General features: G+C 61.3%; 62 protein-coding genes (2 of these 62 only partly in view). 28 read left to right on the top strand and 34 right to left on the bottom strand.

The window, feature by feature from the left end:
• Together MJ639_RS10265 and MJ639_RS10260 are read right to left on the bottom strand one after the other, a co-directional pair.
• A protein-coding gene (locus MJ639_RS10265; RefSeq protein ID WP_243371287.1) for a DMT family protein crosses the window boundary here: on the bottom strand, positions 1–9 show its 5' end (the start). The gene continues 333 nt to the left of window position 1, outside the view; only the first 9 of its 342 coding nucleotides appear in the window; its start codon is at positions 7–9; the stop codon falls past the left edge of the window.
• 119 nt (positions 10–128) lie between these two features.
• Positions 129–953 (bottom strand): C13 family peptidase, encoded by an 825-nt coding sequence (locus MJ639_RS10260; protein WP_243371285.1) that lies wholly within the window; start codon positions 951–953, stop codon positions 129–131.
• Between the two features lie 221 nt (positions 954–1,174).
• Here MJ639_RS10260 and MJ639_RS10255 point away from each other — a divergent pair, with 221 nt between their 5' ends.
• From MJ639_RS10255 to MJ639_RS10240, 4 genes are all read left to right on the top strand, one after another.
• Positions 1,175–1,564 carry a DUF3775 domain-containing protein gene (locus MJ639_RS10255; RefSeq protein WP_243371283.1) on the top strand — a complete coding sequence of 130 codons (390 nt, stop codon included), beginning with the start codon at positions 1,175–1,177 and terminating at the stop codon, positions 1,562–1,564.
• 150 nt (positions 1,565–1,714) lie between these two features.
• Positions 1,715–1,933, top strand: a complete 219-nt coding sequence (locus MJ639_RS10250) for a hypothetical protein (protein ID WP_243371281.1) — start codon at positions 1,715–1,717, stop codon at positions 1,931–1,933.
• A gap of 140 nt (positions 1,934–2,073) precedes the next feature.
• Positions 2,074–2,643, top strand: coding sequence for a fasciclin domain-containing protein (locus MJ639_RS10245; protein WP_243371279.1), 570 nt, complete (start codon positions 2,074–2,076; stop codon positions 2,641–2,643).
• Between the two features lie 267 nt (positions 2,644–2,910).
• On the top strand, positions 2,911–3,963 hold the full coding sequence (locus MJ639_RS10240) for a DUF808 domain-containing protein (protein ID WP_243371277.1): 1,053 nt from the start codon (positions 2,911–2,913) through the stop codon (positions 3,961–3,963).
• A gap of 63 nt (positions 3,964–4,026) precedes the next feature.
• On the opposite strand, the gene MJ639_RS10235 is transcribed toward MJ639_RS10240, so the two are convergent.
• Positions 4,027–6,210, bottom strand: a complete 2,184-nt coding sequence (locus tag MJ639_RS10235) for an esterase-like activity of phytase family protein (RefSeq protein WP_243371268.1) — start codon at positions 6,208–6,210, stop codon at positions 4,027–4,029.
• Between the two features lie 128 nt (positions 6,211–6,338).
• Here MJ639_RS10235 and uvrB point away from each other — a divergent pair, with 128 nt between their 5' ends.
• Entirely contained in the window at positions 6,339–9,047 is a 2,709-nt protein-coding gene (gene uvrB, locus MJ639_RS10230) for an excinuclease ABC subunit UvrB (RefSeq protein WP_243371266.1), read from the top strand.
• 28 nt (positions 9,048–9,075) lie between these two features.
• Here the strand turns inward: uvrB and MJ639_RS10225 are convergent, their stop codons facing one another.
• On the bottom strand, positions 9,076–9,459 hold the full coding sequence (locus tag MJ639_RS10225; RefSeq protein ID WP_243371264.1) for a YbhB/YbcL family Raf kinase inhibitor-like protein: 384 nt from the start codon (positions 9,457–9,459) through the stop codon (positions 9,076–9,078).
• Between the two features lie 507 nt (positions 9,460–9,966).
• A complete protein-coding gene (locus MJ639_RS10220) occupies positions 9,967–10,125 on the bottom strand; it encodes a DUF3309 family protein (protein WP_243371262.1) in 159 nt (52 codons plus the stop codon).
• Positions 10,126–10,405: 280 nt separating this feature from the next.
• Between MJ639_RS10220 and MJ639_RS10215 the strand changes: the two genes are divergently transcribed.
• Both MJ639_RS10215 and MJ639_RS10210 read left to right on the top strand, forming a co-directional pair.
• Complete coding sequence (locus MJ639_RS10215; protein ID WP_243371260.1) at positions 10,406–10,633, top strand: NepR family anti-sigma factor; 228 nt, start codon at positions 10,406–10,408, stop codon at positions 10,631–10,633.
• Complete coding sequence (locus tag MJ639_RS10210; protein ID WP_243371258.1) at positions 10,630–11,178, top strand: sigma-70 family RNA polymerase sigma factor; 549 nt, start codon at positions 10,630–10,632, stop codon at positions 11,176–11,178. The genes MJ639_RS10215 and MJ639_RS10210 overlap by 4 nt, the downstream gene beginning before the upstream one ends.
• Before the next feature lie 112 nt (positions 11,179–11,290).
• Here the strand turns inward: MJ639_RS10210 and infA are convergent, their stop codons facing one another.
• The 3 genes from infA to MJ639_RS10195 form a co-directional block, all read right to left on the bottom strand.
• A complete protein-coding gene (infA, locus tag MJ639_RS10205) occupies positions 11,291–11,572 on the bottom strand; it encodes a translation initiation factor IF-1 (RefSeq protein WP_009494617.1) in 282 nt (93 codons plus the stop codon).
• Positions 11,573–11,663: 91 nt separating this feature from the next.
• Positions 11,664–11,873, bottom strand: coding sequence for a cold-shock protein (locus MJ639_RS10200; protein WP_047188264.1), 210 nt, complete (start codon positions 11,871–11,873; stop codon positions 11,664–11,666).
• 184 nt (positions 11,874–12,057) lie between these two features.
• Complete coding sequence (locus MJ639_RS10195; RefSeq protein WP_243371256.1) at positions 12,058–12,327, bottom strand: hypothetical protein; 270 nt, start codon at positions 12,325–12,327, stop codon at positions 12,058–12,060.
• Positions 12,328–12,501: 174 nt separating this feature from the next.
• Here MJ639_RS10195 and MJ639_RS10190 point away from each other — a divergent pair, with 174 nt between their 5' ends.
• The 5 genes from MJ639_RS10190 to MJ639_RS10170 all read left to right on the top strand — a co-directional run bounded on the left by MJ639_RS10190 (position 12,502) and on the right by MJ639_RS10170 (position 17,188).
• Positions 12,502–13,311, top strand: a complete 810-nt coding sequence (locus MJ639_RS10190) for a BON domain-containing protein (protein WP_243371253.1) — start codon at positions 12,502–12,504, stop codon at positions 13,309–13,311.
• A 163-nt stretch (positions 13,312–13,474) separates the two neighbouring features.
• Complete coding sequence (locus MJ639_RS10185) at positions 13,475–13,849, top strand: hypothetical protein (protein ID WP_243371251.1); 375 nt, start codon at positions 13,475–13,477, stop codon at positions 13,847–13,849.
• A 122-nt stretch (positions 13,850–13,971) separates the two neighbouring features.
• Positions 13,972–15,558 carry a class I SAM-dependent methyltransferase gene (locus MJ639_RS10180; RefSeq protein ID WP_243371249.1) on the top strand — a complete coding sequence of 529 codons (1,587 nt, stop codon included), beginning with the start codon at positions 13,972–13,974 and terminating at the stop codon, positions 15,556–15,558.
• Positions 15,559–15,657: 99 nt separating this feature from the next.
• A complete protein-coding gene (locus MJ639_RS10175) occupies positions 15,658–16,473 on the top strand; it encodes a nucleotidyltransferase family protein (RefSeq protein ID WP_243371247.1) in 816 nt (271 codons plus the stop codon).
• Positions 16,466–17,188 carry a metallophosphoesterase family protein gene (locus tag MJ639_RS10170; protein WP_243371245.1) on the top strand — a complete coding sequence of 241 codons (723 nt, stop codon included), beginning with the start codon at positions 16,466–16,468 and terminating at the stop codon, positions 17,186–17,188. The genes MJ639_RS10175 and MJ639_RS10170 overlap by 8 nt, the downstream gene beginning before the upstream one ends.
• Positions 17,189–17,197: 9 nt before the next feature.
• Here MJ639_RS10170 and MJ639_RS10165 read toward each other — a convergent pair whose 3' ends face one another.
• Complete coding sequence (locus MJ639_RS10165; protein ID WP_243371241.1) at positions 17,198–17,419, bottom strand: hypothetical protein; 222 nt, start codon at positions 17,417–17,419, stop codon at positions 17,198–17,200.
• A gap of 141 nt (positions 17,420–17,560) precedes the next feature.
• Here MJ639_RS10165 and MJ639_RS10160 point away from each other — a divergent pair, with 141 nt between their 5' ends.
• Entirely contained in the window at positions 17,561–18,142 is a 582-nt protein-coding gene (locus tag MJ639_RS10160) for a type 1 glutamine amidotransferase domain-containing protein (protein WP_243371239.1), read from the top strand.
• Positions 18,143–18,215: 73 nt separating this feature from the next.
• Here the strand turns inward: MJ639_RS10160 and MJ639_RS10155 are convergent, their stop codons facing one another.
• Entirely contained in the window at positions 18,216–19,244 is a 1,029-nt protein-coding gene (locus MJ639_RS10155; RefSeq protein ID WP_243371237.1) for a Tim44 domain-containing protein, read from the bottom strand.
• 274 nt (positions 19,245–19,518) lie between these two features.
• Positions 19,519–19,788: a DUF3072 domain-containing protein gene (locus tag MJ639_RS10150; protein WP_243371235.1), complete on the bottom strand. Its 270-nt coding sequence runs from the start codon at positions 19,786–19,788 to the stop codon at positions 19,519–19,521.
• A 184-nt stretch (positions 19,789–19,972) separates the two neighbouring features.
• Between MJ639_RS10150 and MJ639_RS10145 the strand changes: the two genes are divergently transcribed.
• Positions 19,973–21,217 carry a Y-family DNA polymerase gene (locus MJ639_RS10145; RefSeq protein ID WP_243371233.1) on the top strand — a complete coding sequence of 415 codons (1,245 nt, stop codon included), beginning with the start codon at positions 19,973–19,975 and terminating at the stop codon, positions 21,215–21,217.
• Between the two features lie 90 nt (positions 21,218–21,307).
• On the opposite strand, the gene MJ639_RS10140 is transcribed toward MJ639_RS10145, so the two are convergent.
• The gene (locus MJ639_RS10140) at positions 21,308–22,195 is read right to left on the bottom strand and encodes a branched-chain amino acid aminotransferase (RefSeq protein ID WP_243371231.1); all 888 of its coding nucleotides are present in this window, start codon (positions 22,193–22,195) and stop codon (positions 21,308–21,310) included.
• A 192-nt stretch (positions 22,196–22,387) separates the two neighbouring features.
• Here MJ639_RS10140 and MJ639_RS10135 point away from each other — a divergent pair, with 192 nt between their 5' ends.
• The 3 genes from MJ639_RS10135 to MJ639_RS10125 are packed head-to-tail and all read left to right on the top strand — an operon-like array spanning position 22,388 to position 25,009.
• Positions 22,388–22,885, top strand: coding sequence for a MarR family winged helix-turn-helix transcriptional regulator (locus MJ639_RS10135; RefSeq protein WP_243372020.1), 498 nt, complete (start codon positions 22,388–22,390; stop codon positions 22,883–22,885).
• Positions 22,886–22,925: 40 nt separating this feature from the next.
• Positions 22,926–23,645 carry a response regulator gene (locus MJ639_RS10130; protein WP_243371229.1) on the top strand — a complete coding sequence of 240 codons (720 nt, stop codon included), beginning with the start codon at positions 22,926–22,928 and terminating at the stop codon, positions 23,643–23,645.
• On the top strand, positions 23,642–25,009 hold the full coding sequence (locus MJ639_RS10125) for an ATP-binding protein (protein ID WP_243371227.1): 1,368 nt from the start codon (positions 23,642–23,644) through the stop codon (positions 25,007–25,009). The genes MJ639_RS10130 and MJ639_RS10125 overlap by 4 nt, the downstream gene beginning before the upstream one ends.
• On the opposite strand, the gene MJ639_RS10120 is transcribed toward MJ639_RS10125, so the two are convergent.
• The 5 genes from MJ639_RS10120 to MJ639_RS10100 form a co-directional block, all read right to left on the bottom strand.
• The gene (locus MJ639_RS10120; protein ID WP_243371225.1) at positions 25,010–25,363 is read right to left on the bottom strand and encodes a tRNA-binding protein; all 354 of its coding nucleotides are present in this window, start codon (positions 25,361–25,363) and stop codon (positions 25,010–25,012) included.
• 18 nt (positions 25,364–25,381) lie between these two features.
• Positions 25,382–26,080, bottom strand: coding sequence for a TetR/AcrR family transcriptional regulator (locus MJ639_RS10115; RefSeq protein WP_243371220.1), 699 nt, complete (start codon positions 26,078–26,080; stop codon positions 25,382–25,384).
• A gap of 56 nt (positions 26,081–26,136) precedes the next feature.
• Entirely contained in the window at positions 26,137–26,964 is an 828-nt protein-coding gene (gene proC / locus MJ639_RS10110; protein WP_243371217.1) for a pyrroline-5-carboxylate reductase, read from the bottom strand.
• 86 nt (positions 26,965–27,050) lie between these two features.
• A complete protein-coding gene (locus MJ639_RS10105; protein WP_243371206.1) occupies positions 27,051–27,551 on the bottom strand; it encodes a type III secretion system chaperone family protein in 501 nt (166 codons plus the stop codon).
• 247 nt (positions 27,552–27,798) lie between these two features.
• A complete protein-coding gene (locus MJ639_RS10100; RefSeq protein WP_243371204.1) occupies positions 27,799–28,065 on the bottom strand; it encodes an accessory factor UbiK family protein in 267 nt (88 codons plus the stop codon).
• 134 nt (positions 28,066–28,199) lie between these two features.
• Between MJ639_RS10100 and lgt the strand changes: the two genes are divergently transcribed.
• The 3 genes from lgt to pgeF are packed head-to-tail and all read left to right on the top strand — an operon-like array spanning position 28,200 to position 30,911.
• Complete coding sequence (gene lgt, locus MJ639_RS10095; RefSeq protein WP_243371202.1) at positions 28,200–29,057, top strand: prolipoprotein diacylglyceryl transferase; 858 nt, start codon at positions 28,200–28,202, stop codon at positions 29,055–29,057.
• Positions 29,054–30,130 carry a class I SAM-dependent methyltransferase gene (locus MJ639_RS10090; protein ID WP_243371200.1) on the top strand — a complete coding sequence of 359 codons (1,077 nt, stop codon included), beginning with the start codon at positions 29,054–29,056 and terminating at the stop codon, positions 30,128–30,130. Before lgt ends, MJ639_RS10090 begins: the two co-directional genes overlap by 4 nt.
• Positions 30,131–30,143: 13 nt before the next feature.
• Positions 30,144–30,911, top strand: a complete 768-nt coding sequence (pgeF, locus tag MJ639_RS10085; protein ID WP_243371188.1) for a peptidoglycan editing factor PgeF — start codon at positions 30,144–30,146, stop codon at positions 30,909–30,911.
• Here the strand turns inward: pgeF and MJ639_RS10080 are convergent.
• Positions 30,901–31,659, bottom strand: coding sequence for an SDR family oxidoreductase (locus tag MJ639_RS10080; RefSeq protein WP_243371186.1), 759 nt, complete (start codon positions 31,657–31,659; stop codon positions 30,901–30,903). The genes pgeF and MJ639_RS10080 overlap by 11 nt on opposite strands.
• A 295-nt stretch (positions 31,660–31,954) precedes the next feature.
• Between MJ639_RS10080 and MJ639_RS10075 the strand changes: the two genes are divergently transcribed.
• The gene (locus MJ639_RS10075; protein ID WP_243371184.1) at positions 31,955–32,608 is read left to right on the top strand and encodes an outer membrane protein; all 654 of its coding nucleotides are present in this window, start codon (positions 31,955–31,957) and stop codon (positions 32,606–32,608) included.
• Between the two features lie 57 nt (positions 32,609–32,665).
• On the opposite strand, the gene MJ639_RS10070 is transcribed toward MJ639_RS10075, so the two are convergent.
• The 12 genes from MJ639_RS10070 to MJ639_RS17835 form a co-directional block, all read right to left on the bottom strand.
• Positions 32,666–33,271 (bottom strand): glutathione S-transferase family protein, encoded by a 606-nt coding sequence (locus MJ639_RS10070; protein ID WP_243371182.1) that lies wholly within the window; start codon positions 33,269–33,271, stop codon positions 32,666–32,668.
• 167 nt (positions 33,272–33,438) lie between these two features.
• Positions 33,439–34,287, bottom strand: coding sequence for a 23S rRNA (adenine(2030)-N(6))-methyltransferase RlmJ (locus MJ639_RS10065; protein WP_243371180.1), 849 nt, complete (start codon positions 34,285–34,287; stop codon positions 33,439–33,441).
• Positions 34,288–34,296: 9 nt separating this feature from the next.
• Complete coding sequence (locus MJ639_RS10060; protein ID WP_243371170.1) at positions 34,297–34,863, bottom strand: ribonuclease T2 family protein; 567 nt, start codon at positions 34,861–34,863, stop codon at positions 34,297–34,299.
• 92 nt (positions 34,864–34,955) lie between these two features.
• The gene (locus MJ639_RS10055; RefSeq protein ID WP_243371168.1) at positions 34,956–35,408 is read right to left on the bottom strand and encodes a hypothetical protein; all 453 of its coding nucleotides are present in this window, start codon (positions 35,406–35,408) and stop codon (positions 34,956–34,958) included.
• Positions 35,409–35,502: 94 nt separating this feature from the next.
• Positions 35,503–36,504, bottom strand: a complete 1,002-nt coding sequence (locus MJ639_RS10050; protein ID WP_243371166.1) for an extensin-like domain-containing protein — start codon at positions 36,502–36,504, stop codon at positions 35,503–35,505.
• A gap of 538 nt (positions 36,505–37,042) precedes the next feature.
• The gene (locus MJ639_RS10045; protein ID WP_243371164.1) at positions 37,043–37,279 is read right to left on the bottom strand and encodes a hypothetical protein; all 237 of its coding nucleotides are present in this window, start codon (positions 37,277–37,279) and stop codon (positions 37,043–37,045) included.
• Positions 37,280–37,356: 77 nt separating this feature from the next.
• Positions 37,357–37,809 carry a molybdenum cofactor biosynthesis protein MoaE gene (locus tag MJ639_RS10040; protein WP_243371162.1) on the bottom strand — a complete coding sequence of 151 codons (453 nt, stop codon included), beginning with the start codon at positions 37,807–37,809 and terminating at the stop codon, positions 37,357–37,359.
• A 5-nt stretch (positions 37,810–37,814) separates the two neighbouring features.
• The gene (gene moaD / locus MJ639_RS10035; protein ID WP_243371160.1) at positions 37,815–38,066 is read right to left on the bottom strand and encodes a molybdopterin converting factor subunit 1; all 252 of its coding nucleotides are present in this window, start codon (positions 38,064–38,066) and stop codon (positions 37,815–37,817) included.
• A gap of 5 nt (positions 38,067–38,071) precedes the next feature.
• A complete protein-coding gene (gene pgsA / locus MJ639_RS10030) occupies positions 38,072–38,650 on the bottom strand; it encodes a CDP-diacylglycerol--glycerol-3-phosphate 3-phosphatidyltransferase (RefSeq protein ID WP_243371153.1) in 579 nt (192 codons plus the stop codon).
• A gap of 93 nt (positions 38,651–38,743) precedes the next feature.
• On the bottom strand, positions 38,744–40,759 hold the full coding sequence (gene uvrC, locus MJ639_RS10025; protein WP_243371151.1) for an excinuclease ABC subunit UvrC: 2,016 nt from the start codon (positions 40,757–40,759) through the stop codon (positions 38,744–38,746).
• Positions 40,760–40,862: 103 nt separating this feature from the next.
• Positions 40,863–42,641: a calcium-binding protein gene (locus tag MJ639_RS10020; RefSeq protein ID WP_243371148.1), complete on the bottom strand. Its 1,779-nt coding sequence runs from the start codon at positions 42,639–42,641 to the stop codon at positions 40,863–40,865.
• Between the two features lie 368 nt (positions 42,642–43,009).
• Complete coding sequence (locus MJ639_RS17835; protein WP_279306589.1) at positions 43,010–44,977, bottom strand: hypothetical protein; 1,968 nt, start codon at positions 44,975–44,977, stop codon at positions 43,010–43,012.
• A 208-nt stretch (positions 44,978–45,185) separates the two neighbouring features.
• Here MJ639_RS17835 and MJ639_RS10010 point away from each other — a divergent pair, with 208 nt between their 5' ends.
• Together MJ639_RS10010 and MJ639_RS10005 are read left to right on the top strand one after the other, a co-directional pair.
• Positions 45,186–46,346, top strand: a complete 1,161-nt coding sequence (locus MJ639_RS10010) for a benzoate/H(+) symporter BenE family transporter (RefSeq protein ID WP_243371141.1) — start codon at positions 45,186–45,188, stop codon at positions 46,344–46,346.
• Positions 46,347–46,408: 62 nt separating this feature from the next.
• Complete coding sequence (locus tag MJ639_RS10005) at positions 46,409–46,879, top strand: hypothetical protein (RefSeq protein WP_243371139.1); 471 nt, start codon at positions 46,409–46,411, stop codon at positions 46,877–46,879.
• 4 nt (positions 46,880–46,883) lie between these two features.
• Here the strand turns inward: MJ639_RS10005 and MJ639_RS10000 are convergent, their stop codons facing one another.
• On the bottom strand, positions 46,884–47,195 hold the full coding sequence (locus tag MJ639_RS10000; protein WP_243371137.1) for a hypothetical protein: 312 nt from the start codon (positions 47,193–47,195) through the stop codon (positions 46,884–46,886).
• Positions 47,196–47,445: 250 nt separating this feature from the next.
• On the opposite strand from MJ639_RS10000, the gene MJ639_RS09995 reads away from it, so the two are divergent.
• The gene (locus MJ639_RS09995; protein WP_243371135.1) at positions 47,446–48,378 is read left to right on the top strand and encodes a ribose-phosphate pyrophosphokinase; all 933 of its coding nucleotides are present in this window, start codon (positions 47,446–47,448) and stop codon (positions 48,376–48,378) included.
• A 60-nt stretch (positions 48,379–48,438) separates the two neighbouring features.
• Here the strand turns inward: MJ639_RS09995 and MJ639_RS09990 are convergent, their stop codons facing one another.
• Positions 48,439–49,170, bottom strand: a complete 732-nt coding sequence (locus tag MJ639_RS09990; RefSeq protein WP_243371133.1) for a cobaltochelatase CobT-related protein — start codon at positions 49,168–49,170, stop codon at positions 48,439–48,441.
• 411 nt (positions 49,171–49,581) lie between these two features.
• On the opposite strand from MJ639_RS09990, the gene MJ639_RS09985 reads away from it, so the two are divergent.
• The 4 genes from MJ639_RS09985 to MJ639_RS09970 all read left to right on the top strand — a co-directional run bounded on the left by MJ639_RS09985 (position 49,582) and on the right by MJ639_RS09970 (position 52,786).
• Complete coding sequence (locus MJ639_RS09985; RefSeq protein ID WP_243371131.1) at positions 49,582–50,193, top strand: 50S ribosomal protein L25/general stress protein Ctc; 612 nt, start codon at positions 49,582–49,584, stop codon at positions 50,191–50,193.
• 520 nt (positions 50,194–50,713) lie between these two features.
• Entirely contained in the window at positions 50,714–51,337 is a 624-nt protein-coding gene (gene pth / locus MJ639_RS09980) for an aminoacyl-tRNA hydrolase (protein ID WP_243371128.1), read from the top strand.
• Positions 51,338–51,341: 4 nt separating this feature from the next.
• Positions 51,342–52,439, top strand: coding sequence for a redox-regulated ATPase YchF (gene ychF, locus MJ639_RS09975; RefSeq protein ID WP_239349255.1), 1,098 nt, complete (start codon positions 51,342–51,344; stop codon positions 52,437–52,439).
• A gap of 182 nt (positions 52,440–52,621) precedes the next feature.
• Positions 52,622–52,786, top strand: a complete 165-nt coding sequence (locus MJ639_RS09970; RefSeq protein WP_243371123.1) for a hypothetical protein — start codon at positions 52,622–52,624, stop codon at positions 52,784–52,786.
• On the opposite strand, the gene MJ639_RS09965 is transcribed toward MJ639_RS09970, so the two are convergent.
• Positions 52,783–53,208 (bottom strand): group III truncated hemoglobin, encoded by a 426-nt coding sequence (locus MJ639_RS09965; RefSeq protein ID WP_243371121.1) that lies wholly within the window; start codon positions 53,206–53,208, stop codon positions 52,783–52,785. The genes MJ639_RS09970 and MJ639_RS09965 overlap by 4 nt on opposite strands.
• A gap of 112 nt (positions 53,209–53,320) precedes the next feature.
• Positions 53,321–53,531, bottom strand: the 3' portion of a protein-coding gene (locus tag MJ639_RS09960; protein WP_243371110.1) for a hypothetical protein. The gene runs 950 nt beyond the window's last position; only the last 211 of its 1,161 coding nucleotides appear in the window; its start codon lies off the right edge, out of view; the stop codon is at positions 53,321–53,323.

Below are 53,531 nucleotides of genomic sequence, written 5' to 3'. Positions count from 1 at the left end.
GGGATTCATAAGGTCGGAGCCAAAGGAGTGAGGAAGGGAGATTGAGTTTCCCCTGCCCTAGCCCTTTGACGTTGCCTGTCAAGAAGGATGCAACTGCGGCGCAGTGCTCACCCTAGGCGTTTGTGCGCTTAGCAGGTGGAGCGGGTGTTGGCCCCAGACGCCCGGCAGGCCTGCTGCGCGGGCATGGCACCGCGCTCGCCGAGACGGGCCAGCACCTCGGCTCCCCCGGCGATCTGAGGATTGGACGGATCGAAGCCCTCACGCTCCTCGCGCCGGGTCACGAGCGTTCGCGCTTTCTGGAATGCCACGTCGAGGCGACCTTCGCTGCGCAGGGCCTTGTTGAAGAACGCATCGCCGAAATAGGTCCATGTCGCGCCGTCACGGCAACCGAAGGACGGCCTGTCGGCGGATGCCGCCGTGATCACGAGCGTGCGCTCATCCGCAAGCCTTCGCGCGAAGACACCGGAATAGCAGGCGGAAACGATGACCACGCGATAGCGCGCGCCGCTCTCCTGCAACAGCTGCTGAACATTGTCGGGCGTGATCCGCGTCTGATAATCCTTAGTGACGAGGGCTGCGCCATCCGTGCTGCCATGGGATGTGAGGAAGAGCACGAGCACATCATCAGGGTCGATCACCTGACTGACCGATTGCGCAGCTTTGCGGATCGCCTGCGGTGTCGCGCCTGAACTGCGTCTCGTGTTGAAGCCGACGATGGTGCGGCTCTTGGTCTTCAAGCTCGTCTCGAGCACGCGCGCCGCGCCTTTGGCCTCGCTCTCGAACACGCTCTGCGGCCCCCAAAGACCGAAGGAGAGGATATAGACATCGGTTCCCGGCTGCGAGGCCGCGAGGCGGTTGGAGGGTGCTGGTTGAGCCGATGCGGCACCCGAGAGGCCCATAGCAAGCGCCATGGAGGCAATCAGCATTTTCAGGCCATGCGCTTTGCAGGTCATGTCGTTCTCCTTGAGGCCTAGCCTCGCCGACCATGAAATAATGTTCATTCGTCCACGACAAGAGCCATGATACCGCAAGCGTGCATTTCCACACCTGCGCAGATTTGCGAGGGCCAGAACGATCAGCGCAATGCCCAGAGCTTGGCCGCCTCTGAACCGAAAGCCGAGTTGAGGGTTTTCCTGTCCAGAGCCACCAAAGTCGTTCTCAAGAGAGGATTTCGATGGATATCGCGCTGGACAAGGTCTGCGAACTCATTCTCCGGGTCAGGGCCATTGACGTAAAAGAAGGCCCTACCGACCCGGCTTCGGGCTCGAACCCCATCGACGACGGTGCCATCGATGCCCTTACTGCCTCATCGGACGATGCGACCGAAGACGAGCTGCGAGACGTGATCGCCGGTCTCAATGACGACGAACGCGCGGACCTGATCGCCCTCGTCTATATCGGGCGTGGCGACATGGAGCCGGAGGAATGGGGTGACGCGGTACGCCTCGCCCGAGAGCGTGAGGAGGCAAACTCCGTTTCAACGGCCGATTGGCTCATCGGAATTCCCAATCTCGCCGACCTGCTGGATGAAGGCCTCAACGCCATGGGCCGCAGCTGCGCCTGACCGAGACGCACGGGCAGCCCTAACCTGCGCGGCACCCATTATGGTCCTGCGTTTTCACGTTCTCGTTCACAATCTGTCGACACGGTAGCGGTGCCCTATTTGCGACATGGATTGAGCGAACACTTCCATGTCTGCCAAAGGGAGGATGCCATGACTCCGCGCAACCCGGACGCAAGTACCGAAGAGACAGTACAGGAAGAGCTCCTACAGGCTGTGCATGAAGCTCTGACCGATGAGGCAAGCCTTCACGCGGCACAGGCGGAGCAGGACGCCTCCGTTCCGTCCGTCACAAAGACGGAGCCGGACACGAGAGTCGAGCTCGACCGTGTCGAGACATATCTGAAAGGACCCACGGTCTTTTCCGCCTGAGCTTTCGATCCTTCTTCAAGAATATTTATCCGCATCACACATCCAATCGCAGTCGCGCACCGTATCCAGCTCTGAAGGATGAGCCTTCGGCTCCGGCACGTAACCGGAACCTCACACTCATAGATTCAGGGATGGAACTCATGAAACTTCGCATCGCATGCCTGACTGCCGCTTTCGCTCTTGCAGCGCCTGCCGCCATTCTGTCGCTCCCGGTCGTTGCACAGGAAGCGACGAAGACCGTTGGCGGCGCGCCGATGTCTGCGTCGAAGAACATCGTCGAGAATGCCGCGAACTCGAAGGATCACACGACCCTCGTGGCGGCGGTGAAGGCCGCGGGACTTGTTGAGACGTTGCAGGGCAAGGGTCCGTTCACGGTTTTCGCACCGACCAATGCGGCTTTCTCGAAGCTTCCCGCCGGCACCGTCGATACGTTGCTGAAGCCTGAGAACAAGAGCAAGCTCACGGGTGTCCTCACCTATCACGTGGTACCTGGCCGCCTTACGGCGCAGGAACTGGTGGCAAAGGTGAAGGAAGGCGGCGGCACGGCAACCCTCAAGACGGTAGCCGGTGAGACGTTGACGGTGACGCCGTCCGGAAACGGTCTGAGCATCAAGGACAAGAAGGGTGGCACCTCGATGGTCACCATTGCCGACGTGATGCAGTCGAACGGCGTGATCCACGTGATCGACAGCGTGCTTCTGCCGGGTTGATCCGAAGACAGGGCGGAGCCCTCCCCACTTCGCTCATAACTGATCCATGCTTTCTGAAGGCGGCCTCCATCGCGGGGCCGTCTTTCTGTATGCGATGTTTTACATCCGAGTGCGATTGGACTAAGCACGATATGGGCAACAGAGTAACGAGACAGTGCAGCCTTTTGCACCCAGTTTTCGCTTTGCACGTTGTCCAACCCGGAGAGAGTTGTTTAGCTCGTCTCCGATTGTCCATTCCAGCCTGAAAGCCTTCCGACAGGAGCCCCCATGAGCATCGGCCTGATCGCCCTTCTCGACGACATCGTAGGCTTGGCCAAAGTGGCCGCAGCCTCCCTGGACGATGTGGGAGCACAGGCCGCCAAGGCCGGCGCGAAGGCGGCAGGCGTGGTGATCGACGACGCTGCCGTCACGCCGCGCTATGTGGTGGGCTTTGCCGCCTCCCGGGAACTTCCGATCGTCGGCAAGATTGCCTGGGGCTCGCTGAAGAACAAGTTGATCTATCTGCTCCCGGCATCCCTGCTCCTGAGCTTCTTCGCGCCCTGGGCGATCACGCCGCTGCTCATGATCGGCGGCGCCTATCTCTGCTACGAAGGCTCGGAGAAGGTGTTCGAAGCGCTTTTCCCTCACGGGGCGCACGAGCATGAAGCGCAATTGAGCGAGGCGACGCAAAGTGCTCAGAGCCTCGAGGACGAAAAGGTCAGCGGCGCGATCAAGACCGATTTCATCCTCTCCGCCGAGATCATGGCCATTACGCTTGGCACCGTCTCGGAAGCCTCCACCACGATGCAAGCCTTCGTTCTCGCAGCGGTCGGCATCGGCATCACGGCCTTGGTCTATGGCGGTGTGGCGCTGATCGTGAAGGCTGACGATGCAGGCGTGGCGCTGGCCACCAGCGAGCGACCTGTGTCCAGCCTCATGCGGCGCGACACTCAGGCAGCTCCTTCATCAGCGGATAGAGTTCTCGCACCGCTCACGCGCGGCTTCGGGCGCGGCCTTGTGCGTGCGATGCCTGTATTCCTGCGCATCCTCGGCGTCGTGGGAACGGCTGCGATGATCTGGGTCGGCGGCGGCATCATCGTCCATGGTCTGGAAGTCTATGGCTTCGCATGGCTCGGCCACACGATCCACGATGTCGCCGTCGCGGCGGGCCATGCGGTGCCTGCCCTTGGCGGCTTCATCGAGTGGCTCGTCTCCGCCGCAGGATCGGGAATTTTTGGCCTTCTTTTCGGCGCCATCCTGATCCCGCTGGTTCATTATGGAGCCGTGCTGGTGAGAGCTTTGCGTGGCGGCAAGAGCAAGGCTGAGAAGCATACGGCCTGAAAGGAGAAGGGCTGCCCGCAAGAGCAGCCCTTCTTCACGAGCATCTCTCGATATCGCTGACGCTCAGAGCTTTCCGAGCTTCATGAACTGCGTCTCGCCGGAGGCGTCGCTCACGCCGTCATTATCGGTGATGATATAGGCATCCCCTGCCGCATCGATGGCGAAGCTCTCGACCTTGTCGAGAACGTAGCCTTTGGCGGCCTTGAGATCCGGCAGCAGATCGCGCAACTCCGTCTTCTTCACCAGCGGCAGCTCGCTGCCGAGGGCAACGGGCTTCATGTCGGCGAGAGAAACCGAGTAGAGCTTCTTGAGCTTCGCCTTCTCCGCAATCTGGTTGTCACGCTCGATGATGATGACGCGGTCGCCGACAGCCGTGATCTCGGACAGGCCGACCCAGCCCTCTTCGGTCTTGTCGAGCGGATAGCGCACAGCGCCCCAGCTCTTGTCGGAAGGCTTGTAGGCCAGGAGCTTCACGCTGTTCTTGGCATCGTCCGCCCATTCGCGCTGCACGGCGAGCCAGACGATTTCATCAGCGCCGGAGCCTGTCACGGTCACACCTTCGAAGCCGTAGTTCTTCGCGCCCTCTTCAAGACTTGCAGGCAGGGAAATCTCTTCCTGGATCGCCCCCTTGGCATCGACCTTCACGAGCAGATTTTTTACGCCCTTTGGCACGTTGCCTTCCGAGGCAAGCCAGAAGCCGCCGTCGCTTGAAAGCGCCACGCCTTCAAGGTCAAGCTTTTCTGCCGCCTGTCCATTGCGGGTCACGAGAGTTTCGACCGTGATGATGGCGGGCTTCTTCGTGGCATCGATGGTGAGAATGCGCGGAGCGCTGCCATAGGCGCTGTCCGTGATCGCATAGAGCTTACCTCCTTGAGACTTGTCGGCCACGATGCCCGAGATTGCACCCCAGGCAATCGGAAGGCCTTGAGCGTTCTTGGCCGAGCGGATGGTGGGATAGGCAGGTGTGGCACGCTCGGCGCGCTGGTAGATCATCACATGCGGAGCAACGCCGCCTTCCACATGCAGAGGCGTCTCGCTCGTGGCGACGAAGAGGTTGCGCGAAGGAATGGCGACCAGGCCTTCCGGACCAACGCCCGTGGGGAGAACCTGCAACAATTCGGGAGCAGCGCCTGTATCGCGATAGACACCGACGACGGAGGCGCGCTCGGAACCCACGAAGATCAGGTTGTCCTGGCCGAAGCGTGCAGCCTCGACGCCCTCGATCTCGATGCCCTTCTTGTTACGGCTTTCAGGGTAATGCCCGAGGGATACGACCTCATGCTCCAGGCTGGCGCCGGATTCGTAGGAAACGTTGCCATCCTTGTTGAAGATGGTGAAGCCGCGCGAGCCGCCCTTCCAATCGCCCTCATTGGCGGTGACGAAACGGTTGTTGTCGATCCAGTGCACGCCGTCAGGCTCGCGCACCACGCCGTTCATGGAGCCGGTAAGATCGATCCTGCCGTCCTTCTTCGTATCGATGTTCTTCAGGTCGACCTGGCCTGCGGAAAAGTGGGACTCGACCTTGCCGGTCTTGCCATCCACCACGACGATGTAGTTGTTCTCCTGCAGCGTGACCACGATCTTGCCCTCGTCGTTCACGTCCACATATTCCGGCTCCGGATCATCGCCGGCAACATCGGCGAGACCTGTCATGGCAATTGTCTTGAGGGCCGAGCAATCGATGGCGTTGCCATTCAAGTTTCCGATCACCAGCGCGCCTGCGGGAAGCTGCGGCAGGGCGCCGTCATTCACCTTCTCGTCGCGCTCGTTCTCGATGGCGATAGCGAGCACGCCGGCATTGGCGGCTACCGAGTCGGGCTGGCCGGGAAGCTGGCATTCGGAAGACACCTTGCGAGCTTTCAAATCGACCAGCACAAGCTTGCCGCTCGGCTGCATGTAGCTCTCCGAGGTGTTGACGGCGACGAAAGCCGTACCGCCGACAACCTTTACCGAGGTGGGTTCTCCGCCGACAGAAAGCGTGCCGCCGGGCTTCGGCGCGGCCGGATCGGTGATGTCGATGAAGCCCAGGCTCTGGCGCGGGCTGTCGGTATAGACGAGCAGATTGCCGTCCTCGCTCGCGGAGATGATCTCCGCCACCGTCTCCGCTTTCTTGTCGGCATCGGCCGGGAGATTGGCGGTAATCGGGAAACTGGCGATCCGATCGAAATATTCGGCTGCTGAAGCGTTAAGAGCAGTGCCCGACAGAAGGATGGCGGCCAAAGAGCCGGCGACGAGAGAACGATGCATGATATCCCCGCAAGGTGGTGGAGCTTGGCGGTGATTGTCATGCGGTAGACTCATGACGGGTGCATGACGGCCGGGAAGGAGCTTCCCGACCCTTTTAATCTTCGCAGCTTTGTACCATATTCGTTCCCATGGCCAAGACACCGAAAAAGCCCAAGCTTTCCACCGGGAAAGCCTCCAAGCCCGAGCTGAAGCCCCTAGCTCCTCATCTCGCAGATCTGCTCAATCCCGCCGTCAATCGGGAGCGAGAGGCGGCGGAGGGTTTTGCCGAGCGCGCGCAGGAAACCTTCATCCATGGCGACGTCACGGATGTGGACCCTGCCCTTGCCAAGAAGCTCGGCCTCAAAGGCCCCGACGACGGCCCGGATGTTGCGGAAGAGCTGGGCGATTTGACGTCGGGCACCGGCTTTACGGCCACGGTCGATGCGCTCTCCAGGCTGCTCACCGAAGGCGATCCGCGCTTCAAGAACGGTAAGCCCTGGGTGCCGCACCGCCCGCCCCGCCCCGAGAAGTCGGAAGGCGGCATTCCGTTCAAGATCAAATCCGATTTCACGCCCTCCGGCGATCAGCCGAATGCGATCCGCGAGTTGGTGGATGGCGTGCGCCGACAGGAGCGCGACCAGGTGCTGCTCGGCGTCACGGGCTCAGGCAAAACCTTCACCATGGCCAAGGTGATCGAGGAGACGCAACGCCCTGCCCTCATCCTCGCGCCGAACAAGACGCTGGCCGCGCAGCTCTACGGCGAGTTCAAGTCGTTCTTCCCCGACAACGCGGTGGAATATTTCGTCTCGTATTACGACTATTACCAGCCCGAAGCCTATGTGCCGCGCTCGGATACCTTCATCGAGAAGGAAAGCTCCATCAACGAGCAGATCGACCGCATGCGCCACTCCGCGACGCGCGCTCTGCTCGAACGCGACGACGTGATCATCGTCGCCTCCGTGTCGTGCATCTACGGTATCGGCTCGGTGGAAACCTATACCGCCATGACCTTCTCCGTGAAGGTGGGCGAGAAGATCGAGCAGCGCCAGCTCATCGCGGATCTCGTGGCTTTGCAGTACAAACGCATCCAGAGCGATTTCGCGCGCGGCACCTTCCGCGTGCGCGGCGATGTGATCGAACTCTTCCCGGCCCACTTGGAAGATCGTGCCTGGCGCATCGGTCTCTTCGGGGACGAGATCGAGAGCATCGTCGAGTTCGATCCGCTCACGGGCAAGAAGACCAACGACCTGTCCTTCGTGAAGGTCTACGCGAATTCGCACTATGTGACGCCGCGCCCGACCCTGCAGCAGGCCGTGAAGGGCATTCAGGACGAGCTGCAGCATCGCCTGCAGGAACTCGCCCGCGCGGGCCGCCTGCTCGAGGCGCAGCGCTTGGAGCAGCGCACGCAGTTCGATCTCGAGATGATCGAAGCCACCGGCGTGTGCAACGGCATCGAGAACTATTCGCGCTATCTCACGGGCCGCAAGCCCGGCGAGCCGCCGCCGACCCTGTTCGAATATCTGCCCGACAATGCTCTCGTCTTCACGGACGAGAGTCACGTCACCGTGCCGCAGATCGGCGGCATGTATCGCGGCGACTTCCGCCGCAAGGCGACGCTCGCCGAATACGGCTTCCGCCTCCCCTCCTGCCTCGACAACCGCCCGCTGCGTTTCGAGGAATGGGACGCCATGCGTCCGCAATCGGTGCATGTGTCGGCAACGCCCGCCAAGTGGGAGATGGAGCAGACCGGCGGCGTGTTCGTGGAACAGGTCATTCGCCCGACAGGCCTCGTCGACCCGGTGGTAGAGATCCGTCCCGCGCGTTCGCAGGTTGACGACCTCGTGCACGAAGTGAAGGAACTCTCCGCTCAAGGGTATCGCACCCTCGTCACCACGCTCACCAAGCGCATGGCCGAGGACCTCACGGAATACATGCACGAGAACGGCATCCGCGTGCGCTACATGCACTCGGATATCGACACGCTGGAGCGCATCGAGATCATCCGCGACCTGCGTCTCGGTGCCTTCGATGTGCTCATCGGCATCAACCTGCTGCGTGAGGGTCTCGACATTCCGGAATGCGCGCTTGTCGCCATTCTCGATGCGGACAAGGAAGGCTTCCTGCGCTCCGAGACCTCGCTCGTGCAGACCATCGGCCGCGCGGCGCGTAACGTGGAAGGCAAGGCCATCCTCTATGCCGACAAGATCACCGGCTCCATGGAACGCGCCATCGCAGAGACGAACCGCCGCCGCGAGAAGCAGCTCGCCTACAATGCCGAGCATGGCATCACGCCGCAGAGCGTGAAGAAGAACATCGCGGACATTCTGGAGAGCGTCTACGAACGCGATCACGTGTCCGTCGATACGGGCCTCGCCGACAAGACCGTCGGCCACAACCTGAAGGCCGTCATCGCGGATATGGAAAAGCGCATGCGCGAAGCCGCAGCGAACCTGGAATTCGAGGAGGCTGCGCGCCTACGCGACGAACTCAAGCGCCTGCAGGCGACGGAGCTCGCGATCAGCGACGATCCGATGGCGCGGCAGGCCGATGTGGAGCGCGATGCCGGCAAATATGGCGGCTCGCGCAAGTATGGACGCAATGCCAACCTGCCGCCGAAGGGACTTCCCGCTTCCGCTGATGGCGCGAGCGAAGGTGACGAGGATTCCGGCTCTTACGGCCCGCTCGGCAAAGGCCGCTCGGACGAAGGCACCCGCATCCGCAAGCCCGGCCTCGACGAGATGGGCCCCGGCACGGATCGCGAGGTCCCGTTGAATTACCGCGAGCGTCCAACAGGTCGTTCGACGCAAGGCTTTGCGGGGCAGAAGCCGAAATACAAAGGTGGGCGGAAGGGGCGGTAACACCGCTCCTTCTCAAGCCATTAGCATATCACTCAGGAAATTTGCGCTGCGTGACGGCCTGTCCCAGTACTCCGCCATTTGCACCGAGGGCTTTGATTGTCCACTGGTAGGTATGCACCTGTCCGGGCGGTGGGCTAGGCGGATTGTAGCCCCATCCAGCGGAAATCGTATTGCAAGGAATGGCATTCTGGCCTGCCTGGTAAGATGCCTTACCACCACCATGAGGATAGCTCGGCACATCGAGATCCACCATCTTCAGTTCGAAGCTTGCCGTGCCCTTCGGCACGCCGGTCAGCTTGAACTCGGGAGAGGTCCCGCACCAGCGCATGGTCGCACCGAATTTCGATTGCGCCGTCGCGCTCGATATTGCCGCAGCAAAACCCATAACCGTTAGAAGAAGTAGCTTTTTCATTTTGCCCCCGTTTTCGGAATCCCCGAAACGCATGAGAGAACAGCAGGCAAAAGCACCGAAGGTCAATCTTGAGGTGAATGAAACTCACACTCTCTTCGGTTGTATCCTATCGGAAGATCAGCATGATCATGCACAGCATCTCTATCATTTGCACGGTCAGAGGACGTTGTGACCGCTACTGGCTCGCTCGTATCCAATTCGATGCGCCCTACGCCAACGGCTTTTCCTGATTGACACAAGCATCGCGTCCGAACCCGCCATCCGTTGCAACAACGGATGGCGGGAACGACGCTTGGCCTTCGAAAGCTGAAGCGAAAGACGCAGGAGCAGTCTCACGTGATACTGCATCGATCGCTTCACGTGTGCCCGGAGAGCCGCGACGAGAAAGAGCTACATCGCCGCTTATTCCAACTCTGTGTGGGGCCACACAAGCTGAGCAGTATGCCTTAATCCTCAAACGGAAAAGGGCGGCCGAAGCCGCCCTTTTCTCTGGCTGATCGCTTTCGCTTACAATCGTCCCATCAGCAGCAGGATGATGAGGATCAGCAGGATGACGCCGAGCAGGCCGCTCGGACCGTAACCCCAGCCACGGCTGTGAGGCCATGCCGGCACCGCGCCGACGAGCAGCAGAATAACGATGATGAGAAGGATGGTGCTGATAGCCATGATGTTGCCTCCAATCTTGGCTCCGGCTTGAAGGAGCGCGTGGCCTTACATGGAGGATCCATGATCGGGTTCGGCATTCCTGCAGTCGGAACTGAACTGTTGCAGGGAAACTTGGCCGTTGGGATTTGGTTCCCTGATTTGTCACAAAACCCACATCGATGAATCTCTGCCGTAACGGAACGATCAGGATGACTTGGCGTTAGCAACACGGCGATTGGGTGCCGCCGTCTTGCGCGACCCCTGCGGGAGGTCGCCGCTTCAGACGGATCAGGACGACCCGATGCAAAAGAAGAATCCAAAGCTCATGCCCCATTACGATCCAGAGCCTGTTCCGGGCCTCAGAAAATCTTCATCACCAGCGCTTAGCCGCTCAGTACAGGCCCAGCTCGGTCAGCGTTTGCGCCAGTTCTACGAGGCTTTGGCACTCGGCGAGCAACCGGTTCCGGATCGCTTCATCGAAATCATCAACCGTTTGGACGAGCGTAAGCCGGAGAAGCAGCAATCATGAGCATCGATACCGATCTTCGCGATTCCATGCTCAAGGCGACACCGAACCTGCGTGCCTTTGCCATCTCTCTCACGAACAACGTGGACCGTGCGGATGATCTCGTGCAGGAAACCTTGATGCGGGCAATTGCCAACATCGAGCGGTTTCAGCCCGGCACGAACATGCAGGCCTGGCTCTTCACCATTCTGCGCAATCTTTTCCATTCCGAGTATCGCAAGCGCCGCCGCGAGGTCGAGGATGCGGACGGCAAGTATGCGGCCGCCCTCTCCGTGCAGCCGGATCAGTTGCCTCATCTCGATTTCGAGGATCTGCAGAAGGCGCTCGCGCGTTTGCCGCACGATCAGCGCGAGGCGCTGCTGCTCGTGGGCGCATCGGGCTTCTCCTACGAGCAGGCGGCGGAGATTTGCGGCTGCGCCGTCGGCACCATCAAGAGCCGCGTCAACCGCGCCCGCAACCGCCTCGCGGAGTTGATGCATTTCGAGGATATGGACGAGGATATCGGCCCCGATCGCGTCACCCTGTCGGTCATGCACGCGGTCGCCTGATCGGAGCCATTCACAAACACCAAAGCCCGGCGCAGCGGAGAACCGCTCCCGGGCTTTTCTTCATCGAACCTAACGGACAGAAATTGCGCGTGCGTCAGGCCGCGCAATCGGCTTACCGGCGACGGAACTGCTGGTTTCCGCGCTGCGGCGGGCGGGGGCCGGAGGATGCACCCGAGTCCTTGTGACGGAAGATGAGACGGCCCTTCTCAAGATCGTAGGGCGACATCTCGACGGTCACGCGATCGCCCGCGAGCGTCTTGATGCGGTTCTTCTTCATCTTGCCGGCGGTATAGGCAATCACCTCATGGCCATTGTCGAGCTGCACGCGATAGCGCGCATCCGGCAGAATTTCGGTCACAAGACCTTCGAAGGTGATCAGTTCTTCCTTTGCCATGCAAAGTCTTCCTCGTAACAAAAAAGCCGCTCCTTAAGGGAACGGCCGATAGGCAAGAGGGCGCGCCATGCACGCCCTCAGGTATCAAACCTTACGCGTTCTGCAGGTTCACTGCAGAGGTGCGGCCGGTGCGCTGGTCCGTCTGAAGCTCGTAGGAGATCTTCTGACCCTCGCGCAGGCCACGCATGCCGGCGCGCTCAAGCGCCGTTGCATGGACGAACACGTCCTTGCCGCCGTTGTCGGGCTGGATGAAACCATAACCCTTGGTTTCATTGTACCACTTCACGGTTCCCTGTTCCATGGGAAATCCTTTCACTGTCGCTTGCACGTGGGCGGGGGCCAAAAGCCAATACGCCCGTTAGTCGATATTGGTAGAGAGAGGAACGTGCGCCCGGCAGTGCCAAAGCGGTGTAGCCCAGTCGTCCGGCCAAATGTCGATGGCGAGAAGTTAGGGTAAGGATAGGGCAAATGCAAGGCGGGGACGCTTAAGCCTTCTTGGGTATATCATCCCCTCTAAGCCTTGAAACAACACTATGAAGGGCCCGCTCGCCCTCGCCCGTGAAGCGGATCTCCTCGCCATCGGCCTCGACGAACCCCCTCCCCGTCAGTTCGGAAACGGCAGCATCGCTGGCCTTGTGTCCCATGCCGTCGCGCTGGATCACGCTTCTGACCGTCTGGCCGCTGGACAGCCGATGATAGGCCGCAAAGGCGAAGACCGCTAAGGCCTCGTCGCTCAAACCCGACAGATCAGCCATGATGAACCTCGCTTCAGGACCATTGCACATCCCGTCAATGCAGCTCCGGGATTCCCGTTCATGGCAATCCGCCAAAAAGCCTTGAGAGGAACGGCTTTCAGCGCCTCACGTTGATGGAGCAAAGCCCTGCCAATGGCAGGCTCACCCCCAAGTACAACGAAGAGGAGCGCTCCCATGGCCAACGACCGCTATCGTGACGATGACGGCTACATCGCCCGCCGAGGCTTCGGCAATGAGCGAGCCGGCTACGACCGCGACCGCAGCCGGGATACCACCCATGAGAGGACGCCGAGGCGCGATTACGGCGATTCCGCCGGCTACGGGTCAGGCGGCTCGGCCCGCGACTGGCACGACGTCGTCGGCGAAACCCGTGATTATGACCCATCCTCGACCTTCGGCTCCGACCGGACCTGGGATCGCGACCGGGGGTACCACCCACGCGCCGTAGGGACCTATGGCCGTGACCAAGACCGATCCCACGGTTCGGACAGTTTCGGCCGCGGTTCCCGCGATGCCTATGACGAGAGAGGCTTCTTCGAGCGGGCGGGCGACGAAGTCCGCTCCTGGTTCGGCGACGAGGATGCCGAACGCCGCCGCGACCAGGACATGCGCCAGGCAGGCCTTCATCGCGGACGCGGCCCCAAGGGCTATCAGCGCTCGGATGACAGGATCATGGAGGACGTGAACGATCGCCTCACCGAGGATCCGCATCTCGATGCCTCCGAAATCGAGGTTTCGGTCACGGGCCGCGAGGTCACCTTGAGCGGCACGGTGAACAGCCGTTTCGAGAAGCGGCATGCGGAGGATATCGCGGAGTCCGTCTCCGGCGTCACCCATGTGCAGAACAACCTGCGGGTCCAGCAATATGCGGATATGGGCATGGGCGGCAGCATGCTCTCAGGCGCGGGCGCGGCGGGAGCCGGGACCGTCGGACAGCCTGCCACGGGCACGGGCAGCACCACCGGCCGCAAGACCGAAACCTGACCTTTAGGTTGGGCTGGAAGCCCTTTTCCCCTGGAAAACTTGCGGCTGGACTGACAGGTGCGCCTCCTCCCTTGGGAGCGGGGCGCACCTGTCGTACCAAGGAGGCTGCCTTTTCCTGCGCGGCGCAGGACCCCATATGCTCGGGGCAAGGATGAGGACAGCAATGGCCGGTATTTCCGTCACGCTCGAGGGCGACAACATTCAGCTTGCCTTCCAAAAGGGAGAGCAATCGACAGCGGTCGTCATGGATCCGCATGCCGCCCGCTCGCTTGTGAAGGCCCTGAGCCAGCTTCTCATAGCCATTGGCGAGACTGTCGAAGACAGCGGGGACGTGCCCGAGGAACTCGTGGAGGTCACCTCCTCGACCATCGATGTCGGAACCGACGAGCACGGCTTGGCCGTGGTGGGCCTGCAGGCCGGCCTGATGCCGCCCTTTCTGCTGCGCCTCAAGGACGATGAGGCCCGGCACATCGCCACCAGCCTCCTGGAAATCCTCAACAGCCCCCGGGATGTGCGGACCTCGCACGGCGACCATTAACGACAAGTGCTCCTGTACATCTCTGCAATCTTGATCTGATCCGCACGATCTGCGAATAATGTTGCATATCTTTACGTAACGACGCCTGAAGAACTGCGCGCTCCAGGCAGAGCGGATCAACCATGGACAGCTGGAATTCAGGCTACGTCACGGACGTGGATTACACTCACGGTTTTTATCGTGACCTCACGCCCAACCTTCTCAATTTTGTCGCCCTGCTGCACAACGTGGATGTTCCAGGCGGCGATCTTACGCCGAGGGCCTATTGCGAGCTTGGCTGTGGCCAGGGGTTCACGACCAACCTTCTCGCGGCGGCGAACCCACATATCGAGTTCTATGCGACGGACTTCAATCCGCGTCATATCTCCAACGCCCAGAGCCTGGCGGAGGAAGCCGGTCTCGGGAATGTCCACTTCTCGGACAACAGCTTCGGCGAGTATCTGCAAAGACACGACCTGCCGGACTTCGACTTCATCACGCTTCACGGCATCTACAGCTGGGTGCTGCCTGAGGTGCGTCAGGAGATCGTTCAATTCATCCGCAGGAAGCTGAAGCCCGGCGGCGTCGTTTACATTTCATACAATGCGATGCCCGGCTGGGCGTCCGTGATGCCGCTCAGGCGCTTGATGATCGAGCACGCGGATTCTCTGGGAAGCTCCCGTCCCCTGATGCCCAGGGTCAAGTCATCCATGGCTTTCCTTGACGCGCTCAAGGACGCGGACGCTGACTACTTCACGCGCCATCCCTCGCTGAACCAGCACCTGGATTACATGAAGAAGAATTCGCTGAACTACATCGTTCACGAATATTTCGGCCGCGACATGACGCCATTCTATTTCACGGATCTGGCGCGGGAGCTCTCAGAGGCCAAGCTCACATGGGTGGGCCATTCACGTCCGACCATGGGAATGGACGATTTGCAGCTGACGGGCGAACAGCGCAACTTGCTGGACGGAATCGAAGATCCGTCATTCCGCGAGACCGTTCGCGACCACATGATCAATCAGAAATTCCGCCGGGACATCTTCGTCAAAGGCCCGACCAAGCTCAATGGAAAGGCTTCTCAAAAGAAGTGGCTCGATCAACGCTTCACTCTGGTGAACGGAGACAAATTGTCGTCCAACATCAGCGGCAGGCGGCATGGGGCTCAACTCAATGAGGCGATCTTCAAAGACCTGGTTGCGGCGCTCGAAAACGGCCCCCGCTCTCTCGGCGATCTGATGAGCATGCCCGAATTCTCGCATCTCCAGATGAAAGGCCTCGTCGACATCCTGACCTTCCTCATCGATCAGGATTCCTGCTTCCCTTGCCTTCCTGCCGATGGACAGGCTGAGCGCATCCTTCGCGCCAATCGCTTCAATAAGGTCGTCGCGCAACGAACCCGGGACCGGCAGAAACAGCATGCCTTTGCGTCGGGAGTGACAGGAGGCGGGTTGCCCCATGACAAGACCGCCCAGATGATCTGGCTCTCCATGCAAGATAGCCGAGGAAATGTCATTGAGGCTCTCCGGGAAAACCTGAATCAGGCGGGTCTCAGGCTTAACGTTGGAGGCAATGCCTCTTCGTCCGATGATGAGACGCTTCATGGGCTTCGCGCCATCATCGAATCCCCGGATCACCAGAAGATGCAGACCTTCTGGCGCGCCACAGGCTTGATCGAGGCGCAAGAAGCAAACCCGAAGCCGCAACAGCAGCTAAAGATTGCCTAAGGGGCGACTTCTGCCTGAAGCTTGGCCTCTCGCGGAACTTCATTACTGCCATACGGTTGTCGAACGCGGGTCATTATCGGCCCCGCTTTGGACAAGGCCATGGCAGCTCACGACCCGGACCTCACATCGAACATTCCCCACAGCGTCCCCATCATGGATGCCAAGGCGGAACCGACGCTGAAACATCCTGAATCCGAAGCGTTCTATGCGGAGGCCCTGCGGGAGTTGAACCAGTTGGGCCTGCCCTTCCTCCTGGCTGGCACCTATGCCCTCTCGGCCTATACAGGAATTACACGCCCGACGAAGGATCTCGACATCTTCTGCAAGGCCGGCGACTACACCCGCGTCCTCTCGCATTTCAAGAATCTCGGATATTCCGTTGAGATCGAGGATGACCGCTGGCTCGGCAAGGTCTTCAAAGGCAAATACTTCTTCGACGTGATCTTCGCCTCTTCGAACGGCACGATGCCGATTGGCGATCCCTGGTTCGAACATGCGCGACAGATCGAAGTCTTCGGTACGCCCGTGCGCATCGTCGGCCCTACCGAACTCATCTGGTCCAAATGCTTCATCCAGCTGCGCCATCGCTATGACGGCGCGGATGTAGCTCACACGATCTTGAAGGCGCACGATCAGATCGATTGGCATCGCCTGCTCGCCTACATGGAAGTGCATTGGGAAGTGCTGCTCATGCACTTGCTGAACTTCCGCTGGATCTATCCTTCCGAGCGCGACAAGGTTCCGCGCTGGGTCATGGACGAGTTGCTCGACCGCCTGGCCAAGCAGCTCGACCTTCCGCCGCCGCAGATGAAGGTGTGCCGCGGACGGATGTTCTCCCGGATCGATTACGAAATCGACGTGAAGCAATGGGGCTTCGCCGATGTGGGCGGCGAAGGTGAATGGCGGAATGAGTGAGATCGAAAAGACCATGAAGGTCGCGGCGATGGGCGACCTTCACGTGCGCGAAGACAATGCGGAGGCTTTCCGCGAGTTGTTCGGCGAAATATCGAAAGAAGCGGATGTTCTCGTCCTGACGGGCGATCTGACCGATCTCGGCAAGCCGAAGGAAGCAGAACTTCTGGCGCAGGATCTCAAGGCCTGTTCGATTCCTGTCGTGGGCGTGCTCGGTAATCACGATTACGAGTGCGGCGCCCATGAAGAAGTCACGCGTATACTCCGCGATGCGGGCATGAAGGTGCTCGACGGACAATCCGTGGAAATCGACGGTGTCGGCTTCGTCGGCGTCAAGGGATTTGCCGGTGGCTTTGGACGGCGCATGCTCGGCTATTTCGGCGAGCCCGCCATGAAGCAGTTCGTCAACGAGACCATGAACGAGACATTGCGGCTCGAGAATGCCATGCGGCAGGTCAAGGCCAAACGCTCCGTCGTCATTCTCCATTATGCGCCGGTGGTCGATACCATCGAAAGCGAACCGCTGGAGATCTACCCCTTCCTTGGATCCTCGCGTCTTGCCGAAACCATCGATCGTTTCAAGGTGAGCGCCATCGTGCATGGCCACGCTCATCGCGGCCGCTATGAGGGCCGCACGCCCGGTGGGCAGCCCGTCTATAATGTGGCGAAATACATCGAGAAGCCGACGGGCAGACCCTATGCCATTCTTGAAGTCTGAACGTCCTGGTCAGAGCCGTGTGCCCGGATCGGTCGGATTGCCCGGAAGGTAATCGGGCTCGGAGCCTGGGCCTTTCGGATCGGTGATGCCTGGATCGTTCACCGGATATGGCGTACGCGGCCCCGTCGGCCCCGTATCGGGCATATCATCGGGATCGGTGCCTGGCGGGACATCACTTGGAATATTGCCGCCGGGCAGCGGGTCGTTGTTCGGAATGCCTGGATTGACCATTCGCTGTTTCCATCTCGGTGAAGAGTCCGTGATGGGATCAACAAGTCCGCGCGAATGAGGTTCCGCGTCCGCATGTCGCCGGAACCGCCGCCCCATTCATCCGTTCCATCGCTATCCCCTAAAACAACGATGGAGAGCATCATGCCTGACATCAAACAGGCCCGAATTCTCATTATGGCGACCGATGGTTTCGAGCAGTCGGAACTCATGGTTCCGCAGCAGAAGCTCTCGGAAGCCGGCGCGAAAGTCGAGATCGCAGCACCCAAGTCGCGCATGAAGCCCGACGATATCCGCGGCTGGGACGAAAAGGACTGGGGCAAGAGCGTAAAGGTCGACACGGATATCGAGAGCGTCGATCCGTCGGCTTATGACGCGCTCGTTCTTCCCGGCGGTCAGATCAATCCCGACAAGCTGCGCGTGGAGCAGAAGGCCATCGAGATCATCCGTGCCTTCTATTCATCCGGCAAGACAATTGCCGCCATCTGCCACGCTCCGTGGCTGCTCGTGGAAGCGGGCATCATCAAGGGCAAGAAATGCACGTCCTACCATTCCATCAAGACGGATGTGATGAATGCCGGTGGCCAGTGGCGTGATGAAACGGTGGTGACGGATCAGGGCCTCATCACCAGCCGCAATCCTGGCGATCTCGATGCCTTCGTGCAGAAGATCATCGAGGAGGTGCGAGAGGGCTCGCACGCGAACCGGCGTCAGGCCGCAGAGTAAGCAACGCACATCATGCCAACAAAAAAGCGGCCGGTGAGAACCGGCCGCTTCTTCATATTGTTCTGATGGCGTTTTAGGCCTGCTGGATCGCGGAGATCTTCCAAGGACCGCCCTGATCGCGGCGGAAGGTCCAAACCTCGCGGGCTTCCTGCGGCGTGGAAGGATCGCCCTCCACCACACGGCCGGTCGCCTTGTCGGTCAGCACGTCGACAACCGAGAAGCGCATGGCGACGGTCGCATACTCCGCCGTGCCTTCACGCCAGGCTTCCGACAGATCGCCCTGAAGCAGGCTGACGCCGGAGACCTTGTTCACGACGCCGCGCGAAGCGTAATCGTTGAGCTCCTCCTGGATGTAGCCAGCCATTTCGGGCGTGGCCAAATCCCAGATCTTCTCGATGTCGCTGCGCGAATAGGCATCCTGCATCTCGACGAGCGAACGCTCGAAGGCAGCGTAATCCTGCTCGCCGATGCCGATCTCATCGCGCACGTCGGTGCGGCGACGGCGATACTGGTTCATGCCGCCCAGAGCGCCGCCAAGCGCACCGCCGAGCCCGCCAGCCATCGGACCGGCCGACATGGGACGATCACCACCGGTCGGCGGAACGCTGCCGCCAGCCATCGTACGGCCATAGCCCTGCGGACCCGCATAGGATGGCTCCTGACGACGGCGGAACCACTTCATGGCGAACGAGATCAGCAGCACAATCAGGCCGATCTGCAGCAGCAGGCCAAAGACCGAGGCAAGGCCCGCAAGACCGCCGAAGAAGCCGTTGCCCATGAGCATGCCGAGCAGGCCTGCGCCGAAGAGGCCGGCCATCAGTCCCGTGCCGAAGCCGAAGCGGCGCGGCTGCGCGACGTTCGGAGCCGGAGCACCGGGACGGTTGAGGTTCTGACCCTGGTTCGGAATCTGCGAGCGCTGGATCGGCGCAGCCGCATCAGGCGCCGTCCGGGTTGCCGGCGGCGGCGTATAGGTGCGCGAACCGCGCGATCCGAAGCTGCCGCGTCCCCCGCCGACACGTGCCTCGGCGGCACTGCCGGCCAGAACCAATGCGGCGGCCAGGGCGACCATGACGCGGCTTCGGCGAGAAGCAAATTTCATCATCGTTTCGTTTCATCCCAAATGGAGCACGACGCTCCGTTTCTTATGTGGGGACGCTGAAGCTTTTGCAAAAGACCCTTTGGGTGCAATCACTCAAGAAGCGGCATCCAGGGGATAAAACTCGGGGATAAGGAGAGTTGCACACGTTCGCGCCATGTGTGCCGAAACAAGGCGGATATTTTATCAGCCATAGAATACTCACAATCCGACTCGAAACGGTCGAGTCGGATTGTGAGTATTCTATGGCTTTACAGAGCCGACTAATGAATGAGTGGACTTATCCTGATTGGCTCTTGTTGGCCTTGAGTTCATCGATCCGTTTCGAGGCTTCCGCCTTGTCGAGATCAGGATCAAAGGCCTCCGGATCGTGCGTCTGCTCTGAAAGAGTCTTGAGGTAGGAGGCCTGAGCGCCGGTCATCGGCTCATGGCCGCTCACCCACTCCTGCGGGTCCTTGATCCGATTATCCGATGGGCCAGGTGCAATCTTCGGATTGTCAGGCGCGGAATGACGGTCGTCGCGGTGAAGAGCCTTGGACTTCAAATTCATGCGAGACTCCTATTGTTCTCTTTATGTTCTTTCATGAGAACATCGGAATCAGTCCCTTGGTTCCCTTGCGGAAAGATTGGCTACCTCCAGTGAACCATCCCCGTTATCCACAGATCGGGCGATCGACTCATGGCCAAGCCTGTGTTCTCATTTTGTTCCTTCGTCCAAAGGCGAGTGAGCAAACATGCGCAAGCCGGCAGGGCTGGAGCGGCTCTATGTCGATTTCGATTCTTTCTTCGCCAGCGCCGAGCAGCACCTGCAGCCGCATCTGCGCGGCAGGCCCATGGGGGTCATTCCGGTCGAGTCCGAGCATACGGGCCTGATCGCCGTCAGCCGCGAGGCGAAGGCGCTGGGCGTCAAGCGCGGCGCCACCGTGCGCGACGTGCGGCGGCAATTTCCCGGCTTTGTCTTCGTGAATGCCCGGCACGAGCTTTATGTCGAACTCCACCGCAGGATCGTCGAGGTGATCGAGGGCATCGTGCCGATCAAGGCCGTGTGCTCCATCGACGAGGTGGTCTGCGCCCTCCTCCCCTCCGAGCAGGCGGAAGGTTTGGCTCTCGGACGCCGGGTGAAAGAGGCCATCGCGACTAAGATCGGCCCCACGCTCACATGCTCGGTGGGCCTCGGCCCCAACGACCTTCTCGCCAAGATCGCCGCCGAGGCGAACAAGCCGGATGGGCTCGCCGCCATCCGGCCCGAGGACCTGCCGGGCCCCCTGCTCTCCCTCGATCTCACCGACATCCCCGGCATCGCACGGGGCAACGCGGCAAGGCTCGCCCGCGCCGGCGTCACCGACATGGCTGGGCTCCTGCGGCTTCAACCCAAGGAACTGCGCCGCCTCTGGGGCAGCGTGGAAGGCGAGCGGATGTGGATGGGGCTGCACGGTTACACGGTCGAGCGACCGGAGACGCAGCGGCGCATGTTCGGCCACGGGCGCGTGCTGCCCCATGATTGGCGACACCTCAACGGCGCCTATGCCGCCGCTCGCGTTCTCCTGGTCAAAGCCTCGCGCCGCATGCGCCGCGCCGGCTTCTCGGCCCGTGCGCTCGCCCTCTGGCTCACCGATAAGGACAGCGCCGGCTGGTATGGCGAGGAGCGCTTCGCGCCGAGCTGGGACGACCCTTCGCTGCTTGCTTCCTTGAACCGCATTTTCCTGCATGCGGAGCGCGAGAGAACGGGCCGCAGCCGCAGCGTCCATGTGGCCTTGCACGACTTGGTGCCATTGCAGGACATCGAGGAGGATCTGTTCGGGGACAGCGCGGAGGCGCAAGCGAAACGCCGGATGGAATATCTGTGCATGATCGCCGACCGGCTCAACACGCATCACGGGCAGACGCTGCTGCATTTCGGGCCGTGGGTGGAGATTCCCGGCGGCTATGCGGGCGCGAAGATCGCCTTCAACCGCATTCCCGATATGGAGGATTTTTAGCAGACGTCTCGCTGCGACGCACACCCTCCCGAAAAGCGAAATGCCCGGCACGAAGCCGGGCATGTCAGTGTCTGCAACGCTTTCTCGGCCTTAAGCCGCCTTGGCCTTCGGCTGCACCTCGGCCGTGTAGTCGTCCATCAGCATCTTGGTGATGGCGCCCGGCGTGAACTTGTACTGGCCGACCTCGGCCACAGGGGTCACTTCCGCGGCGCTTCCGGTGATGAAGCATTCCTGGAAGCCGGCCATCTCCTCGGGCATGATCCGGCGTTCGGTCACTTCGAGACCGCGGCGCTTGGCGAGCTCGATCACCGTCTGACGCGTGATGCCGTCGAGGAAGCAATCGGCGATGGGCGTGTGAACCACGCCATCCTTCACGAAGAACACGTTGGCACCCGTGCATTCCGCAATGCGGCCCTGCCAGTCGAGCATGAGCGCGTCCGCATAGCCCTTACGCTCCGCCTTATGCTTCGAGATGGTGCAGATCATGTAGAGGCCTGCAGCCTTCGCCGTGGAGGGCGCGGTCGCCGGATCGGGACGGCGGTACTCCGCCATGTCGATGCGGATGCCCTTCATCTTCTCTTCCGGATTGAAGTAGCTCGGCCATTCCCAACAGGCGATGGCGAGGTGAATCTTGTTGTGCTGGGCAGCGACGCCCATCATCTCGGAGCCGCGCCACGCCACAGGGCGCAGATAGGCGTCCTTCAGCCCGCTCTTCTCCAGAACGAGGCGCTTGGCGGCATCGATCTCGGCGACCGTATAGGGGATTTCGAAATCGAGGATCTGAGCGGACTTCCTGAGGCGCTCGGAATGCTGCGTCGACTTGAAGATCTCGCCCCCATAGGCGCGCTCACCCTCGAAGACACCCGAACCGTAATGGAGGGCGTGCGAGAGGACATGGAGCTTGGCGTCCTTCCAGGGTACGAGCTGCCCGTCGTACCAAATCCATCCATCACGTTGATCGAAGGGGGTCGCGGACATCGTTTTCTCCTTTACTGCCGACCTTTGTGGCAACCGGGGTCGTGTAATTTCCGGTCGCTTCCGTGTCGTTTGAGTTTCATTCATTTCACGAAAGCTGCTTGACGAGTAACAATCGTCCTGAGATATGTCAACAAGGCTGACATAAAATTGGACAGGACGGTGCCAGACGCGATCCCGGCTTTCAAGCAACAGATCCCTTCACAGAACTCCGACCGGGACATCCTGGCCGAAACCCCGGCCTATGATCTGATCGAGCTGTTCTTCTTCGCCTATCGCGACTTCGTCAGCGATCCGGACAGGATCCTGGATGAATACGGCTTTGGCCGGGCGCATCACCGGGTGCTGCACTTCGTGAGCCGCCAGCCGGGCCTGACGATTGCCGAGCTCCTCGACATCCTGCGGATCACCAAGCAGAGCCTCAACCGGGTTTTGAAGGAGCTGATCGAAAAGGATTTCATCGAGAGCCGCATGGGCACCTCCGACCGGCGCCAACGCCTGCTCCATGCCACGCCGCAGGGCCATGATCTCGCCTTGAAGCTCGCCAAACTCCAGACCCGCCGCATCATGCGCGCGCTGTCCGCTGCGAGCCCCGAGGCCAAGGCGGCGGTCAGCCAGTACCTCCTGTGCCTCATCGACCCGGACGACCGCGAGCATGTGAAGCAGCTCGTATTCGGGCCGGAGAAAACCTGATAAAGCAGGGGGCCTTCACAACCCAAGCGCCCCGGAGCCCATGGAAGCACCCCGCATCGATATTCCCGATCACGCCCCCCACGTTCTCGTGGTGGACGACGACCGGCGCCTGCGCGACCTGCTCACACGATTCCTGAGCGAGAACGGCTATCGCGTGACGGCGGCGTCGAGCGCGGCGGAAGCACGCTCCATCGCCGAGAGCTTCGTGTTCGATGCCCTCGTTCTCGATGTGATGATGCCCGGCGAATCCGGCTTCGATTATGCGCGCAGCATCCGCATGACCTCCCAGGTGCCGATCCTGATGCTCACCGCTCGGGCCGATACGTCGGATCGCGTCACGGGCCTAGAGATCGGAGCGGACGATTACCTGCCCAAACCCTTCGAGCCGCGAGAGCTGCTGCTGCGCCTCGGCAACATCCTCAAGCGCACATTGCCTGCGGCAGGCGTGACAAACAACGAAGTGCCGGAGCTCATCCATTTCGGCCCCTTCTCCTATCGTTTCGACCGGGGCGAATTGCGGCGCGGCGAAGAGGTGGTGCGCATCACTGAGCGCGAGCGCGAGATCCTCACCATCCTCGGCTCCGCGACCGGCGACAACGTTCCGCGCGAGGCGCTCGCCGGCAATGGTGCTGCCGCGAACGAGCGCACGGTCGACGTGCAGATCAACCGCCTGCGCCGCAAGATCGAGGACGATCCGGCCAACCCGATCTTCCTGCAGACCGTGCGCGGCATCGGCTATCGCCTCGTGATCGACCGATGAAGATCGGCGCGGCCCTTCGCTATTCGCCGCTCGACCATGCGGCGCGCTGGTTCGGCAGGTTCCTGCCGAAGGGTCTTTATGCGCGTGCTCTCATCATCATCATCGCGCCGGTCATCCTGCTGCAATCCGTGGTCGCCTACGTGTTCATGGAGCGGCATTACGAATTGGTGACACGGCGCCTCTCCTCCGCCGTCACGGCCGATATCGCCGCGCTGATCCAGATCTACGAGAGCTATCCGCAGGACAAGGAAGCAACCACGCTCACGCGCATTGCGTCTGAGAGCCTGCAGCTCGACGTGGACATTCTGCATAACACGGACCTGCCGCCGCCCGGCCCCAAACCATTCTTCTCGGTACTCGACGAGACGCTCTCGAACGAGCTGCGCCGCCAGATCGACAGACCCTACTGGCTCGATACGGTGGGCCGCTCCAACTACGTGGAAGTGCGCATCAAGCTCAACCAGAACACGGTCATGCGCGTGCTGGCGCGGCGCAGCCAGGCCTATGCATCGAACTCGCATATCTTCCTGGTATGGATGGGCGGATCGTCCTTCGTGCTGCTCGGCATCGCCATTCTCTTCCTGCGCAATCAGATCCGCCCGATCCTGCGTCTCGCGGAAGCCGCCGAAGCACTCGGCAAGGGACGCGAGATCGAGTTTCGCCCACGCGGCGCGCGCGAAGTGCGTCAAGCCGGCCACTCCTTCCTTGAGATGAAGCGCCGTATCGAGCGCAACATCGAGCAACGCACGACGATGCTCAACGGCGTCAGCCATGACCTGCGCACCATTCTCACGCGCTTCAAGCTCTCGCTCGCCCTCATGCAGCAGACGCCTGAGATCGAGGATCTCAAGCGCGATGTGGACGAGATGAGCCGGATGCTGGAAGGCTATCTCGCCTTCGCCCGCGGAGAAGGCGGCGATGCGGGCGAGACTGCCTGCGAAACGGACTTGCGTCAGCTGCTCGAAGAAGCGCAAACGGATGCGGAGCGCCAGGGCCATATCACCGAGCTCGAGATTACAGGCGATCCCATCATCATCGTGCGGCCTGATGCATTCCGACGCCTTCTCTTCAATCTCGTTTCCAATGCTGCGCGCCATGGCGACCGGATCGAGATTTCAGCCAATCACGAAACGCGCTGGCTGACACTGAATGTGGACGATGATGGTCCGGGCGTTCCGCCGGAAATGCGCGAGGAAGTATTCAAGCCGTTCGTGCGCCTCGACGAAGCGCGCAATCAGGACGAAGGCGGCTCAGGCCTCGGCCTCGCGATTGCCCGCGACATCGCGCGCTCGCATGGAGGCGACATCACGCTGGGCGACAGCCCACTCGGCGGATTGCGTGCGACGGTGCGTCTGCCGGCGTAGTCAGTACAGACGCCCGCCCACTGGCACTTCCTTATCAGGCCGAATGAGCATCACGTCGCCATTCGCATCCGGCACGCCGAGCGTCAGCACTTCGGAGATGAAAGGGCCGATCTGGCGCGGCGGAAAGTTGACCACGCCGAGCACCAGAGAGCCGACAAGCTCTTCGATCGTGTGATTCACGGTGATCTGCGCGGATGACCGCTTGGTGCCTATCTCGGGACCGAAATCGATGGTGAGCTTGAACGCGGGCTTGCGTGCCTGCGGGAAAGGCTCAGCGGCGACAATGCGGCCGACGCGAATATCCACCTTCAGGAAATCGTCGAACGTGATCGTCGGCGAATGTGCCTGATCCATGATGCCCCCTCGTGTTCCTCAAATCGCGGCTGCGGGATTGTCCACATCGCCTTCGTCTGCTCCCCGACGCTCGCGCCGGACAGAGCGGCGTCCGTTTAGCAGCGCACGTCCCAAACCGCGCAGTGGCGCCGTCAGTCGGCGCAGATCCTCCGCGCCTTCCATGACACGCTCGCCGCGCCGCAATTCGCGGTCGAGCCGCGCCATGGTTTTCGCCAGGGCCGGATCGTCGTCATCGAGCCAGGTGCGCATGGTGTTGGTGTAGACAAGCACCGCACCTTGCAGCTTGAGCGTGCCGAGCGGCCCTTCCGTGGCGATGCCGGCAGCAGCCAGCATGAAGCGCATGGAATTGACGGCCACCTGATGCAGAGCCGTCATCGACAACGGATCATATTGAATGTCGCGCGAAATCCGCCGCAGCGATTCCTTGTAGGGTTCGAGCGCATCGAAGCGGCGCATGATCACATCGAAGATGCGCTCGCGCGCAGGCTCACCCGCCAGATCGTCCGTGGTTTCCTCCAGCACCTTGCGGTCGATCTGCCGCGAGAGACCGCCGAGCACCGCGCCCTTGGATGGGAAGAGATCGCGGAATTCCGCCAGCGTGACGCCTGCCTCCTGAGCAATATCGGTGATCTCAATCTCGCTCCAGGCACGCGCACTGGCCAGCCGCATCAGGGCATCGATGATCGCCTTACGCTTGTCGAAAGGGGCATCCGTCATAGCACTCTCCTGAACCTACAATCTTTCAGATTGATCTAGGCGCTTTGTCCGTTCTGTCAGCCCGCAAGCTCCTCGGCACGGCGCTTGGCCGCAGCTACAGCCTCGCGCATGAGGGCCTTCAGGCCGTTCGGCTCGTGCATGAGAACATCGAGCGCCGCAGCCGTCGTGCCGCCGGGCGAGGTCACGTTCTGGCGCAGGGTCGCGGGCGGTAGATCGCTCTGGAACAACAGCTCGCCCGCACCCGTCACGGTGGCGCGCGCGAGGCGCTGCGCGAGGTCCGGCGGCAGGCCGGCGGCGGCACCCGCTTCCGCAAGGCACTCGACGAGATGGAACACGTAAGCAGGCCCCGATCCCGACAAGGCCGTGACTGCGTCGATGAGATCCTCCGACGGCAGCCATTCGACGATGCCGTTGCTCGACAGGAGCGCATCGGCCATCAGGCGTTGCGTCTCGCTGACCTCGGCATTGGTGGCCGCGCCCGTCGCGCCACGGCCGATGCTGGCGGGCAGATTCGGCATGGCGCGCACGATGGCAGACGCTGCCGGAAGACGGTTTTTGAGATCGCCGATGGTCTTGCCGGCGAGAATGGAGATGATGAGAGTCTGCGGCCCGAGATAGGTATTCAGGGCATTCGCCGCGTCATCGAGCATCTGCGGCTTGATGGCGAGCACGAGCACATCGGCGGGCTTTGGCTGAACCGGATTGAGCGCGATGCCCAGCCCTGAGCAAAAGCGTGTCATCTCCTCGGAAGGGCGCGGGTCGACCACCGTCACGCCGGAGGCCTTCATGCCGACCTTGAGCCAGCCCTCCAGCATGGAGCCGCCCATCTTGCCGGCGCCGACGAGAATGAGGGACGAAGGCAGGTGCTGAGCATCGATGGGCATGGGAACTCTTCCGGCAGTGAGTGAAGCGGCGGCCGCTACTATTCACATGCCGCCCTGCCCTGTCGAGGCGGTCAAAGGTTCGAGGCTTAAGCTTCGCCCTCGGTCTCGAACAGCACGCTGTCGAGAGCCTCGCGGGCCGACTTGCCAGCCCAGATCACGAACTGGAAGGCCTGGAAATAGCGCTCGCAGGCCTCGACCGCCACGCGCAGGATCGTCTCGCACTGTTCCTGCGTCGGGTCCGCACCGCCTGCCAGCAGCAGGGAATGGCGGAACATCACCACGTTTTCCGTGCTCCATAGGTCGAAATGACCGACCCAGAGCTGCTCGTTGATGAGGGAGATGAGCTGTAGGACATCCTGCCGGCGGCGTTCCGGCACCTTCAGGTCGAAGGCGCAGGCGACGTGAAGCGCCTCCACGTCCTCGATCCAGGTGAAGGCGATATCGTAATCGGCCCAGCGCCCGGCAACGGAGACCGACATTTCGTCAGCATCCGCCCGATCGAAAATCCAGTGCCGCAGGGAGGCAAGCCTCTCCACAACGTCGAGAGGATGTTCCAGGCGATCGATTTCGAAGTGATGCTGGGACATGGCGATCCAAAAATCTTGAGCGCCTGAATTATGGCAAGCATAAACAGGCAATATCATTTCGTTGATCAGAGCAATATTTGAGAAGAACTTCCCGAATACAGAGAGGCATTCAGGATTCTTGTCACGTCAGGCCCGAATCAGCTCATGAATCACAGTCTTAGATTTTGACTCAGCCCACAATGCGCCTTCAGGACCTGTCCACAGCAGGAGGAATGCGCCAGAAGCAGAGGGCCTCTACCCCCAAAGGTCAGGTTGCAGGGCTGGACGAACCGAGCTTCTCCTCCAGCGCCTTTAGGCGGGCTTCCAGGCGCTCGTTCTCGGCGCGGGTGGCCAGAACCAGCTCGCGCAGCACCTCGACTTCCTCGCGGGTGGCGACGTCCATATCCTTGATCAGGCGCTCGAACTGGCTGCGAACCACGGTCTCCACCTCCCGCCGGACACCCTGCGCGGCGCCTGCGGCATCGGTCGCCAGACGGGCGAGTTCATCGAAAATCCGGTTCGAGGATTGAGTCATGGTCGAAAATCCACATCGTTTAGGGGCTTAAAGCCCAGGCTACCCAGATGTGGTCACAATTGAGCGAAACTGCAACCGGGTTGACGATCCGTCCCCACCGGGTCCAATGGCGCAGAGTTCAATCAGGGCCGGTCATGCCTCTTTCGTTTCCCATTCTCGATCCCGTCGCCTTCTCCATCGGCCCCCTCGTGATCCGGTGGTATGCGCTCGCCTATGTGGCGGGCCTCCTGGGCGGCTGGTTCTATGCCAAGCGGCTGGCCGCCAAGACGGCCCTCTGGTCGCCGCTGCGCCAGCCCAAGCCCATCGACATCGATGACCTGATCGTCTGGGTCGCCCTCGGCGTCGTGCTGGGCGGGCGCCTGGGCTACGTGTTGTTCTATAATCTCGACGTCTATCTGAAGAACCCGCTGGAGGCGCTGGCCGTCTGGCATGGCGGCATGTCCTTCCATGGCGGCTTCCTCGGCGCGGTGACAGCCATCGTGCTCTTCGCCCGCTCGCGCGCGCTCAACCCGCTGGCCATGCTCGACATGGCCGCCGTGGTAACGCCCATCGGCCTTTTCTTCGGACGCATCGCCAACTTCATCAACGGCGAACTCTGGGGCCGCCCGGCTCCCGATTTTCCGTATGCCGTCGTGTTCCCACATGCAGGCCCCCTGCCCCGGCATCCGAGCCAGCTCTATGAAGCCTTCGGCGAAGGCCTCGTGCTGTTCATCGTGATGGCAATCGCTGCGCAGAAATTCGGCTTCCGCCGTCCGGGTCTTCTCGGCGGCATCTTCGTGCTGGGTTATGCTATCGCCCGCATCATCTGCGAATTCTTTCGCGAGCCCGATGCGCAGCTCGGATTCCTCTTCGGCTCCTCCGTCGAGGGGTTGGGCGGCGGCATCACCATGGGCATGCTGCTCTCGGTGCCGATGGCCATCGTCGGCGCGATCTTCATCGTCATGGCAGCGCGCGGCCATACGCGTTCTGCGCAAGCCGCCGAGGCCGCATGACGCCTTTCAGCCAGCATGTGCGCGAGCGGATCGCCCTCGAAGGGCCGATCACGGTCGAGCGTTACATGGACCTGTGCCTGAGGCAGTACTACGCCACGCGCGATCCTCTGGGTTCGGGCGGCGACTTCACCACGTCGCCCGAGATCAGTCAGATGTTCGGCGAACTGATCGGCCTGTGGATGCTGGAAGTGTGGAACGCCATGGGCCGCTCGCATCCCGTTCATCTCGTCGAGCTGGGGCCGGGACGCGGCACGCTGATGGCCGATCTGTTGCGTGCCACAAAGCTCTTGCCAGATTTCGCAGAAGCCGCGCAGGTTCATCTCGTGGAGACGAGCCCGATCCTGAAGCAGAAGCAGCACGCGCAGCTTGCTTCATCAGGCATGAGCATCCACTGGCATGAGCGGTTGGAGGATGTGCCGGAAGGCCCGCTTCTCGTCATCGCCAACGAGTTCTTCGATGCGCTGCCTGTTCGCCAATTCATCGCCACCGAGCGCGGCTGGTGCGAACGTCTGGTCGGGCTCGAAGACGATTGTTTGATCTTCGGTCTGCGCGCAGAGGCAGAGACATCTCTCGGCAACCCTTTGCGCATCGGCGACACGCTCGAATGGCCGTCCGTCTCCATCGACATCATGCAGGATGCATCGCGCAGGATCGCGCGCGATGGAGGCGCGGCGCTCATCGTCGATTACGGCTATTGGGGGCCTGCCTTCGGCGACACGCTACAGGCGCTGAAAGCTCACGCCTATGTGGATCCGCTGGCTGAGCCGGGTGAGGCCGATCTCACCACGCATGTGGATTTTCATCGCCTGGCTCAAACGGCTCTGGCGAACGAGCTTCGTGTTCACGGCATCGCCACGCAAGGCGATTTTCTCGCAGCGCTCGGCATCGAGGCGCGCGCCACATCCTTGAAGAAACGCGCCACGCCGTCCCAGGCCGCGGACATCGATGCGGCCCTCGCGCGCCTGACCGAGCGCGACGAGAAGGGCATGGGTGAGCTCTTTAAGGTTTTGGCCGTTACTCATCACTCTCTCGAAGCCGTTCCCGGTTTGCCGCCCCTCGCATCAGCACCGTAGAAGTTTTCGCACCATGTTCATCCAGGCCCCTGCTCTCTCCACCCTGTCGACAATCAGCCACGCGTTCTTCACGCGCCAGGGCGGCGTGTCGGAAGGCATCTATGCCTCCCTCAACGGCGGCATCGGCTCGTCGGATGAACCAGAGCGGGTGAAGGAAAACCGACGCCGCATGGCGGAGGCGCTGAACGTGGCTTCTGACGCGCTCATCAGCGTCTACCAGGTGCATTCGCCCGATGCTGTTGTTGTCGAAGGTCCGTGGAAAGCGGAGCGTCCCAAGGCCGATGCGATGGTGACGAATGTTCCAGGCATTGCCCTTGCGATCACGACGGCCGATTGCGGCCCGGTGCTCTTCGCGGATGCAGAGAGCGGCGTGATCGGCGCGGCGCATGCGGGCTGGCGCGGCGCAGTGACAGGCGTTCTCGAATCCACCCTTCAAGCGATGGAAAAGCTCGGCGCACAGCGCAGCAAGATCGCGGCGGTGCTCGGCCCCACGATCAGCCAGAAGGCCTACGAGGTCGGCCCCGAATTCGTGCAGCGTTTTGCCGAGGAAGCGCCGGGACATGAGCGCTTCTTCCGCGCGAGCGAAAAGGCGGATCACGCCATGTTCGATCTTCCCGGCTTCATCGGCGCGCGACTGAATGCGGCCGGCATCGGCGGCTTCACCAATCTGGGTCTGTGCACTTATTCCGATGAAGAGCGGTTCTTCAGCTATCGCCGCACCACCCATCGTCAGGAGCCCGATTACGGGCGCCTGATCTCGGCGATCGCGCTTACTCCTTGATGCCTGCCACGTCCGGCGTCTCCCAGGCGAGATGCTGGCCGCCATCGACGGCGATCATCTGGCCCGTCACGCTGCGCGCATTGGCGAGATAGACGACCGCCTCCGCAATCTCCTCCGGCGTTCCGCCATGTCCGAGCAGAACGGCGCTCGCCTGCTTGCCGAAATCCTCCTCGCCTTGCCGCTCGTTCGCGAGTGTCGGGCCGGGGCCGATGGCATTCACGCGAATGCGCGGCGCAAGCGCCTGTGCCATGGTCTGCGTTGCGGAGAATAACGCCGCCTTGGTCAGCGTGTAGGAGAAGAATTGCGGCGTGAGTTTCCACACCCGCTGATCGACGATGTTGACGATGGAGCCCTGCGCATCGCCCGGCAATTGGTTGGCGAAATCCCGCGCGAGGAAAGCAGGCGCGCGCAGGTTCACGGCGAAGTGCCGGTCCCAGCGATCCTGCAAGAGGTTTGTGACCTCATCGGGCTCGAACTCGGAGGCATTGTTCACGAGCAGCGTCAGCGGGGAACCGAGCCCCCTCGCCGCATCCTCCACCAGCTTCTCGACGGCTGCGGCATCCGCGAGATCGGCCTGGACGACAGCAGCCCTGCCGCCTGCCGCGCGAATGCGCGCAGCGATCTCCTCGGCAGCGGCGGTCGAGCGGCGGCAATGGATCGCCACGCCGTAACCCTCCCGGGCGAGGCGTTCGGCGATGCTCCGGCCGATTCTCTGCGCACCACCGGTCACGAGCGCATTCTTAATCATTCTTCACCTCTTGAAACGCTAGGACGTAGCGTTAGTTGAGATCATTGCCAAGAAAATGACATTTTTCGACCCCGCCTTCGAACCAACTGCCTAGTTGTGCGTTGTGGAGTCCAGCGAGGCCATAAGGGGAAAGCTTACTTTCAACGCCACATTGCCGCCACAGTACCTTTGGGGTGCTGTGGTTGTCATGTCACAGCCCTCGTCAGGTTGTCGCTCTATAAAAGAATAGTGCTTCGCTTGGTCCAGGCGTCTCTTGGGCTGGGCGGCGCACGACATCGATAAGGAAAGAGAAACCATGAAGAAGATTCTTCTCGCTAGCGTCGCTCTGCTCGGCTTCGCCGGTGTTGCCTCGGCTGCGGACCTTCCCGCCCGTGTCGCTCCCCAGGCTCCGATCATTGCAGCTGCTCCGATCTTCACCTGGACCGGCTTCTACGCTGGTGTGAACGCTGGCTTCGCCTTCAACGGCAGCGATGACGACGGCATCGTGTTCGGCACGGACACGATCTTCGGCGACAGCGACGACGACGGCAGCTTCGTCGGCGGCGGCCAGATCGGCTACAACTACCAGATGGGCTCCTTCGTGCTCGGTGTTGAAGGCGACCTGCAGTGGGCTGACTTCGGCAGCACCACCTACGTCTTCCCGACGGGCACCGTCACGGTCGATTCCGACGATTGGTTCGGCACCGTCCGCGCTCGCGCTGGTGTGGCCTTCGATCGCGCCCTCATCTACGCAACCGGCGGCTGGGCCTTCACGGACAATCGCAACGGCTGGGTCGTTGGTGGCGGTCTCGAGTATGCCTTCACCAACAACCTCTCGGCCAAGGTCGAAGGTCTGTACGTGAACCTCGACGAGGACGATTTCGACTTCGCTGGCACGAACTACAGCACCGGCGAGCGTGACTTCGGCGTCGTCCGCGCCGGTCTGAACTATCGCTTCAGCACCTACTAAGATCCGTCGCGTCAGCGACAGATGAAAAGGCCCGGATTTCTCCGGGCCTTTTTTATTTTACGGCGTGACCTTGGTTTTCGCGAAGGCCGGCACGCGGGCTTCGAAATCGGCGAGCCATGCCACGAGCTTCGGATGCGTCGCGCGCCAGCTGCCCGCAAAGCGCAGATCAAGATAGCCGAGCGCGCAGGCGAGACCGATATGGCCGACATGGAGAGTGGCCGCCGGTGTCGAGAGATGCGCCTCTGCGTAGGCGAGACCGCGCTCGACCTTGCCCGCCTGATGCTCGAGCCATTTCGGTTCGCGCTTGTCCTCGGCGCGGAAGCGGCCCTCGTAAACCTGCAGCAGCGCGGCATCCATGATGCCGTTGGCGAGCGCCAGATCACGCAGGGCCAGGAACCGTGCTTCGCCCGCCGGATAGAGGCGTCCGCCGCCGGCAAGGAAATCGAGATATTCCATGATCACGCGGGAATCGTAGAGGGTTTCGCCATTCTCCAGGACAAGCGCAGGGATCTTGCCCAACGGGTTTTGCCGCCGCAGGGAATCCTCAGGATTCAAGGTTTCCGCTTCGACGATCTGGATGCGGTCCGTGAGACCCAGGAGAGACGCCGAGATCTTGACCGTGCGGCCGAAGGGCGATGCGGGAGACGAGCGAAGAACGAGCATGAAGGCTTCCTAGCGAAGAGAGGTTCCGATGAACGTCAGCATTCATGGACCCTCTCAGGCAAGGCGGCAATGCGTATAAGGGATCGTTCCACTAACGTTGGACGATCCCTCCTTCAGAGAGACGCAGTTTTTGACGCGAACCGGATCCACTTCGCTAGAAAACTGCTTCAGGCAGGAGGACCGAAGGCTTCACAGCGATATGCCCCATAGCCGCTGCGGGAGAGACGCTCGGCGAGAGCGGGCAGAAGAATCTCCGCCTCATCCTTCAGGGACCAGGGTGGATTGATGACGAAGAGCCCGCTGCCATTGAGCCGTGACGGATCGCGCGGATCTTCTACATAGAGTTCGAGGCGAAGACCCGGACGCGGGCTCTCCTTGTTCAGGCGCGCCACCACCGCATCGACCGCGCCAACATCCTTGATCGGATACCAGCCGGCATAGACGCCCGTTTCCCATTTCCTGAGCGCGGCAAGAAGCTCGGTGCCCAGCCGCTCCAGTTCGCCCGTCTTCTCGTAAGGCGGATCGATCAGCACGAGACCGCGCTTCTCCTTCGGCGGAATGAGCGCATTGAGCGCCGTCCAGCCGTCGAGATGCATCACCTTCAGGTTCGAGACTTCATTGAAAGCCTCGCTCAGCACCTCGACATCGGCAGGATGCAGCTCGACGAAGACGCCGCGATCCTGACGGCGCAGCAGCTCGCGCACGATGCCGGGCGAGCCGGGATAGATGGTTTGCCCGTGCCGCGCGCGCACATCCGCGATCACTTTGCGATAAGGCGCGAGGATTTCCTCGACCTGCGGAGAGAAAGGCTCGTCGAGCCTGCCGACGCCTTCGACCCATTCGCCCGTCCGCTCGGCCTCGTCGGCGGTGAGGTCGTAAAGGCCGATGCCCGCATGGGTGTCGATGACGCGAAGCGGCGTTTCCTTGCGCTGCAGATAGGCAAGGACCCGCACCAGGAGAGCGTGCTTCATGACGTCGGCGAAATTGCCGGCGTGAAAGGCGTGGCGATAGTTCATCTTTCGTCCTTACCGGACCGCCGGGATCGTCAGCTCGCCCGAGCGGCAGCCGTCGCGGTCGACCTCGGGGCAGCGACGGAAGCCGCGCAGATCCTTGTCGAGGCAGATCCGCACTTCCTGGAAGATGCGTCGCCCACAGGACACCGCGATCATGTCGGGGCGCAGTCCGGGATTAACGCTCATGAAGGCCTGTTCGATCTCGCTGGGCAGAACCTTCGAGCGATCGCTCAAAGCCTTGAAGCCATCAGGGATGCGAACGAGCTCCCGGGCCCGTTTGACGGCTTTGAAATAGCCGCCCGGACTTTCGCCGGTGCAGCTGCCGTGCTTGCGCCATTGGTAGCGCGCGAGATTGTCGTCAGGGAAAAGGCCTTTTGCGTCGGCCATGGCCGTCATCGGCACGAAGCGGCCGCTGGGCTCGCAGAAGCTGGGATAGCCCTGCTCCATCTGCGGCCAGAGGCCATGCACGACGAAGCCGAGGCCGCTGCCCGTATCGCATTGTCTGCTCTTCCGGCCGCTGATCTCACAGAAGCCGGGCGACCAGGAAAGGGCGAGCACATAGAAATCGAATTGCCCCATGGGGGCTCCCCTCGCCTCACGCGGCCCCTGGGCAACGGAAGGCGAGGCAAGGAGAAGGCAGGCGCCCGCGAAGGCGAAGCACCAGCGCAGGATCAAGGAGCAGCCTGCTTGCAATGGGGAGCGTAGGCGTAGTTGCGGTCGAAGCCGTCCACGCAGGAATCGGTGCTCCAGCCGATGCCGATGAAGCCCAGATCCTCACGGATGGAGAAGTTCACCTTGTGGCGGAAGCCGTCCGATACGACGGCCGTGCCCGTGCAATAGCGACGCGGAATGTAATCGAGACCGGCAGGACGCCAGGCCACTTCCTCGATCTGCTCAAAGGCAAGGATCTGCGCGTTGGAGTTCCAGAACTGGCGCTCCTTGTTTGCGAAATTAGAGGCAACGTTGTGGAGAACAGCCCCTTCGGCGCAAGCCGGCAGACCGGCACTGAAGCCCTTCAAATCGAGAAGGTGCGCCCGCTCACGGCGCTCGGCCGGAGTTATCTCACGGGAGAACGCGGGGGCGCTCAACAGCATGCAGGAGATAATTGCCGCCAGCCACTTCATTCTAATACTCCAAGGGGTCGTCTGCAGACTCGACAGATTGTGTCCCATCGACCATGTGGGCGAGCGCTGACAAGGTCAAGGCTCCGCTCAACGTTTAATAGGCAGCGTGTCTGTTCAGCACCAGGGGCTGACCCGCTGAAGACTGCATGGGCGCCCCCGGCGAACGCGGCGGGGCATAGGTCTGCTGAGGCTGATAGCCCTGTTGTGGATACGGGCTGCCATATCCCGGAGGGGGCGGAGGCGCATAGAGGTCCTGGGGCTGGTTGCCGGAATAGCCTGTATTGGCCCGATATTGCGGTGCGGGCGGCGGCACGGGAGCCGAAACCACAGGCGGGGCCATGGGAGCACCTCTGGGAGAGGCCGGCTCATAGGCCATGGAGGCGGCGTCCTCCGGCACGTCCTGCTCCATCTCCACGGGCGGCAGATCGTTCTGGTTGCTCACGCTCTGGAGGATCTGGCGGCTTTGCTCGGGATCGATTCGCGGCGCGAATTTGAGGATCGGCTTGCAGATGCGGCGCTCGCCGCGCGGGTCATGCCGGGCCAGGTCGATATGCAGGTGGTCGTAGTGGAAGGCATCGGAGCCCGGACCGAGAACCGTCGTGAAATACCGGCAGGCGCCGACAAAGGCCTCGCGCAGGAAGTCCTGCTCGGCGGGATCGTTGCTCCGCCAGCCCTTCACGATCGAGACCTCGCGGCCGTCGGCCAGAACGAAGGCCATCACGTCCATGGCGTTGCCGAAGGAATGCTCGGAGAGCTTGGCGCCGCGCTGGTTGTTGCGCGGGCGGCAGGAATAGGAGCCGGCTTTGACGTCCACCAGCGGCACGCCGAAATACATCATGGCGGCCGGCTTCACGATCTCGTTGAGCCAGGTGTCGATGCGGGGAATGATCGGACAGGCCAGGGTCACCTTGGACTTCAGGCCGACCTCGCCATTGTTGAAGGCCGCCACCTTGAAGGGATATTCCATGCCGCAGACGCCGGGCCCGTCGATCTTCGACGACATGGCCACATAGGCCGAAGGCTGGACGAGCTTCTCGGCCAGGCAGGCCTCTTCGGCCTGCGCGCGCCAAGGCTCGCGCTGTTCAAACCGAAACAACCCGCAACCGGTCAAACCGAGCCCAACAAGCGATAGGGCAACAAACGCAACTAACCCACGACGCATGGGACGGACCCTAACGGGCCCGGGTAAACATCCCGTCAACACGGGGGCCCGAAACGAGAATCAGGCTCCGATGTTAAGCGTAGCGGGGGAAAGACGGGGACCGCCGCCGTGCCGAGGGCGCGGTTTTGAAATATTTTCTACTTCCCAAAGGGAGGTTTCTTCTTAATCAGGGCAAGGAGTTAACCATTTGTTAACCATCTTTTTGGTTGAATAATAGTATTTAACAGACCTTGCCGGCTCTTTTCAGAACCTCTTCGTTTTGGTAGGTTCCCCTTCGTTCAGACAGGGGGTTTTCACCATGCACCTGACATCTCATGCCGATTGGGTCGCGAAGCTCAACATTGCCGCTGCCTGCCTTTCGTTCTCCTTCATTTGCGCCATCGTCGTCGGAATTTTCTAAGACGAGTGCCGCCTTCGCGGCTGAAGCAACCGGATTCGTTTTCTGAAACACCGCCCCCATCGGGCGGTTTTTTCATGCCTCGGGACAGGGCTTGGACGTGATGATCCAGGACATCACGTTGAGCGCCATGTCGCATTGGGCGACGCGCGGCCCCTCTGCGGTTTTCAGGCACACCGTCTCCCCCTCCGCATAAAACCGGCCTTGAGCGCGGCAATAGCAGTCGAGAGGATTGTGCCCGGGCGCCTGCACATATTCGGCATCGGCGGGCGAGCCGGACATCAGAGCGAGAAAAACCAAGACGTTGGGCATAGGCGCCTCCGCTTGCACTCTCGATCCTATGGTCCTCCTGTCGGGAAGACGGGTCAAGGCGCGCGCTCCGGCGAGGATCAGCTCCACCGCTCCATGGCGGCATCGTCCGCATCCTTGGCCTCGACCCAGGCGCCGGTCGTGCCGTCCGTCAGATGCTCGCGCTTCCAGAACGGAGCGCGTGTCTTCAAGTAATCCATCATGAACTCGGCCGCCTCGAAGGCGGCGCTGCGGTGGGCACTGGCCGCGAGCACGAGCACGATGGGCTCTCCCGGCCGGATCAGGCCGAAGCGATGAATGACAGTCAGCCCCATGAGAGGCCAGCGCGCCTCGGCCTCATCGGCGATACGAGCGATCTCGGCCTCGGCCATGCCGGGATAATGCTCAAGCTCCAGGGCGGAGAGCCTGCCGCCTTCGTCGCGGCAGAAGCCGGTGAAGGCGACCGTTGCCCCGATATCGCCCCTCCCCTCCGCAAGAGCCGCCGTTTCGGCTGCGGCATCGAACGCCTCGGCCTGAATGCGGATGGTGGCCATGGCCCCTACCCGCCGGTCATGGGCGGGAAGAACGCGATTTCCCGCGCGCCCGCAATCGCGGCTTCAGGTTTCGCATGCACATGATCGATGGCGGCCCGGACGATGCTCTCGTTCTCAAAGGCGTATTCGTATTCCTCGCCGCGCGTCTTCAGCCAGCGCACGAGATCGGCGATCGTGGCGATGCCTTCGGGCAGATCGATGGTCTCGTCCGTCTTGCCGACCCGCTCTCGCACCCAGGCAAAATAGACGAGCTTCATCGCCGTCATTCCTCGTCTATCAGGTGCTGAATGCCGGTTCTGAGATAATCCCAACCGGTATACAGCGTCAGGATCGCGGAAACCCACAGAAGGCTCAGCCCGATCATCGTGTTTCCGGGCAGCACCGTATCGCCTGCCGGGCCGGCGATGAGGAAGCCGAGGGAGAGAAGCTGGAACGTGGTCTTCCACTTGGCGACGCGGCTCACCGGCACGCCGACCTTCAGCTCGGCCAGGAACTCGCGCAGGCCCGACACCAGGATCTCGCGGCAGAGAATGACGAGGGCAGCCCAGATGTGCCAGCTGTAGATCGTCTTGTCCGAGACCAGCATGAGCAGGCAGGCCGCGACCAACAGTTTGTCGGCGATAGGATCGAGCATACGACCAAGCGCCGATTGCTGCGAGAACGTGCGGGCTATGTAGCCGTCGAAATAATCGGTGATCGCTGCGAGGGCGAAGAGCAGCAGAGCGAACCAGCGTGACCAGTGATCCTCCGGCCAGAACAGCAGGCCGACTACGGCCGGCACCGCAACAAGCCGGCCATAGGTCAGCATATTGGCGAGATTGAAGGCCTTCGACCGGCGCATGGAACGTGTAGTGCTCATGAGACAGGCAGGAAGCATGTCTCGACGCGGTCCGTCAACCGTGGCCCACCCCACATTGCCGTGACCCTGTTCGCTTTATCCCCGCTCATGGAAGAAGTCGTATACAGCCCGTGCCGTGGCGGCGTTCACGCCGGGAGCCTTCATCAGGTCTTCCAGGGCCGCGCGTTGGATCGCCTTGACCGTCCCGAAATGGTGCAACAGCGCCCGCTTGCGGGTGGGACCGATGCCGGCGATCTCGTCGAGCGGGTTCTTGACCATCTCGCGCTTGCGCTTGGCGCGGTGCGTGCCGATGGCGAAGCGGTGCGCCTCGTCGCGAAGCCTCTGCACGAAATAGAGCGCCGGATCCCTCGGCGGCAGCTTGAAGGGCGGCTGGCCTACCTTGAAGAAGGTCTCGCGCCCCGCATCGCGGTCGCGCCCCTTGGCGATGCCCACGAGCGTTACGTCGCTCTCGGAAACACCCACATCCGCCAAAGCCTGACGCGCCGCCTCCAACTGCCCCTTGCCACCGTCGATGAGAACGAGATCGGGCCATGCGGGAAAAGCGTCGTCAGGATGTTGCCGATCCGCATTCTCCTGCTGATCGGGCCCTCGCGGCTCCTCCTTCACGAGGCGTGCGAAGCGCCGCTGCAGCATCTCGCGCATCATGCCGTAATCGTCGCCGGGCTTCAGGTCTTCCGACTTCATGTTGAAGGTGCGGTAATGCTGCTTCATGAAGCCGTTCGCGCCCGCCACCACCATCGCGCCCACGGCGTTGGTGCCCATGATGTGCGAGTTGTCGTAGACTTCCACGCGCTTGGGCGCCTTCTCCATGCCGAAGGCTTGGCCGAGCGAGATGAGCAGCTTTTGCTGCGAGGCCGTATCCGCCAGACGGCGTCCGAGCGCCTCCTTCGCATTGCGCAGGACATACTCGATGAGCTGACGGCGCTCGCCGCGCTGCGGGGCGTGAATTTCCACGCGAGTCTCTGTCTTCGTCGAAAGCGCTGCCGCCATCAGCTCCGCATCCTCGATCTCATGCGAGAGAAGGACGAGGCGCGGCGCGGGCTTGTCGTCGTAAAACTGCGCGAGGAAGGAGCCCAGAACCTCGTCAGGAGTCATGGACTTGTCGGCCTTCGGGAAATAGGCGCGGTTGCCCCAGTTCTGCCAGTTGCGGAAGAAGAACACCTCCACGCAGAACTGCCCCGCCTGCTCGTCGAGGGCAAACACATCGGCCTCTTCCACCGACTGCGTGTTGATGCCCTGCACGCCCTGAATGGCGGACAAGGCCGCGAGCCTGTCGCGACAGCGCGCAGCGCGCTCGAATTCGAGCTCCTCCGAGGCCTGCTGCATCTCTTCCGTGATGCGCTGCTTCACGGCATTCGATTTACCCGACAGGAAGCCACGCGCTTCCGAGACGAGACCGGCGTATTCCTCCGACGAGATCTCGTTGGTGCAAGGCCCCGAGCAGCGCTTGATTTGGAACAGCAGGCAGGGCCGGGTGCGGTTCTCGAAATAGCTGTCGTTGCACGAGCGCAGCAGGAATGCGCGCTGCAGCGCGTTGATCGTGCGGTTGACCGCCCAGACGCTCGCGAAGGGGCCGTAGTAATCGCCCTTGCGCTTTCGCGCGCCGCGATGCTTCACGAGCTGAGGCGCTTCGTGGTCGGCGGTGAGCAGGATATAGGGCAGAGACTTGTCGTCCCGCAAAAGCACGTTGTAGCGGGGCTTGAGCTGCTTGATGAGATTGGCCTCGAGCAGCAGCGCCTCGGTTTCCGTCGCCGTGGTGACGAATTCCATCGAGGTGGTTTCGCCGATCATGCGGGCGATGCGGTTCGAATGCGCCTGGCCGCGGGCATAGGAGCCCACGCGATTCTTCAGGCTCTTCGCCTTGCCCACATAGAGAACGTCGCCCTTCGCATCCATCATGCGGTAGACGCCCGGCGCGTTGGGCAGCGTAGTCCAAAAACGCTTGATGACCTCGGTTCCCCGCTGGACCGAGTTGGGATTGGCCTCAAGGTCGAATTCGACATCCGAGCCGCTCTCCACGGCTACGCTGTCGTCATCCTCCTCGTTGTCCAGGATATCGGGGGGAACGTCGTTATAGGTATTGCGACTCATGAGGGAGATTTAAGCACTCCAGAGTCGTCAGGAAAGGGGCTTCCCTTTCCGAGAGACAGGGGAGCACGAGCCTTCGCCCATGCTCCCCTGCCCTGGGAGATGCTTAGGTGATGATGAACTCGCCGTAGCCCATCTTCAGACCCTTGGCCATGGTGGCGATAAGGACCTGCTTGGACGAACCGGTGCCGTCGGCATCGTAGTAGAGATAGCCCTTCTTGTCGTCGTAGATGACGCGGTCGCTGGTATCGTGCGCCTTGGCACCCTTCCAGAAGGCGGAGGCCGCGAGCTTGCCGGCCTTCAGCTTCGTGAAGACGGCATTCTCCAGATAGATCGTGTCATCCGCGACTCTGTAATCGGCGATCTTGTCAAAGTTGGATGAGGACGGCTTCGTGTTGAACACGAAGATGTCCTTGCCGGAACTGCCGTACAGAACGTCCTTGCCGAGACCGCCATTGATCTTGTCGTTGCCGGAGCCGCCATTGATGACATTGGCGCCCTTGTTGCCGGTGATCACATTGTTCAGCGAATTTCCGTAAAGCCGGATCGTGCCGGAGCCGGTCGCGACAAGATTCTCGACATACGAGGCCAAGGTATGGGTGATCGAGGTATAAACGACATCGGCCGTGCCGCCGGTGCTGGTCTCGACCACACGGTCTCCGGCATTGTCGACATAATAGATGTCGTTGCCTGTACCGCCTTCCATCCGGTCGGCACCCAGGCCGCCGTTGAGCACGTCGTTGCCGCCGTAGCCCTTCAGGGTATCGGCATTGCTGGTTCCAAGGAAACGATCGTTGCCGCCATCGCCTGACACCGTGACCGCGCCTTCACGCGGATCGAATGTCTGATAAAAGTTCTTGCCGGTCGGAGTATCCGACCATCCGAGAACGAAACGGCCGTCTTTTAGAACATTGATTTCGGCTTCATGTTGTTGGCCCGCCGTGCTCTGGCCGACCACAACGGGAGCATTCACGACCGCCCCGTCATTCGCATAAGTGCCGACATAAACGTCGGCATCGGCACCATAGCCGACATATGAGAGAACGAAGCCGCCTTGCGGCAAGGCCTTGACCTTGATCTCGTCCTTGCCTCCCAGGCTGTTGTTCAGAACAACATCTCCTCCTACAGCAACGCCTGCCGAGGTGAAGAAACGGGCCTTTAGGACATCGGCCTCACCCGTCTCGGCGGACCAGACATCCTCACGCCAAACAACGGCAAAGTTGCCGTTTGCGAGAGTGAGGATTTCCGCCTCGGCAAAGTTCGTCCGTCCGCTGACGTCAAGCGCGACCGTGTCGCCAGCTGCCGTGTGAAGATCGGCTTTGATAACGGTGCTGACACCGTCAGCAGCCCAAAGCCTGGCCACCGACACATAGCCGCCGTCGCTCAAACCTTCGACCCGATAACTGGAAGGGTTGCCGCCCATATCGAACTGCTTGGTGACGACACCCGCGCTGTTGATCTCCACAATCTTATTGTTTCTGTAGGCAATGACATAGCCGCCATGGGCCAGCGCCGCCAGTTCACCGGAGGAGCCGTTCGTATCGATCGTGGTGATGATCCCGCCGCCGGCGCCACCGGCATTCATGATCTTGCCCTCGAGGGTGGACCTGCCTTCAACGCCTCCCTCCGGGTAGCGCTGCCAGGATACCGCAAATTTGCCATTGGCCAGAGCGACCGCCGAGTAGGAAGCAACGTGCCCGCTGGTGGCAGGCTTGATCACGAAAGCCGAGCCGAGAACGATGCCCTCAGGAGTGTAAATCTGCCCCCAGAGCTCCTTACTGCCATTCCTCGTCGACAGCGCGAGAAACGTACCATCGCTCAAGATGGTCATGTGTTGGGGCATCGTCGCGTTGGACCATTGCGAACCGATTTGCGTCAGAGCCATATGAACCTCCCTGGTCTATGCATATTTATAACGTTTCATAATTGATCTAAAGTCTACAGCCTAGGTTAGTCTCAAGAGGACGCCCCCTATCAATTATGCATCCATGCAAATTATTCCCCTTTGGATTTATTTTCCTGAGCCTGAGAGCTTTGCGTTAAATGCAAAGGTTGGGCTGGGGATATCCCCGTCCTTCAGGTGGCCAAGGCTCTTTACAGACCGACATGAGCCATTCGCCATCGCTGCGGCCCCGAGCTCTTTGGAGGGATGCAGCCCCCCTTGATGGCTGCTAACGCGTTTTGGGTGGGAACAATAAGGCGCCTGGCAATTGCGAACGCCCGTGGCAGCTCCTGGGAGTTCGCCCCGCGCCCCTAGATAACCTGGAAATCCAGATAGCTCATGCCCGCGAGCTTGGGTTGGAGCTTGGCAATGATCTCGGAAGCCCCCTTGCCGGTGCCGTCCGCATCGTAACGCAGGTATCCGGTTTTGGTGTCGTAGAGGATATGATCGTCGGAATCCTTGGCCGCGGTGCCGAAGGTGAAGAATGCCTTCTTCAGCGTGCCGGTCTTGGAGCCCAGCTTTCGAAAGACGGCGTTCTCGAGCTGGATCGTGTCGTCCCTCACGTTGAAGTCGGTGATCCGGTCCAGGTCGCTTTTCCGGTTCGGCTTCGTGTTGAACACGAACACATCCCGCCCCGCGCTCCCGGTCAGCACATCGTTGCCGGTGCCTCCCATGAGCTTGTCGTTGCCGCCGCCGCCAATCAGAATGTCGTTGCCGCCGCCGGCCTGGAAGATATCGCTGCCGACGCCTCCCACGAACTTTTCGTTACGGGAGGATCCTCGAACGGATTCACTCGCCACATTGCCGACATTGAGAGTGAAGCTCTTGATGACGGAGAAGCCTTCCTTCTCCACCTGCACCCTTATGGTGTGAGAGCGAGCCTGCTCGTAGTCGAGCAGCAGACCATTGGCGACGGCGATCTTAGTCGTTCCATTTTCCGTCACGAGTTTGAACCGCCCGCCCGCAGTATCGACGAGTCGATAGGTAAAGGACTCTCCGGGCTCCTTGCCATCCACGCTCAATGTGCCCACGGACGTTCCAATTGCCGCGAGTTCTTTGATCGCGCTGCCGCTCAGCATGAGGTTCTTCACAGTGCCTTCGAGAATGAAACGCTGCTGATAAAGATTGTCGCGCGAGACACCTGTATCGAAGTCTGCGAAGGATTCATTCCAGGCAACGATGAAGCTGCCGTCTTTCAACACTGATACAGTAGATTCAGTGATCGTATCGGCGCTTGCCACGATGCGTTGCTCGACAGCAAGCAGCGCGTTTCCATTCTTGTCGTAACGCTGCTGATAGAGACCTTCCTGCCCTCGCTCCGCATTTCGCCACGTTACCATCCAGCCGCCATCGGCGAGAGCCGTCACTTGGGCATCGAGAAGCGCGCCATCGGGAAGAGTGTCGACCCGCTTGTCGACGGCATAAAGCGCGCGCCCCGTCTGATCGTAGCGCTGCTGATAGATGCCATCGCTCTGCCCGTAGGATCCCCATGTGACGACCCATCCACCATCCGCGAGCGCCACAACTTCCTGCCCCACCTGAGCGCCTTCGATCGTCAGGTTGATCCTGGTTTCCCCGCCTCGAGCATTGCCAAGCGCATCATAGCGTTGCTGATAGAGATCGTATGCTGAACTGTCCGGACTGTAGGAGCGCCATGTCACGACCCAGCCACCATCGGCCAAGGCGGTTATCGACGGCTCGTCCTGCTGGTCGGCTGTTGTGGTGTTGACGCGCTGCTCCGTCGCGTAGAGCGGCTGACCGGTCTTGCTGTAACGCTGCTGGTAGATGTCGGCGGCCCAGCGATCGACGCCGACTGACACCATCGACTGCCATGTCACCAGCCATCCGCCGTCAGCCAAGGCGACGACATCGGCCTGATCCTGATTCTTGACGCTGGTCTGGTTGACGCGAACCTCTCCGCCTTGGGCGATGCCCTGCGCATCGAAACGCTGCTGATAGATGCCCCAGCCCGATCCGTCCTGCCCGAAGGAGCTCCATGTGACGATCCACCCGCCATCGGGCAGTGAGGTCGTATGCGGATCGTATTGCTGCCCGGCCGTCGTGGTGTTGACGAACTTGTCGCCTTCATAAAGCGCCCGGCCGCTGCTGTCGTAGCGCTGCTGGTAGATCTCGGAGCCCAAACCGTCATAGCGATCAGCGACCCAGGTCACCAGCCATCCACCATCCGCCAGGGCGGTCATGCGGGGTGTATCGTGCGCACCAACTGTAACCGCATTGATCTTTTGAGCGCCACCAATCGATTTGTTCAAAAACGGCATGGGCTTATGTCCCAATGAAAGGCTCTAAAACTGCAATGTTTCGACATAACATTACAAAATAATATGTCTATTCCCTAAGGTCAGATCTGCGGTGCTCCTGCCGATATGTCGCAGGCTGCTCCGAAATGGACCTGCCAGCTTTTCGGCCAGTAGCGCGGGGTGTGGGTTCGCGTTAAACGGCTAAGCCGTCCAAACCGGGAGAGCCGTGATGCGCCTGTCGATCGTCACATCAGCCGTCGTTGCGGCCCTTGTGGGCTTCGGCAGCACGATCGCCATCATCATCGCGGCGGCCCAGGCCGTTGGGGCCGACGCGGCGCAGACCACCTCCTGGGTGGCGGCGCTCTGCCTCGCCATGGCCGCCACCAGCGGCTTCTTGAGCATGCGCTACAGGATGCCCGTGGTCACGGCCTGGTCGACGCCGGGCGCGGCCCTGATCGCCGCCTCCAGCGGCATCTCCATCCATGCCGCCGTTGGGTGTTTCCTGATGGCAGGCCTGCTCATCATGCTGGCCGCCTTCATCAAGCCGTTCGGCCGGCTGATCGAGAAGATCCCCACCTCGATTGCAGCCGCCATGCTCGCGGGCGTTCTGATCCGCTTCGTCATGGCGGTGTTCGAGAGCGCGCAGGGAGCGCCCGGCCTCGTGCTGCCCCTGGTCGGCCTGTTCCTGGTCGTGCGCCTGTTCAATCCGGCGCTCGCCGTTCTCGCGGTCCTGTTCGTGGGCCTCGGCATCGCCTTCGGCGGCGGCCTCGCCCGCCCCCTCACCTCCGATTTCAGCCTCTCGACGCTCACCTTCATCGCCCCCTCTTTCGAGCCTGCGGCTCTGATCGGATTGGGTCTTCCCCTTTTCCTGGTGACCATGGCCTCGCAGAACCTGCCGGGCTTCGCGGTACTGCGCGCCTCCGGCTACAACCCGCCGACCCGGCCGATTCTGGCAGTGACGGGCCTCGCCTCCATGGTGACGGCCCTGTTCGGAGCCCATACCAGCAACCTCGCCGCCATTTCCGCCGCCATCTGCACCGGGCCAGATACCCATCCCGATCCGGGCAAGCGCTGGATGGTCGGACCGTTCTACACCCTGAGCTATCTCGTCTTCGCCGCCTTCAGCGCCGCGCTGATCGGCCTGATCGCGGCCCTGCCGCCGGAACTGATCAAGACGGTGGCGGGCCTCGCCCTCATGGGAGCCTTTGCTGGTGCCCTGGGCTCGGCCCTCTCCGAGGAGGCGAAGCGCTTTCCCGCCGTGCTGACGCTGGCCGTCACCGCCTCCGGAATTACGCTATACGGAATCGGCTCCGCCTTCTGGGGATTGGCCGCCGGCCTGATCGCCCTCGGTCTCGACTTCCTCATCCTTCAACTGCGCAAGCGTGGCTGAACTGGACGAGCGCGCCCGTCACGGTTAATGTTTCATTACCGAGAAAAAGAACGGGAGCCTTCATGGCCGGGAAACGCTGGGGACGGATTGCTGCAATCGTGATGACGGCTGCCTTGAGCGCCTGCCAGGGCTCCCTCATGAGCGGCTCGCCCGAGGGCGTGCCGGTGGCGCTGGAAAGCATCGACGGCGCCCCTGCCCCGGTTCAAACGGCCCTGCTCGGCGAACTCGCGACCGCAGCCTCCGACCGTAAAGTCGATCTGGTCGGCTCAAGCGCTCAGGCCCGTTATCGCATCCGCGGCTATCTCTCCGCCACCACAGAGGATGGAGAAACCAAAATTTCTTATGTCTGGGATGTGTTCGATTCCCAAAAGCGCCGTGCCAAGCGCCTGGCCGGATCCAACCCGGCCAAAGCACCTGCAACCTCAATTTCAACACTCGACAAGGACACGCTCGCCGAGCTGGCTCAGGCCAGCATTGCCGAAATCGCCGAGTTCATCGTTGCAAGCAACGACGACACGACGGGTACGCCTTGAGATTTTATTGGTTGAAGCTGTTGATCAGAACTAGAGCCAACCCGAGGATCAGGATGAGGTAAGGCCAGAAACGCACTGGGATGAAGAACAAGCTGTCGTTATGCCCTAGCACGACCTTCTCGCCAGTGGAGGGATCTACGAGAACTCGCACCTCACGCTTGTTCAGCATATAAGATAAGGCCCAGGTGCCCACAGCCGCGAACACGGCCAGCGCTCCCATCTTCAAGGCCATAGGCCCAGGAATCGCACTTGCGGCCACCCCGCTGAGGGCAGCGATAAACACGATCAAAAATCCCCAACCACTCCAGATGATCATTATCTCAGCTCCTGGCCGCTAATTTGTGTCGATCATAGGTTGTATTATTATATAATAACATTTCACTCAAGATGAGCGATCTTCCGCCAGTTCCCGACTCGACATGCTATCCACATTTCGCTGAAGGCTGACGGTACCATATTTGCATGTTGTGAGGGTTTCTCATCGCTGCTAAGAGCCATGCGCCTGGCCGCGCGGAGGATGATCGTCGCGCAGCGGGCTCGGGTCACTCAAAGCAGAAGTCGCTTGCATGAAGCTCGTTGCGGGAAATTCCAACCGTCCCCTGGCCGAGGCCATCTCCGCCTATCTCAATGTGCCGCTGGCCAAGGCCCAAGTGAAGCGCTTCGCGGACATGGAAGTGTTCGTCGAGATCCAGGAGAATGTGCGCGGCGAGGATGTTTTCATCATCCAGTCGACTTCGTTCCCCACGAACGACCATCTGATGGAACTCCTGATCATCACCGATGCGCTCCGCCGCTCTTCGGCCAAGCGCATTACGGCGGTGATCCCCTATTTCGGCTATGCCCGGCAGGACCGACGCATGTCGGGCCGCACCCCGATCTCGGCCAAGCTCGTCGCCAACCTGATCACCCATGCGGGTGTCGACCGTGTGCTGACGCTTGATCTCCACGCCGGTCAGATCCAGGGCTTCTTCGACATTCCGACCGACAACCTGTTCTCCGCACCGGCCCTCGCCCGTGACATCAAGGAACACCTCGACGGCGGCAACCGGGTGGTGGTCTCGCCGGACGTGGGCGGCGTGGTGCGCGCCCGCGCGCTCGCCAAGCGCATCGACGCCCAGCTCGCCATCGTGGACAAGCGCCGCGAGCGCCCGGGTGAGTCCGAGGTCATGAACATCATCGGCGACGTGTCCGGCCGCTCCTGCATCCTGGTGGACGACATCGTGGATTCCGGCGGCACCCTGGTGAACGCCGCCGACGCCCTCCTCGCCCAAGGCGCGAAAGAGGTCTATGCCTACATCACCCATGGCGTGCTCTCGGGCGGCGCGGTGGCTCGCATCGCAGGCTCGCGCCTGAAGGAACTGGTGATCACCGATTCCATCTTGCCGACGGAAGCCGTGAAGGTGGCGCACAACATCCGCGTCATCTCGATCGCCCCGCTGATGGGCGAAGCCATCGGCCGCACGGCGACGGAAAGCTCGGTGTCGAGCCTGTTCGACTGAGCAAAAAGCAAGCTGCTACAGTCGGATGTACTGCTATGGAATTCGGCGCCGTAAGCCGGGTCAGTGATAGACCCCTTGCGGCTGGTCGGAATCCGCGTCGACCAGCACTTTTTCCAGGAGATCGATGAGAGGGCCTCTCAGATCGCCCGGTGTCGTGATCTCCGCCGAGAGCCGGTAAAGCCCCTCGGAGGCATAACAGATCCCGAGTCCCGCAACCGCAATATCGCCAGCAGCCTTTACCTCGGCGAGCACCTGAACCAGATGGCGCATGAGGTAACCGTCTCCATTCGCATGAAGAGTCGAGTCGTCAACCGGCGCACCATCCGAGAGAACGATCAGTTTCTTTCGTGTCTCAGGCCTCATGCGCAGGCGTTCCACGGCCCACTCGATGGCTTCGCCGTCAACATTCTCCTTGAGAAGGTCGGGCAGAAGCATGGCACTCAGGTTCTGTGCGCTTCCTGGGAAGGTCTCGCTGGCTTCCCGATAGATGATATGTAGGAGATCGCACAGACGGCCAGGACAAGGAGGCTTGCCGCGGTTGAGCCAAAGCCAGCGCGATGTGCCGCCTTGCCAGGATGAGGTCGTAAATCCGAGGACCTCAACCTTGACCCCGAGGTTCACGAGCAATTCCGTTGCGATGGAGACCGCCTCCATGGTCAAGAGCGTCTTCTGGCCACGCATGGATCCAGAGTGGTCGATGAGGAGGCTGACAACCGTATCCTTAAGCCTGCCTTCTCCGATTTTGGTCTTCACCCGCGCGCCTGCTTCGAGAGCAGCGATGTCGGCCTGCATCCTCCAAGACTGAGTAAACGCGCGAAATTCCTTATAAAATTCTCGAAGAGGCTTTCCGTCGACAAGGGCAGGATCATGCTCCCGAATGAGGGCTTCCGATGTCACAATCCTGTCGAAGCGTTTCGTATAGGCACGATAGCCCCCATCCGCTGGCTTCTCAGGCGGGCTCTGGCGGGATAGAAAATGCCCGATGGCTTTCAGCAGGTTCCTCATGGCATCGACGTTATGAGATAACACCCCTTTCTGCCAGGGCTTCCGTTGCATTTCCGCCTGCTTTCCCCTATAAGCCGCCTCGCGCCCGCTCGACACCCTTGGAGGCACGGGCGCGGACCTCATGGCCGCCGGTAGATTTCCTTGATGGAAGCCTGGGCGGCCATCGGTTTTCTAACCACCCTTTTAAGGACCACGACCATGAGCGAAATTAAGCAAATCAAGGCCGTGGCGCGCGACCGGAGCGGCAAGGGGGCCGCCCGGGCCGTTCGTCGCCAAGGCCAAGTTCCTGCCGTCATCTACGGCGCCGGTCAGCCCGCCCAGGCGATCTCTCTCGATTTCAACCAGACGAAGCAGCTGATCTTCGCTGGCCACTTCCTGACCACGATCTTCGACATCGACGTCGACGGCAAGACGGTCCGCGCCATTCCGCGCGACTACCAGCTCGACCCGGTGAAGGATTTCCCCGTGCACGTCGACTTCCTGCGCGTCGCCAAGGGCCAGACCATCAAGGTCGTGGTTCCGGTGCACGTTGTCGGCCAGGAGAAGAGCCCCGGCGTGAAGCGCGGCGGCACGATCCAGATCGTCGAGCACTCGGTTGAACTCGCGGTTTCGCCCGACGCGATCCCGGACTTCATCGAGGCTTCGGTCGAGGGTCTCGACATCGGCTCCTCGGTCCACCTGAACGACATCAAGCTGCCGAAGGGCGCGAAGGCCACCTCCACGGAGAACGCCACCCTCGTCACCGTCGTGGCCCCGACCGGCCTGAAGGAAGAAGAGGCGGCTCCCGCTGCTGAAGGCGCCGCTGCCTAATCGGCTTTGATCGGGCGTTTAAAGCCCATCGATCGGCTTCAACGCTCCGACCGCAAGGCCGGAGCGTTTCATTATGAAAATGGGGAACCTGAGTTCTCACCATGAAGCTGATCGGAAGCAAGTTAGAGCGCGAAATCGAAAGGTCGTTGCGGTCGTCGCAGGCTTGGCTGCTGTCAGATCCTCACGCCAGGGCGCCCCGCTCGGTTCTGCTCAAACACTTCGGAGAGGTTCAATCGGCAATCCTGCTCAATTGGACACCTGACCAGGGCGAAGATTTCTACTCGTTCCTCGTCGATGGATCGAGCGTTGCTTCGTTCGAGCTGCCGAGAGGTGTCAACTTTAACCCGCAATTGGTCGAGGTCGAGGTTATCCATCCTCTGGAATGGAAAAGAGGATTGAGGGGAAAGAAGAATAATCTTACTTATCTCATCGCCATGCAGCTTGCTCGAGAGACGCTTCAGCACCCTAAGGATCAGTCTGAGCAGAAACGAGCATCCGATAACTATGAAGCCTCTCTTACATGCGTCTCTTCGTCGGCCTTGGTAATCCGGGAAATCGCTACGCCAAAAACCGCCACAATATCGGTTTCATGGCTGTGGACGAGATTGCGCGCGTTCATAACGCGGGTCCTTGGCGCAAGCGCTTTCAGGGCGAGACGGCGGATGCGGTGATCGGCGGCGAGAAGGTGCTGCTGTTGAAGCCGCAGACCTTCATGAACCTGTCCGGCCAATCGGTGGGAGAAGCGCAGAACTTCTTCAAGATCCCGCTGAACGACGTGACGGTTTTCTACGACGAGCTCGATCTTCCGCCCGCGAAATTGCGCGTGAAGATCGGCGGTGGCAATGCGGGCCATAACGGCCTGCGCTCGATCTCGGCCCATTGCGGCAACGATTATCGCCGCGTGCGGCTCGGCATCGGCCATCCCGGCCACAAGCCGCTCGTGCAGCACCATGTGCTCGGCGATTTCGGAAAGAGCGAAGAGGCATGGGTCGAAGACCTGTGCCGCATCATCGCGGACAATTCAGCCCTCCTCGCCAAGGGTGAGGACGGAAGCTTTCAGAACAAGGTCCACCTCGCCATGGAGGCGAGAGGCTGGACGGACGTGAAACGGCCCGGAGAAAAGGCCAACCAAACCAAGGAGTGAGGCCATGGGCTTCAAGATGGGCATCGTCGGCCTGCCGAATGTGGGCAAGTCCACCCTCTTCAACGCGCTGACGCAGACCGCTGCGGCGCAGGCTGCGAACTATCCGTTCTGCACCATCGAGCCGAATGTCGGCGACGTGGCGGTGCCGGACGACCGGCTCGATCAGCTTGCGGGCATCGCGGGCTCGGCGCAGATCATTCCGACGCGCCTCACCTTCGTGGATATCGCCGGCCTCGTGCGCGGCGCATCCCGCGGCGAAGGCCTCGGCAACCAGTTCCTCGCCAATATCCGTGAAGTCGATGCGATCGCTCACGTGGTGCGCTGCTTCGAGGACACGGACATCACCCACGTCGAAGGCAAGATCGATCCCATCGCCGATATCGAGACCATCGAAACCGAGCTGATGCTGGCCGATCTCGACAGCCTTGAGAAGCGCGTCACTGCGCTCGAAAAGAAGGCCAAGGGCAACGACAAGGAAGCGAAGGAAACGCTCGACCTCGTCAATCGCTGCCTGCCTCTGCTGCGCGACGGCAAGCCCGCCCGCATCGTGGAGCGCAAGCCTGAGGAAGAGCGCCTGTTCCAGATGCTGGGCCTCCTCTCCTCCAAGCCTGTTCTCTACGTGTGCAACGTGGAGGAATCCTCCGCCGACAAGGGCAACGGTTTCTCCGCGAAGGTGTTCGAGCGCGCGAAGGAAGAAGGCGCGAAGGCGGTTGTGGTCTCGGCCAAGATCGAGAGCGAGATCGCCGTTCTGCCGCCCGAGGAGCAGAAGGAATATCTCGAGGCCGTCGGCCTCGAAGAGCCTGGCCTGAACCGCGTGATCCGCGCGGGTTACGAGCTGCTCGGCCTCATCACCTACTTCACCGTGGGCCCGAAGGAAGCGCGCGCCTGGACGATCACCAAGAGCACCAAGGCCCCGGGCGCTGCCGGCGTGATCCATACGGATTTCGAGAAGGGCTTCATCCGCGCCGAGACCATCGCTTACGCCGATTACGTCTCGCTGAAGGGCGAAGCCGGCGCGCGCGATGCAGGCAAGCTGCGCCTTGAGGGCAAGGAATACGTCGTTCAGGACGGCGACGTGATGCACTTCCGCTTCAATACCTAGAGCATTTTCGGCGAAGTGGGTCCGGTTCGCCGTCAAAAATGCGACTTATCACAGAAGAGAGGTGGTTCCATGCCTGTGGAACCACCTCTAACCGTTAATAAATCTGTCGGAAACCTGAACGCCTGCTTTTTCGGGCGTTCAGGCCCGTTCTGCTTTGATGTCCTGCATGGAGGGTTGATCCCATGCAGGATGCTTTTGAAAACGCCATTGCCACGCTTGTCTCGCCCGGCCTCGGAACGGCCGAGTTTTTCGTTGCCGTGCTTGTAGCCTGCGGCCTTCTCATGATCGCGATTTCATCCCTCCTGCCGAGGGGCACCGCCGACGATCTGGAATGGTGGGAGCGCTAAGGCAGCCGCAACGCCTTCGGCCCGATGCCGAGGCCGATCTGCAGGCTCTCCGCAATGCGCTGAGCGCGGACGATAAAGAACTCCGCTGTATCCGGCTCGAAGATTTCGCGTGCCGTCTTTTCGAACAATGCAAGCCAGCGCGTGAACAGCTCAGGCGTGAGTTCAAGACCGAAATGCGCCGCCTGCGGCTTGCCGCTGTAGCGCGCCGTCCTTAGGGCAATCGAGGACCAGAAATCCACCATGATCGCCAGATGCTCGCTCCAGCGGCCCGAGAGCGCGTGGTGAAAGATCGGGCCGAGTTCGGAATCCTTCAGCACACGGTCGTAGAAAGTGACGACAAGCTCACGGATCATCTCCTCCGTCACGCTCTCGGCTGGCATGATGAGGGGAATGCTACGGCCTGTTGGAACGTGCTGGGTCAAACAAACCTCTCCTCTTCGCAGAACGGGATGGAAAGCAGATGCCTCCATCCCGGTCAAATGTCTTTGTTGAAGATCAAACCAGACCGCTCATAACGGTCTGGTTTGAGGTTATTCAGTGGTGGCTGTGAGGCGCGGCCTGAACAGCCTGAGATCCATGCGGGTGTTCTTTATTCGGCGCGTGGGTGGTCTGCTCGATGATCTGAGCTGCGCCGCCCTCAGCACCGTAGAACATTCCGTGCAGCCCCCAATAGCCCATGACGAACACCACGAGGGCAACCGCAAGGCCGGCAGGAACCGAAGCCAAACTCCCGAGGCGGGGCAGC

The organism is Microvirga solisilvae, from assembly GCF_022808595.1.
Taxonomy (GTDB): domain Bacteria; phylum Pseudomonadota; class Alphaproteobacteria; order Rhizobiales; family Beijerinckiaceae; genus Microvirga; species Microvirga solisilvae.
Note: the sequence above shows the minus strand (reverse complement) of the source record. Positions and strands in the feature narration are given on the sequence as shown.

Excerpts from the sequence above, each read along its gene's own strand:
- MJ639_RS10245 (WP_243371279.1), top strand. The coding sequence starts at position 2,074 with ATGAAACTTCGCATCGCATGCCTGACTGCCGCTTTCGCTCTTGCAGCG.
- MJ639_RS10060 (WP_243371170.1), bottom strand. The coding sequence starts at position 34,863 with ATGGGGCAATTCGATTTCTATGTGCTCGCCCTTTCCTGGTCGCCCGGC.
- MJ639_RS10125 (WP_243371227.1), top strand. The coding sequence starts at position 23,642 with ATGAAGATCGGCGCGGCCCTTCGCTATTCGCCGCTCGACCATGCGGCG.
- MJ639_RS10225 (WP_243371264.1), bottom strand. The coding sequence starts at position 9,459 with ATGAAAAAGCTACTTCTTCTAACGGTTATGGGTTTTGCTGCGGCAATA.
- MJ639_RS10190 (WP_243371253.1), top strand. The coding sequence starts at position 12,502 with ATGGCCAACGACCGCTATCGTGACGATGACGGCTACATCGCCCGCCGA.
- MJ639_RS09995 (WP_243371135.1), top strand. The coding sequence starts at position 47,446 with ATGAAGCTCGTTGCGGGAAATTCCAACCGTCCCCTGGCCGAGGCCATC.
- MJ639_RS10170 (WP_243371245.1), top strand. The coding sequence starts at position 16,466 with ATGAGTGAGATCGAAAAGACCATGAAGGTCGCGGCGATGGGCGACCTT.
- infA (WP_009494617.1), bottom strand. The coding sequence starts at position 11,572 with ATGGCAAAGGAAGAACTGATCACCTTCGAAGGTCTTGTGACCGAAATT.
- MJ639_RS10185 (WP_243371251.1), top strand. The coding sequence starts at position 13,475 with ATGGCCGGTATTTCCGTCACGCTCGAGGGCGACAACATTCAGCTTGCC.
- lgt (WP_243371202.1), top strand. The coding sequence starts at position 28,200 with ATGCCTCTTTCGTTTCCCATTCTCGATCCCGTCGCCTTCTCCATCGGC.
- uvrB (WP_243371266.1), top strand. The coding sequence starts at position 6,339 with ATGGCCAAGACACCGAAAAAGCCCAAGCTTTCCACCGGGAAAGCCTCC.
- MJ639_RS10235 (WP_243371268.1), bottom strand. The coding sequence starts at position 6,210 with ATGCATCGTTCTCTCGTCGCCGGCTCTTTGGCCGCCATCCTTCTGTCG.
- MJ639_RS10120 (WP_243371225.1), bottom strand. The coding sequence starts at position 25,363 with ATGGATCAGGCACATTCGCCGACGATCACGTTCGACGATTTCCTGAAG.
- MJ639_RS10200 (WP_047188264.1), bottom strand. The coding sequence starts at position 11,873 with ATGGAACAGGGAACCGTGAAGTGGTACAATGAAACCAAGGGTTATGGT.
- proC (WP_243371217.1), bottom strand. The coding sequence starts at position 26,964 with ATGCCCATCGATGCTCAGCACCTGCCTTCGTCCCTCATTCTCGTCGGC.
- MJ639_RS10165 (WP_243371241.1), bottom strand. The coding sequence starts at position 17,419 with ATGGTCAATCCAGGCATTCCGAACAACGACCCGCTGCCCGGCGGCAAT.
- MJ639_RS10130 (WP_243371229.1), top strand. The coding sequence starts at position 22,926 with ATGGAAGCACCCCGCATCGATATTCCCGATCACGCCCCCCACGTTCTC.
- MJ639_RS10240 (WP_243371277.1), top strand. The coding sequence starts at position 2,911 with ATGAGCATCGGCCTGATCGCCCTTCTCGACGACATCGTAGGCTTGGCC.
- MJ639_RS10020 (WP_243371148.1), bottom strand. The coding sequence starts at position 42,641 with ATGGCTCTGACGCAAATCGGTTCGCAATGGTCCAACGCGACGATGCCC.
- MJ639_RS10000 (WP_243371137.1), bottom strand. The coding sequence starts at position 47,195 with ATGATCATCTGGAGTGGTTGGGGATTTTTGATCGTGTTTATCGCTGCC.
- MJ639_RS10155 (WP_243371237.1), bottom strand. The coding sequence starts at position 19,244 with ATGATGAAATTTGCTTCTCGCCGAAGCCGCGTCATGGTCGCCCTGGCC.
- MJ639_RS10255 (WP_243371283.1), top strand. The coding sequence starts at position 1,175 with ATGGATATCGCGCTGGACAAGGTCTGCGAACTCATTCTCCGGGTCAGG.
- ychF (WP_239349255.1), top strand. The coding sequence starts at position 51,342 with ATGGGCTTCAAGATGGGCATCGTCGGCCTGCCGAATGTGGGCAAGTCC.
- MJ639_RS10080 (WP_243371186.1), bottom strand. The coding sequence starts at position 31,659 with ATGATTAAGAATGCGCTCGTGACCGGTGGTGCGCAGAGAATCGGCCGG.
- MJ639_RS10055 (WP_243371168.1), bottom strand. The coding sequence starts at position 35,408 with ATGAAGTGGCTGGCGGCAATTATCTCCTGCATGCTGTTGAGCGCCCCC.
- MJ639_RS09990 (WP_243371133.1), bottom strand. The coding sequence starts at position 49,170 with ATGCAGGCCGACATCGCTGCTCTCGAAGCAGGCGCGCGGGTGAAGACC.
- MJ639_RS10070 (WP_243371182.1), bottom strand. The coding sequence starts at position 33,271 with ATGCTCGTTCTTCGCTCGTCTCCCGCATCGCCCTTCGGCCGCACGGTC.
- MJ639_RS10075 (WP_243371184.1), top strand. The coding sequence starts at position 31,955 with ATGAAGAAGATTCTTCTCGCTAGCGTCGCTCTGCTCGGCTTCGCCGGT.
- pth (WP_243371128.1), top strand. The coding sequence starts at position 50,714 with ATGCGTCTCTTCGTCGGCCTTGGTAATCCGGGAAATCGCTACGCCAAA.
- MJ639_RS10250 (WP_243371281.1), top strand. The coding sequence starts at position 1,715 with ATGACTCCGCGCAACCCGGACGCAAGTACCGAAGAGACAGTACAGGAA.
- uvrC (WP_243371151.1), bottom strand. The coding sequence starts at position 40,759 with ATGAGTCGCAATACCTATAACGACGTTCCCCCCGATATCCTGGACAAC.
- MJ639_RS09985 (WP_243371131.1), top strand. The coding sequence starts at position 49,582 with ATGAGCGAAATTAAGCAAATCAAGGCCGTGGCGCGCGACCGGAGCGGC.
- MJ639_RS10045 (WP_243371164.1), bottom strand. The coding sequence starts at position 37,279 with ATGCCCAACGTCTTGGTTTTTCTCGCTCTGATGTCCGGCTCGCCCGCC.
- MJ639_RS10100 (WP_243371204.1), bottom strand. The coding sequence starts at position 28,065 with ATGACTCAATCCTCGAACCGGATTTTCGATGAACTCGCCCGTCTGGCG.
- MJ639_RS10260 (WP_243371285.1), bottom strand. The coding sequence starts at position 953 with ATGACCTGCAAAGCGCATGGCCTGAAAATGCTGATTGCCTCCATGGCG.
- MJ639_RS10180 (WP_243371249.1), top strand. The coding sequence starts at position 13,972 with ATGGACAGCTGGAATTCAGGCTACGTCACGGACGTGGATTACACTCAC.
- MJ639_RS10215 (WP_243371260.1), top strand. The coding sequence starts at position 10,406 with ATGCAAAAGAAGAATCCAAAGCTCATGCCCCATTACGATCCAGAGCCT.
- MJ639_RS10145 (WP_243371233.1), top strand. The coding sequence starts at position 19,973 with ATGCGCAAGCCGGCAGGGCTGGAGCGGCTCTATGTCGATTTCGATTCT.
- pgeF (WP_243371188.1), top strand. The coding sequence starts at position 30,144 with ATGTTCATCCAGGCCCCTGCTCTCTCCACCCTGTCGACAATCAGCCAC.
- MJ639_RS10010 (WP_243371141.1), top strand. The coding sequence starts at position 45,186 with ATGCGCCTGTCGATCGTCACATCAGCCGTCGTTGCGGCCCTTGTGGGC.
- MJ639_RS09970 (WP_243371123.1), top strand. The coding sequence starts at position 52,622 with ATGCAGGATGCTTTTGAAAACGCCATTGCCACGCTTGTCTCGCCCGGC.
- MJ639_RS10195 (WP_243371256.1), bottom strand. The coding sequence starts at position 12,327 with ATGGCTGATCTGTCGGGTTTGAGCGACGAGGCCTTAGCGGTCTTCGCC.
- MJ639_RS10160 (WP_243371239.1), top strand. The coding sequence starts at position 17,561 with ATGCCTGACATCAAACAGGCCCGAATTCTCATTATGGCGACCGATGGT.
- MJ639_RS10140 (WP_243371231.1), bottom strand. The coding sequence starts at position 22,195 with ATGTCCGCGACCCCCTTCGATCAACGTGATGGATGGATTTGGTACGAC.
- MJ639_RS10040 (WP_243371162.1), bottom strand. The coding sequence starts at position 37,809 with ATGGCCACCATCCGCATTCAGGCCGAGGCGTTCGATGCCGCAGCCGAA.
- MJ639_RS10005 (WP_243371139.1), top strand. The coding sequence starts at position 46,409 with ATGGCCGGGAAACGCTGGGGACGGATTGCTGCAATCGTGATGACGGCT.
- MJ639_RS10090 (WP_243371200.1), top strand. The coding sequence starts at position 29,054 with ATGACGCCTTTCAGCCAGCATGTGCGCGAGCGGATCGCCCTCGAAGGG.
- MJ639_RS10105 (WP_243371206.1), bottom strand. The coding sequence starts at position 27,551 with ATGTCCCAGCATCACTTCGAAATCGATCGCCTGGAACATCCTCTCGAC.
- MJ639_RS10175 (WP_243371247.1), top strand. The coding sequence starts at position 15,658 with ATGGCAGCTCACGACCCGGACCTCACATCGAACATTCCCCACAGCGTC.
- MJ639_RS10115 (WP_243371220.1), bottom strand. The coding sequence starts at position 26,080 with ATGACGGATGCCCCTTTCGACAAGCGTAAGGCGATCATCGATGCCCTG.
- pgsA (WP_243371153.1), bottom strand. The coding sequence starts at position 38,650 with ATGCGCCGGTCGAAGGCCTTCAATCTCGCCAATATGCTGACCTATGGC.
- MJ639_RS10220 (WP_243371262.1), bottom strand. The coding sequence starts at position 10,125 with ATGGCTATCAGCACCATCCTTCTCATCATCGTTATTCTGCTGCTCGTC.
- MJ639_RS10210 (WP_243371258.1), top strand. The coding sequence starts at position 10,630 with ATGAGCATCGATACCGATCTTCGCGATTCCATGCTCAAGGCGACACCG.
- MJ639_RS10065 (WP_243371180.1), bottom strand. The coding sequence starts at position 34,287 with ATGAACTATCGCCACGCCTTTCACGCCGGCAATTTCGCCGACGTCATG.
- moaD (WP_243371160.1), bottom strand. The coding sequence starts at position 38,066 with ATGAAGCTCGTCTATTTTGCCTGGGTGCGAGAGCGGGTCGGCAAGACG.
- MJ639_RS10150 (WP_243371235.1), bottom strand. The coding sequence starts at position 19,788 with ATGAATTTGAAGTCCAAGGCTCTTCACCGCGACGACCGTCATTCCGCG.
- MJ639_RS17835 (WP_279306589.1), bottom strand. The coding sequence starts at position 44,977 with ATGCCGTTTTTGAACAAATCGATTGGTGGCGCTCAAAAGATCAATGCG.